Origin of the sequence: Micropruina sp., assembly GCF_047606665.1 — a bacterium.
GTDB lineage: Bacteria > Actinomycetota > Actinomycetes > Propionibacteriales > Propionibacteriaceae > Micropruina.
In genome coordinates this window covers 111,473-167,814 of the sequence record NZ_JASGEF010000063.1, presented here as the reverse complement: position 1 = coordinate 167,814, position 56,342 = coordinate 111,473, and the positions used below count along the sequence as shown (strand labels likewise).

The window sequence follows — 56,342 nt, the reverse complement described above, 5'->3', positions numbered from 1 at the left end:
CTCATCGAAGTACCGCTCGCGGCCCCTGGAGCCGCTGGGCGACGGTGAGCGCGAGGAACTGGCCGGACGGCTGAACGAGGAGTTTGCCCGTGGCGCCATCGACACCGACGACTACCGGGCGATGCTCGACCGGGTGTTCGCCGCCCGCACCCTGGGCGACGTGGCCGAGGTGGTCGCCGCGCTGCCCGCCAAGGACACCTTCGTCGTGCCCGCGGTGATTGAGACCGGGACGCTGGCGCCCGGCGAACTGGTGCCGGCGAAGCAGCCGGGCAACAACGGCGCCCTGCTGCTGGCCGCCGGGCTCGGCAGCGGGATCGCGGCCATCGTCCTGCTGCTGGTGCTGATCCTGCTGTAGCGACCGCTCCGCCCGTCAGGACAGGAGGAGAGCCAGATCGCGCCGGATGTACCGCAGGTGGGCCCACTCCTCCTCGAGGATCACCCGGATGCAGTCGCCGACGGTCGGACGCCAGTCGTCGCCGCCCCACGGGTTGGTGCGTTCCTCGGCGAGCAGTTGCGGGGTGGCCGTGGCCAGGAAGTCGGTGACCAGCTGCTGTCGTTCGGCGCGCACCGCGAGGATCTCCTCGTAGGTCGGCGCCTGGGCGCGGAAGATCGACATGTCGAAGCCCATCTCGGCGGCGCCGGTGAAGATCTGGCCGATCTCGTGGAACGGCTGCTCGACACGCAGGATGCCGCCGCGGAGCCAGGTGTCCGTGGCCAGGATCAGGTGTCGCAGGGTCTCGGCAAGCGACCACTCGTCCTCGACGTGGGCGTCCACCAGCTCGCGCGGCGTGCCCGCCACCGTCTCCTGCCAGGCGGCCTGCACCGCGACCCAAGCCTCGCGCAGCCCCTCGGGCGTCTGTGCCTTCTGCAGCTCGCGTCCCGGGAACCGCCGGTTGAGCTCCGCGTCGACCAGCGGCACCACGTCGACCCCGTTGACGAAGAACAGGTCGTGGCTGTCGATGTCGAGCCCGTCCACATCGACGCTGCGCATGGTCACTCCGCTGACGTCGGAGAACCGCAGGGTGGCGCCCTTGAAGCTCGCCCTGACGAAGGTCGCCCCTTCGAACTCTTTCGTGCTGGAATAGCTCGTCATCGCACCATTGTCGCCCTACCTGCGGCGATTCTCACCGCACCCGGACCGCCTTGTTGGTCGGACGGATGTCCGCGCCGGTGAGGTTCTCGTGGGTGACGTAGGTGGCCAGCGCCGCCGACAGCAGCTGCGCCCAGGGGTCGTTGCCGCCTCGGCTGGACGCGCTTGCCAGGGTCACCGTCGCGGTCTGGGGGCGCAGTGGCGGCTGTCGCAGCCAGGTGCGCGGCGACGTCCACCGGGTGCCGAACGCCGGGTCGGGGGAGCCGGCGGTGAAGTCGTGGACGATCAGCAGCGGACCGTCGGTTGCGGGCAGCCGGTACTCGACCCGAACGCCGGTCGGGCCGTGGTGGACGTCTTCGGTGACGGCTGCCGTCGCCGGGTCTTGTTCGGCGGTCCGTTCCGGCACGGGGGCCACCATGATGTGCGGCGCCACCGCGGGGCGGGTCCAGGCGGTGCGGCGGCGCAGCATGGGCTCGCCGCCGGTCAGCCGCAGGTACTCCCAGGGGTTCACGGTGACGACGATCGCGTCCACCGCGAGGGCTCCGGCCGTGGTGACCACCCGGCCGGGCTCGATCGCGGTGACCGGTTCACCGAGTCGCACCTCCACCCGGCGCAACGCCAGCCGGGCAACCAACAGCTCGATCAGGTCGGACGCCGGCACCGGCACACCGTCGCGGGTCAGCTGCCAGCGGCCGAAGGTGCGTTCGATCGCCAGCCGGACGGCGACGAACTCGGGCGTCCGCTCCGGGCGGGAGCCGATCCGCCAGGCGGTCGAGCGAAGCAGCGCCGCCGCCTGCGGATGGCCGAAGCGGCGGGCCAGCCGGGCCACACTGTGGTTCAGGCCGAGGGCCTGGCGGCGCCGCGGGGTGAGCGCGGCGTCGGTGAACTCGTCCTCCAGGCCGAGCCGGCGCAGCACCTGCCAGCGTTCGTCGAGCTCGTCCAGCAGATCGCGCCAGCGGGTCGCCGCTGCCGTTCCCCAGGCCTCGCCAAGCGCCGCCCACTGGTCGCCGCGGTCGGCCGGGAGCGCCAGCGAGCTCTCGTCGGCGAAGTGGTGGACGGCTCCCGGGGCCGGCATCAGGGCATGTCCGGCGCGGGCGAGTTCGGCGTCGAACGGACGCCCCGACTTGCGGAACAGGTCCCGCCAGGGCGCCGGCAGGGTGAACGCCGGCGGCAGCGCGCCCGGTTCGGCCCAGCGTCCGCCGAGCCGGTCGCGGGCCTCGAACAGCAGCACCCGGTGGCCGGCCTTGGCCAGCCGGGCGGATGCCGCCAAACCCGCCAGCGAACCGCCGACCACGGCGATGTCGCTCATCGGCAGCACCCGGCGGGCATCAGAGCGCCAGCTCGATCAGCTTGCGGACGGTGTTGAGGTTCCGGGCCGTCCCGGCGACCCCCAACGCTCGCCCGAGCGCCGCCTCCTTCAGCTGCGGACGCCCCGCGCCGTTGGCGTAGCGCAGGTGCAGTTCGCGCCCGATCACCTCCCAGCGGTCCTCGCCGGTCTGCAGGCCACGCGCCTTCGCGATCGCCTCGGACGCCGGCACGGCGGTCAGGAAGCTGAGGTAGGAGTATTTCGGCTCGATCACCTCGAACGGGTGGGCCTCCAGCGCCGCGACCACCTCCTCGCGGGAGCGGCTGATCACCTCGCGGAAGAAGCCGAACGTCTGCTCGACCGCGCGCTCCATGGCCCGGTCGAAGGCCTCGGTGTCCGCGGGCGGCGTGCACACCATGTTGCCGGAGGCGATGTAGGTGGACACGTCGCGGGCGCCCAGCGACTCGGCCAGTTCACGCCACTGCGCCATCGCCAGCCGGCCGGTTCCGCCGAGGTTGACCGCCCGGATCAGCACGATCCGCCGGCTCACCGCGACGCGCCCACCGGACAACTCATGGCTGCCACCCTACGGCCGTCGTGGCCCGGACGCCCACCGCGCCGGATTCTGTCAGTGCCGGCTGCCAGGCTTGACGTCGTCCGGCAGCGGGGGGTTATGCTGGACGAGCATCGAACAGATGTTCGATAATAGAGCCGGGGAAGGGCTCACAGCTCCCCGGTGTGGATGGATCTCGACCCCCGTCCGCACCGGGGCTGTCCGTTCCCGCGCGATCCGATCAACCGCGGAGGTCGACGATGAGGTGCAGCCGGAAGGGAAGCCCGAGGTGAAGCGATGACAGCGGTCCCAGCGTTGGCCTCCGCGGTGGCGGCACTGACCCAGGCCGAACTCGCCGAGCGTCCGGCGGAACGGTTCCTGCTCGCGCATCTGGCCGCGTTGCGGGTGGCCGCGGTCGTGCTGGCCTGCCGGGCGTCCGGACGGGCGGTCGCCGTCGGGCCGCGCGACGTCTGGCAGGTGCTCGCCGAGGCCGCTCCCGAGTACGCCGAGTGGGCCGGCTTCTTCGCCGCGTCGGTGCCGAAGCGCGAGGCCGTCCGGGCCGGCGCGGTCGCCATGGTCAGCGCCCGCGAGGCCGACGACCTGGTCCGCGACGTGGGCATCTTCTACGACCGGGTGGCGCGCCGGCTGGTCCGCAGGGTGCCGCGACAGGAGGTCTCATGAGGCTTCCTGGCAGCCCGCCCTGGACGACCCCGACTGGGGCTGGCGCGAAGCGGAACAGGCGATGGACGCGGTGCCGGAAGTTCGGGCCGTGCTGTCTGGAGCGCGCTGTGCTGACCAGGAACGAGCACCGGCTCGAGTAGCCCTGAGGTTCTCTCACCGGGGTCTCGAGCCGGGCTTGTGTCGCAAGTTGGGCCCCCTTGGGGTGAACCCTTCCGTTCCTTGTTCCGTTTGTCCTGCCACCCGCCTAGACTTGGTCCGAGGGCCTACCTGTGTGCCCGAAACGAACCGAAGGGAGGTTGGCATGGCTCTTTCCGAGGAGGAACAGCGACTCCTTACTCAGCTGGAAGAGGCTTTGGCAGCCGAGGATCCCAAGCTGGCCAGTACCCTGCGTGGTACCACGACACGCCGGCTGCATCGCCGTCGAGCCGCGCTTGCCGGCGTCGGTTTCCTGGCTGGCATCGCCTGCCTGATCGGCGGCATGCAGGTGAGTCCGGCGCTCAGCATCGTGGGCTTCGTGATCATGCTCGCCGCCACCGTCGTCGCGATCACCTCATGGCGCCACGTTGGCGAAGTTGCCGCGCCGCGTCCGTCGACTCGCTCGCCGCAGAGTGAGAAGGCGTTCATGGACAAGATGGAAGAGCGCTGGCGCCGTCGCCAGGACGAGGGTCAGTAAGACCCTCCGTTAGGAGTCATCCGCGCCAGCGCAGGCGCCGCCACAACGATCGTGGCAGCAGTACCCGCCCCCACCTCCGGCGACGGTCGATGTCTGCGGCCAACCCGGCTCGCACGAGCTCCACCTCGGTGGTCAGATCGGCGACGTCGCCGAGTGTCTCGGCGTAGCGGGCTCGTTCGACCAGCAGCGCGATCCGTTCCAGCGCCGCGGCGGCGTCTGTCGGCAGGCTGGCGGCGAGGGCCGCGGCGATCTGCCGGGCTGAGCCGCGCGGCCATTCGGCGCCGGCGTCCCAGACGCTGTCGCGCACCTCGTCCCACGCCCCCGAGACCGCCGCCCTGCCCGGCGGCGCGGTCAGCCGCCGGGCGCGTCGTCGGCGGCGGATCAGCGACGGTGCGGACGCCGCCAGGGCGATCAGCGCGGCGCCACCCGCCGCCCACGCCGACCAGCTGCCGTCCGTCGCCTGCGGGGCGGGGGCAGCCGGCTCCGGGGAGGGCGGGGGCGCCTGCGGTTCGGTGCTGGGCTCCTCGACATCGGTGCTCGGGGTTGTGCTCGGAGTCTGTGGTGCCGTCGTCTCCGGGCCCCCTCCGGCGTACCCGGGCGGCTGGGCGACGGCCGGCGTCGGTTCGAAGGCGACCCAGCCGAGTCCGGTGAAGTACAGCTCGGGCCAGGCGTGCATATTGCGGATCCGCACTTCCCAGCCGTCCCCGCGGCGGGTGCCGGGCAGGAAGCCGACGGCCACCCTGGCCGGGATGCCGACGGCGCGGGCCAGCACCGCCATCGACGCCGCGAACTGCTCGCAGTAGCCGATGTGGTCGCCGAACAGGAACCGGCTGAGCGTCTCGTATCCCGACCCCGGCGCCGGATCGAGGCTGTAGCTGAAGGCCGGCGAGCGCAGCCAGTCCTGGATCAGCAGCGCCCGGCGTCCGTCGGTGGTGCCTCGGCGGGTGATCCGCTGGGCCAGTTCGCGAATGCCGTCCGGCAGATCGTCGGGCAGTGCGGTGGTCAGGTCGACGTCCGCCGGCGTCCCGGCGGTCGCGGCGCTGACCTGCTGGGCGGTCGGCGTCACGTCGATGATCGTCGCGTCGTAGCGCAGCCCGTTGGTGGCCGACGTCCGTTGGTCGCCGGTGGCCAGCACGCTCATCGACAGCGGATCGTGCCGCCAGTCGCCGTCTGCCTTGAACTCGGCCGGAGCGTACGGCAGCGGCAGCCATTCGGAGTTGAAGGCCCCCACCGTGACGCTGATCTGGAAGCGGGGCCGGCCGGACGCCACCCCGGGCGGGGCGGGCAGTCCGCCGCTGAACAGGTCGATCGGACGCAGGTGGAAGCCGGTGGCGTCGAAGGCGGGCAGCGCGGTCAGCCGCAGCCGGACACCATCGCCGGTGCTGGTGGTGTAGGTGAGCACCCTCTGGTCCACCGGCTGCTGCAGATTGCGCCGCAGGTCGAGCGACGGATCGCCCATCTGGATCGGCCCGCGGCCGGCGAACGGCGTCCCCCGCTGGGGGTCGACGCCGGGGGTGGCCAGGCCGGCCACGACCGCGACGGACGCCGCCGCGAGCAGGCAGACCAGCCCGCCGGAGAGTAGGGCCCGCACCGGCCGGTCCGAGATTGCCGGCCCCGGCACCCGTCCGGCGGTGTCGGCCAGCAGCACCAGCAGATAGCCGGCCGCCAGCCACAGCAGCGCGCCGAACGACGCCCGCTCCGGCAGCGCCAACGCGGTGAGCAGGTAGGGAATGCCGATCGGCAGCAGCGTCCAGGCGGCCTGTTCGTGGACCACCGCGAGCTGATCGGCCAGGTAGGCCAGCATGCCGATCCCGGTCGTGGCGATCAGCCGGACGCCGAGGTTTGGCCCCATCGGTGCGGTGGACATCACTGTCCACTGCATGCCGTCGGCCAGCACCCGTGGCAGCGCGGCCACGCTGGGCAGTCCGGCGGCGAACGCCAGCACCACCAGGGTCACCGCGGCGGCCCCGGCCTGGACGGCCCCGGCCAGCACCCTGCCGCGGATCAGCCGTCGCGCCGCGATACCGACGACGGCGATCACCGCGATCAGCACCAGACAGTCGCCGATCAGTCCGCGGTCGGCGGTCACCGGCGTCAGCCCGGTCAGCGACAACGTCATCGCCAGGGCCACGCTGCCCCGGAGCAGATCGGACGCCTTCACCGGCGCGCTCCGTCCCTCAGGGCGTCCCAGGCCTGCGGAATGCCGCGCACTCCCGCGTTGGCGACCACCTGCCAGCCGTTGCCGAGCAGGATCGCCACCGGATCGTCCAGCCCGGTCTCAGTCGATCCCGACTCGACCGCTTGGACGACGATCGCCCGGCATTGGGTGCCGTGCCGGCGCGCGGTGGTCAGCGCGATGGCGTCCGCCGGACGGAGGCGTCCGAGGATCGCGATCAACAGCTGGGCGCGCGACCCTTCGGCGTGCAGCGCGTCGCCGAGATCACCGGTGTCGGTCAGCGTGCTGTCGGTCAGATGGTCCAGCAGCGCCTCGCGCGCGGTGTCGCCGTCGGTGTCCAGGCGGTGTCCGGCGGCGTCCACCAGGCCTACCTCGTAGCCGGCGTCCAGCAGCTGCATCCCGATCGACGCCGCCGCCGACACCGCCCACTCGAAGCTGGACCGCGGCCCGGTGCCGACATGGGCGGCCTGCCGGTTGTCCAGCAGGATCAGCGCACTGGGCTCCCAGGCGTGCTCCTCGCGGCGGACCATCAGCGTGCCGGTGCGGGCGGTGGACGGCCAATGGATGCGGCGCAGCTCGTCGCGCGGCCGGTATTCGCGGATCAGCGCGTCGTCCGGGCCCAGCACGCTGCTGCGCCGTTGCGCCGCCTCGCCGACCAGCCCGGTGCCGGCGCCGGTCCAGGCCGGGCCGAGCGGGTGGATGGCCGGGGTGACGGTGAGCAGGCTCCGCCCGCCGACCTTGCGGACGCGGCTGGTCAGGCCGAGCGGATCGTTGGTCGTCCACAGGCAGGGCCCGATCAGGTACCGACCGCGGACGAAGGTCTCCATCTCGTAGGGGTGCCGGCTGCGCCGCCGTCCCTGCCCGGACGCCACCGGCACGGTCGGCGTGTCGCCCAGGCCGTCCGGGACCGTTTCGTCCAAGTATCCCCAGGCGCCCAGGTCGACGCTGTCCCGGCGCAATTCGAGGCTGGCGCGCACCGTGGAACCGGCGGCCACCCGGTCGGGCACGAGCGAGCGGATGGCGTCCGGACGGCGGGCAGAGCGCCAGTTCAGCACGGCGGCAGCCACGATCAGTCCGATCAGCAGTCCGCCCGGCCAGGCCAGCGAGCGGAGCCCGGTCGTGCCGGCGGCGATCAGCAGGGCGACCGCGGCGGTGACCAGGCCGAGTCCGCGGAAGGTCAGCCGGATCATCGTGGTCAGGCGGGGTCGCGGTCGGGGACGCGGACCCTGGCCACCGCGTCCCGGACCACCTCGTCCACGCCGCGCCGAGCCAGCTGGGCGGCCGGGCTGAGCAGGATGCGGTGGGCCAGGGCCGGCACGGCCAGCGCTTGCACATCGTCCGGAATCACGTACGCCCGGCCCTGGAGCGCGGCACGGGCCTTGCAGGCGCGGAGCAATTGCAGCCCCGCCCGCGGGGAACCGCCGAGCCGGACGTCCGGGCTGGTCCGGCTGGCTTCGAGCACGTCGACCAGGTACTCCTTGATCGCCTCGTGCACGTAGACCGTCCGCACCCCGGCGGTCAGGGCGTCCACGGTGACCGCGTCGGTGACCGGCCGCAGTTCGGCGAGCGGGTCGCCGCCGCCGTGATGGTCGAGCATCGCGATCTCGGACGCCCGCACCGGGTAGCCCATCGAGATGCGCAGGGTGAACCGATCGCGTTGCGCCTCGGGCAGGGGATAGGTGCCCTCCATCTCGATCGGGTTCTGGGTGGCCACGACCAGGAACGGGCTGGGCAGCGGATGGGTGACGCCGTCGACGGTGACCTGATGTTCCTCCATCGCCTCGAGCAGTGCCGACTGGGTCTTCGGCGACGCCCGGTTGATCTCGTCGCCGATCACGATGTTCGCGAACACGCCGCCGGGCTTGAACTCGAAACTCCGGTGCTCGGCGTTGAAGATCGACACCCCGGTGATGTCGCTGGGCAGCAGGTCGGGGGTGAACTGGATCCGCTGTGCGGTGCCGTCGATGGCTCGGGCCAGCGCCTTGGCCAGCATCGTCTTGCCGACGCCCGGGACGTCCTCTATCAACAGGTGGCCGGACGAGAACAGAGCCACCAGGGCCAGTTCGACCGCCTCGGGCTTGCCCTCGATGACGGTCTGGATGGCTGCCCGGATGTCCTGGGCGACGGTCTGCAGATCGTCCACTCGGTTCGCTGAGCTGCGCTCCACGATCCCCCCTCTGGCGTCGGCTGCTGCCACCCTACCGGCCGTCCCGAAACGCCGGCACGGGAGCGCTGGGGTGCCGGGGTGGAGGAAAGTGGAGTACAGTGGTGCCAAGTGGAGGAGATTGCCGAAGGAGGTGGGTACCCGTGTTCCTGGGCACCCACACCCCGAAGCTCGATGACAAAGGCCGCTTCTTCCTCCCCGCCAAGTTCCGCGAGGAACTGAACGGGGGTCTCGTCATCACCAGGCAGCCTGACCGCTGCCTGGCGATCTTCACCCCGGCCGCCTACCAGGCGGCCGCCGATCGGATGATCGCGGGATCGTCCAGCCTGGCGAAGGTGCGCTCGGTGCAGCGGATGTTCGCCTCCGGCGCGGATTCGTCCACGCCGGACAGTCAAGGCCGGATCACCGTGCCGGAGCACCTGCGGAATTACGCGGGCCTGCGCCGGGAGATCGTCGTGATCGGCGCTTTGGACCACATCGAGGTGTGGGACGCGGAGACCTGGGCTACCTACGCCGCAGCGCAGGAAGAGGCCTTCGCACAGATGGACGAAGAGGTATTCGGAGCGGGGTGACCCGCACCGACGAAGCAACACCGTCGCGTGCGGTGCGGCTTCAATCCGAGGGGCAACGCCCCCTGGCGCACCTTCCCCGGTGCCAGGCGGCGCTCGCGGGTTGAAACCACAGCGCATGCGGGGGTGCGCCATCCCGGGCAGATGGAGGGGTCGAGATGGACGGGCAGCAAGCCGTCGAGCACGTGCCGGTGATGTGCGCGCGCATCGTCGAACTGCTCAGCGTGCCGTTGCGGGCCCCCGGAGCGGTCTACGTCGACTGCACTCTCGGCCTCGGCGGTCACGCCGAGGCCATTCTCACTGCCTGCCCGGACGCCGCGCTGATCGGTATCGACCGCGATCGGCACGCCCTCGATCTCGCCGGAGAGCGGCTGGCCGGCTTCGGCGACCGGGTGGCGCTGTTCCAGGCCCGCTACGACGAGCTGCCCGAGGTGCTCGCCGAGGCCGGACGTCCGCGGGTGCAGGCGATCCTGGCCGACCTGGGCCTGTCCTCGATGCAGATCGACCGCACCGAGCGCGGCTTCGCCTACCGCGCCGACGCCCCGCTCGACATGCGGATGGACGACACCCAGCGACTCACCGCGGCCGACCTGCTCAACACCGCGGACGCCGGCGAGCTGATCAGGATCCTGCGCCGGTTCGGCGAGGAGCGGTTCGCCGACCGGATCGTCCGGCGGATCGTGGCCGAGCGGGACGCCGAGCCGTTCGCCGGCTCGGCCCGGCTGGTGAAGCTGATCGAGCAGGCCATTCCGGCCGCAGCACGGGCGTTCGGGGGAGGGCATCCCGCCAAGCGCACCTTCCAGGCGCTGCGGATCGCGGTCAACGACGAGCTGACTGCCCTGGCCGGGCTGTTGCCGGCGGCGATCGACGCGCTGGCGCCGGGCGGACGCCTGGCGGTGCTGGCCTACCACTCGGGTGAAGACCGGCTGGTGAAGAACGCGCTGCGCGACGCGGCCACCGACCGGGCCCCCCGCGGGCTGCCGCAGGTGCCCGCCGAGCTACGCGCCCGCCTGGTGCTGCTGACCCGCGGCGCCGAGCGGCCCGATGACGACGAAGTGCAGATCAATCCGCGCGCCGCCTCGGCACGGCTGCGCGTGGGGGAACGGATCGACGAGGTGGCAGCATGACAGCACTCCTGGCTCCGAAGCGGGCGCCCGAAGAACACCCGCAGCCGCGGTGGAGCCTCCGCGAGGTCGGGATTCCGCAGCGGCGCACCATGGCCAGCATCCCGTTCATCCTCAGCCTCGCCGTGCTGCTGGCGCTGGGCATGGTCGGGTTGCTGCTGCTCAACACCGCGCTGCAGGAGCAGGCCTTCGCCGTCCGCGACCAGCAGAAGGCGGCCACTCAGCTCGGCTACCGGCTGGCCGCCCTGGAGACGGAGGTCACCGAGGCCCGCTCCAGCACCCGGCTGGCGATCGCCGCGACCGAGCTGGGCATGGTGCCGAACCCGTACCCGGTGTACTTGCCGCTGCCGTCCGGCGACGTGATCGGGAAGCCGACCGCGATGACCGGAAGCGAGGTGCCCGACGTCCGCTACCGGACGCCCGAGGAGCTCGACCAGATCGCCAAGGAGCGCGACGAGGCGATCGCGCGGGCCGCCGCGGAAGCGAAGGCCCGCGCCCAAGCCGAGGCGGAAGCCAAGAAGAAGGCTGAGGAGGCGAAGAAGAAGGCCGCCGAAGAAGAGGCGAAGAAGAAGGCGGCGGAGAACAAGAAGGCGGACGCGACCACGAAGCCGAGCTCGACTGCCACGAAGAACGGGAGCGGCCGATGACGGCGACGCGGTCGACGGCGTCCCGGCAGCTGTCCCGGCTCCGGCGAGCGCGGCTGCCGCTGGCCTCGCCGGTCCGGCGGACGCGGGTGCTGCTGATCGTGATCGCCGTGGTCTTCTCGCTGTGTGCCGGACGGGCGCTGCAGGTGCAGGCCCTGGACGCCCCGACCTATGCCGAGCAGGCTGCCGACCAGATGCAGCAGTCCCAGGTGCTGCCGGCGCTGCGCGGCGACATCACCGACCGGTATGGCGACATCCTGGCCTTCACCGAACAGACCGTGACCGTGGTCGCCGACCCCAAGATGATTCTCACCAACGGCAAGATGAGCACCGGTGCGATGACCTCCCTCGATCGCGAGGTCGCGGCCGGGGCGCCGCAGCAGCTGGCGCAGATCCTGGCCAAGCACCTGGGCAGCACCCCCGAGTCGTACCTGCCCCAGCTGAGCGACGCCAAGAGCTCCTACAAGGTGATCGCCAAGCGGGTACCGGCGCAGACCTTCGCCGACATCCAGGCCGAGATGAACGACGCGAATCTGCTCGGACTGCGGCGGATCACCGCACCCACCCGGCGCTACCCGAACGGCGGCCTGGCCTCCAATCTGATCGGCTGGGTCAACGAAGAGGGCAACGCGGCCGGCGGGTTGGAGCTGTCGCTGGAGAAGCTGCTCAAGGGCACCGACGGCAAAGAGGTCTACGACTCGTCCCCGAACGGGAAGATCCCGCTCGGCGACAACGTCCTGATCCCGCCGCAGAACGGCCACAACGTCGGGCTCACCATCGACTCGTCGATGCAGCTGCTGGCCGAGCAGCGGCTGAAGAAGGCGCTGGTCGACAGTGGCGCCGAGGCGGCTGCCGTGCTGGTCACCAACCCGAACACCGGCGAGGTGCTGGCGATGGCCAACGCCCCGTCGTTCGACAGCAACGATCCAGGCAAGGGCGATGCCGACGACATGGGCAACCGGATCACCAACAACGTCTACGAGCCGGGTTCGGTGCAGAAGGTCCTCACCTTCGCGGCGCTGCTGGACTCGGGCACGATCGATCCCGACGAGAAGGTCGACATCCCGAGCTGCGTCAAATACGACAATCGCTGCCAGGTGCACGACTCCTGGACCCATGGCGAGATCACCCTGCGGGCTCGCGGTGTCTTCGCCAAGTCGTCCAACCTGGGCACGATCATGCTGGCCCGCAAGATGTCCAAGGAGCAGCTGCACTCCTATTACTCCGCGTTCGGGCTGGGGCAGCGCACCAACATCGGTGTGAACGGCGAATCCACCGGCCTGCTGCCCAAGGCGAACATGGCCGACTACACCCGGGACGGCATCGCTTTCGGCAGCAGCCTCGCGGTGACCGCCATCCAGAACGCGGCGGCGGTGGGTGCCGCGGTCAACGGTGGCGTCTACCATGCGCCGACCGTGATCTCGACGGTCGACGGCCAGCCCTACACCCCGCCCAACCAGGACACCACGCCGCGCCGGGTGATCAGCGAGCAGGCCTCCGAGCAGGTGCGGTCGCTGATGGAGCAGCAGGCGCTGAACCAGAGCAGCGCGGCGTTCACGGTCAACGGCTACCGGATCGGCTCCAAGACCGGCACCGCCCGGCTGTTCGACTCGGGCTGCAACTGCTACTCCAAGGACAAGCTGGTGGTGTCCACCGTCGGCGTCGCCCCGATCGAGAACCCGCAGGTGCTGGTCTACGCCGTGGTCTGGAACCCGAAGAACGGCTCCTCGGGCGCGGCCGTGGCGGCCCCGGTGATGCATGACGTGCTGGCCCTGGCGCTGCCCCGCTACGCCGTCACGCCGTCGTCCACCAAGGGCGTCAAGCTCCCGCTCAAGTGATGCGCCACGCTCCGGTAATAGGGTCGAGCCATGGCTGAGCGCGCTGATCGGCTGGCCGGGCTGCTGCCCGGTGCGACGGACGCCGCCGTCACCGGCGTCAGCCTGGATTCGCGGGCGGTGCGTCCGGGCGACCTCTACGCCGCACTGCCGGGGCAGCACACCCACGGTGCCCGGTTCGCCGCGGACGCCGTCCGGCGCGGCGCGGCGCTGGTGCTCACCGACGCCGCTGGCAGAGACCTGATCGGCGGCGGCCTGGACGACGTGAGCGTTCCGGTTGTGGTGGTGGCCGACCCGCGCGCCACCCTGGCCGAGGTGGCTGCGGCGGTGCACGGTCATCCGGCCCGTGCGATGCGGATGTTCGGCATCACCGGCACCAACGGCAAGACCAGCACCGTCTTCCTGCTGGAGGACGCGCTGGCCGCGCTCGGCGAACGGGTCGGCACCCTGGGCACAATCGGCTTCCGGCTCGCCGGGGAAGTCATAGACCGTAGCCGCAGCACGGTCACCACCCCGGAATCACCCGACCTGCAGGAGCTGCTGGCGCAGCTGCGCGACGCCGGCGCCACCAGTGTGGCGATGGAGGTCTCCTCGCACGCGCTGGCTCTGCGCCGGGTCGGCGGCATCGTCTTCGACGTAGCGGCGTTCACCCATCTGGGCCGCGACCACCTGGACTTTCACCACGACCTGGAGAGCTACTTCGCCGCCAAGGCCGAGCTGTTCCTCGGCGGCCGAGCGCGGTCCTGCGTGGTGAACGTCGACGGCGAATGGGGATGCCGGCTGGCCGGCCTGATCCGCGCCGAGGGCACACCGCTGCTGACCACCGGCAACGCGCCGGACGCCGACGTCCGGCTGCTGTCGGCCGCTCCGGACGCCGACCGGCGCACCCGCGTCGAGGTCGCCACCCCGGACGGGCCGCTCGAGTTCACCGTCGGCATGCCGGGCTCGTTCAACGTCGCCAACGCGATCACCGCGGCCGCCATGGTGCGCGCCGCCGGGCTGGACGTCGCTACCGCCGTCGGCGCGTTCGCGACCGCGGCTGTGCCCGGCCGCATGCAGCGGGTCGACCTCGGGCCGGGCGCGCCGGCCGCGGTGGTCGACTTCGCACACACCCCGGAGGCGGTGGCGGCGGCGTTGGCGGCCTTGCCGGCGCCGCGGGTCGCGGTGCTCGGCGCCGGCGGTGACCGGGACGCCACCAAGCGCGGCCCGATGGGCGCGGCGGCCGCGGCGAACGCCGAGCTGGTCGTCGTCACCGACGACAATCCGCGTTCGGAGCAGCCGGCGGCGATCCGGACCGCGGTGCTGGCCGGTGCCAGGGCGGCCGGCGGCACCGAGGTGGTGGACGGCGGCGATCGGCGTTCGGCGATCGCGTTGGCCCTGCGCCGGGCACACAGCACGGGCTGGGTGGCGGTGTTGGGCAAGGGGCACGAGACAGGGCAGGACGTCGGCGGCGTGATCAGTCCGTTCGACGATGTCGCGGTGCTTCGCGAAGAATGGCAACGACTCGTTGGGGGGAACAACGACAGTGCGTGAACGCACCATTCGAGATGTTGCGGCGCTGGTCGGTGCCGCGCCGGTCGTCGGCGACCGGCGAGCCGGTCCCGATGTGGTGATCGACTCCCGGCAGGCTACGCCCGGTGCGGTCTTCGTGGCCCTGCCGGGGGAGCGCGTCGACGGCCACGACTACCTGGACGCTGCGGCGTCCCGCGGCGCGGTGGCCGCGATCTGCACCCGCCGCACCGACGCGCCGCTGGCGCACCTGGTGGTGCCGGACGCCCAGCAGGGCCTGAGCGACCTGGCCCGCGGCGTGGTGGCCGAGGCGAAGGCGTCCGGGCTGGCCTGCGTCGCGGTCACCGGATCGTCGGGCAAGACCAGCACCAAGGACCTGCTCGGCCAGCTGCTGGCGGCCGCCGGACCCACGGTGAGCCCGGAGGGCTCGCTCAACAACGAGATCGGGGTGCCGCTGACCGCGCTGCGGGTCGGCGACGACACCCGCTACCTGGTCAGCGAGCTGGGCGCCCGCGGCGGCGGCCACATCGCCTGGCTGTGCGGCATCGTGCCGCCCGATGTCGGCCTGGTGCTCAACGTCGGTCACGCCCACCTGGGCGAGTTCGGGTCGGTCGCCGGCATCGCGGCCGCCAAGGGCGAACTGGTCGAGGCGCTGCCGGCCGGCGGCTGGGCGGTGCTGAACGCCGACGACCCGCTGGTGCTCGGCATGGTGTCCCGGACGCGCGCCCGGCTGGCCACCTTCTCGCTGGTCGGGGAACCGGACGCCGGCGAGCTGCGGGTCTGGGCCGACGACATCGGCCCGGACGAACTACAGCGGCACGCGTTCACGCTGCGGGCCGCGGGCGTGGTCGAGGCGGCGGTGCCGGTGCAGCTGCAGGGCCCCGGACGCCACCAGGTCGCCAACGCGCTGGCGGCGGCCGCCGCAGGTCTGGTGCTGGGCCTGCCGGCGTCCCTGGTCGGCGAGGCGCTGAGCGGCGCGACGGCCCTGTCGCGGTGGCGGATGCAGCTCAGCCCGCGCCCGGACGGGGTGCTGATCGTCAACGACTCCTACAACGCCAACCCCGATTCGATGCGGGCCGCGCTGACCACGGTGGCCGGCATGCGGCGTCGGGGCGGACGGCTCCGCGCCGTCCTGGGCGACATGCTGGAACTCGGCCCGGATGCCCCGGCCGAGCATCGCGCGCTGGGTGCGCTGGCCGCCGGCCTGGGGTTCGAGGTGGTGGCGGTGGGCGACTTCGCCGACGACATCGCGGCCGGCGCGCGGGAAGCCTCCGGGGTGGTCTGGACGGTCGCCGATCGGGCACAGGCGGTTGCGGTGGCGGGGGCAGATCTGCAACCGTCCGATGTCGTGGTGGTGAAGGCATCCCGGGGACTGGCCCTGGACACGGTGGCGGACGCGTTGGCGTCCGGCGCCGGTGACACGACGGGAGGGCCGGCATGAGAAGCATCCTGCTCGCCGGGGGGCTGGGCCTGCTCGGCACCCTGCTCGGCACCCGGTTCGCGATCCGGGTCCTAGTCAAGAACGGCTATGGCCAGTTCATCCGCGACGACGGTCCGACCGCGCACCACACCAAGCGCGGCACACCCACCATGGGCGGCATCGTCATCATCGGGGCGGTGATCCTCGCCTACGCGGTGGCCCACCTTCTGACCTGGTCGCCGCCGACGGCGTCCGGGGTCCTGGTGCTCTATCTGGTCACCGGGCTGGGCCTGGTCGGCTTCGCCGACGACTGGATCAAGATCTCCAAGGCGCGCTCGCTGGGCCTCAGCAGCCGGGCCAAGCTGATCGGGCAGACCGCGGTCGCGGTGTCGTTCGCGATCCTGTCCTTCCAGTTCCCCGACGATCAGGGCATCACCCCGGCCAGCAACGCGATCTCGTTTCTGCGCGACATCAGCTGGCTGCAGCTGCCGCTGTGGGCGGCGGCGATCTGGATCGTGCTGGTGATCGCCTCCTGGTCGAACGCCGCCAACCTGACCGACGGCCTGGACGGCCTGGCCACCGGCGCGGCAACCATGGTGTTCGCGGCCTATGCGGTGGTGAACATCTGGCAGAACAACCAGTCCTGTTCGACGCTGTCGACGGCAGGGCCGCAGTGCTACTGGGTGCGTGACCCGCGCGACCTGGCGCTGGTCGCACTGGCCCTGGCCGGCGCCTGTTTCGGGTTCCTGTGGTGGAACGCCAGCCCGGCCAAGATCTTCATGGGCGACACCGGGTCGCTGGCCATCGGCGGTGGCTTCGCGGCCTTGTCGGTGTTCACCCGCACCGAGCTGCTGATGCTGATCATCGCCGGCCTGTTCCTGATCATCACTCTCTCGGTGGTGCTGCAGGTCGGCTGGTTCAAGGCCACCAAGGGCAAACGGCTGTTCAAGATGGCCCCGCTGCAGCACCACTTCGAGTTGCTCGGCTGGGCTGAGATCACCATCGTGACCCGGTTCTGGATCATCTGCGGGCTGTGCGTGGCGCTCGGCCTCGGCATCTTCTACGGCGAATGGCTGGTGGGCCAGTGACCGACTGGTTGGCGCAGGCCACCCGGTTGTCGCCCTGGGGTCAGGCCCAGGTCGTGGTGGCCGGACTGGCGGCGTCCGGGTACGCCGCTGCCGACGGACTGCTCGAACTCGGCGCGAACGTGCTGGTGCTCGATGACGCCGACACCCCGGCCAACGCCGAGAAGGCGACGATCCTGGAGGTGCTGGGCGCCCAGGTCCGGCTCGGTCCCGGCTCGACCGCCGTGCTGCCGCCGCAGACCGACCTGCTGATCGTCTCGCCGGGCTGGACGCCGCGGGCCCCGCTGATCGCCCAGGCCCGGCGCCGCGGGGTGCCGGTCTGGGGCGAGGTGGAACTCGCCTGGCGAATGATGCAGCCCGACCGGGTGGTGCCGTGGCTGGCGGTCACCGGCACCAACGGCAAGACCACCACCGTCAACATGTTGGAGTCGATGCTGACCGCCGCCGGACTGACCACCTCCGCGGTCGGCAACGTGGGGCGTCCGATCGTCGAGGCGATCCTGGACGAGGTCAGCTACGACGTGCTGGCCGTGGAGCTGTCGAGCTTCCAGCTGCACGCCACCAACTCGCTCAGCCTGCACTCGGCGGCGGTGCTCAACCTGCAGCCCGACCACCTGGAGTGGTACGCCGACCCGGCCTCCTGGGAAAGCCGGGCGCCGGATGCGATGACCGCCTACGCCGCCGACAAGGCCCGGATCTTCGAACGGGTCACCCACAGCTGCGTCTACAACGTGGCCGACGACGCCACCCTGCACATGGTCGAGGACGCCGAGGTGACCGAGGGCGCACGGGCGATCGGCTTCACCCTGGGCACCCCGACGATCGGCCAGCTGGGCGTGGTCGACGATCTGATCGTCGACCGGGCCTTCATCGCCCAGCGCAGGGACTCGGCGCTGGAACTGGCCAAGCTCTCCGACGTCCGGCCGTTCGCCCCGCACAACGTGGAGAACGCCTTGGCGGCTGCCGCGCTGGCCCGCTCGTTCGGCGTCCCCGCCACCGCGGTGCGCGACGGGCTGCGCACCCTGGAACTCGGCGACCACCGGATCCAGACCATCGCCGAACACGACGGGATCCGCTGGGTGGACGACTCCAAGGCCACCAACCCGCACGCGGCGGCGTCCTCGCTGCGGGCCTTCGACTCGATCGTCTGGATCGCCGGCGGCCAGGCCAAGGGCACCAGCTTCGACGAGCTGGTGCAGCGCTACGGCGACAAGCTGCGGGCCGCGGTGCTGCTCGGCGTCGACCGGGGGGTGATCGCGGACGCACTCGCCCGACACGCGCCGCAGATCCCCGTGACCGTGATCGATTCCACCGACACTGGAGCGATGACGCAGGCGGTGGCCGCCGCACACGCGTTCGCCCGGCCGGGCGATGTCGTGCTGATGGCTCCCGGCTGTGCCAGCAAGGACATGTTCACCGGGTACGACGCGCGAGGCGCGGCGTTCGCGGAGGCCGTCCGAGCGATCACCGGAGTCGAGGAGAAGGGCTGACAGGCAGTGGCGACCCTTCCGTTCCCGCTGGATCGCAACCGGCCCAACAGGGGCAGGGCTCGGCGCCGCACCCGGTCCAGCCCGATCGCCGACGCGCTCGCGCATCCGCAGGCCAGCTTCTACCTGGTGCTGGTGCCGACCGTGCTGCTGCTCAGCCTCGGCATGATGATGGTGCTGTCGGCGTCCAGCGTGCTGGGCAGCGTTCGCTTCGGCGACGCCTACTACTTCGTGAAGCGGCAGATCTTCTTCCTCGCCGTCGGTGGCGTTGCCGCCATCGTGCTCTCCCGAATGCAGCCGCGGGCGCTGAAGATCCTCGGCTGGGCGCTGGTGGTCGCTGCCCTGGTGCTGCAGATGCTGACCTTCACCCCGCTCGGCTGGGGTGAGGCCAAGGGCAACCAGAACTGGGTGCAGTTCGGCACCTCGTTCTTCCGCATCCAGCCCTCCGAGCTGGCCAAGCTGGCCATCATCATGTGGGGCGCCGACCTGCTGGCCCGCAAGCAGAAGCTGCTCGACCAGCCGAAACACCTGCTGGTGCCGTTCGTCCCGGTCTCGGCGCTGCTGATCGGTCTGGTGGTGCTGCAGCACGACCTGGGCACCGGCATGATCATGGGCGCCATCGTGGTGGCCATCCTGTGGTACGTCGGGGCGTCCTGGAAGATCCTGGCCTCGATCGGCGCGGTCGTCGGCGCCGCCGTCCTCGCCCTGGTGATCACCTCCGGCAACCGGATGGACCGGATCCTGGGCTTCCTCAACGCCGGCCACGACACCATGGGTGTCAACATGCAGCCGATGCGCGGCATCTTCGCGCTGGCGTCCGGCGGCTGGTGGGGGCTGGGGTTGGGCGGGTCCCGGCAGAAGTGGGGCTCGCTGGCCGAGGCGCACACCGACTACGTGCTGGCGATCATCGGCGAAGAACTTGGGCTGGTCGGCACCCTGGTGGTGCTGTCGCTGTTCCTGGTGCTCGGCTATGCCGGCTTCCGGATCGCGTTGCGGTCCGATCTGCCGTTCTGCCGCTACCTCGCGGCGGGCGTGACGTCGTGGCTGATGATCCAGGCACTGGTCAACATCATGGTGGTGCTGCGGATGGTCCCGGTGCTGGGCGTCACGCTGCCGTTGCTTTCCTACGGAGGGTCGGGCCTGATGGCGAATCTCGCCGGCATCGGCCTGTTGCTGGCTTGCGCGAAGCTAGAGCCGGACGCCCGTAGGCTGGCCGAACGGAAGAAGCGCAAGGGCGGCAAACCGGTCACCGTGGTCGAGTCCCGCCGCGCCTAAGTAGGAGGACCATGGTTCACGTCGTGTTGGCCGGCGGAGGGACCGCCGGGCACACCTCGCCGCTGATCGCCACTGCCGAACGGATCGCCGAAGCCGATCCGGCGGGCAGCGTGGTCGCGGTCGGCACCCCGAGGGGGCTGGAGACGACCGTCGTCCCGGCCGCCGGGCTGCGGCTTGAGCTGATCCCGCCGGTGCCGCTGCCGCGCTCGCTGACCCCCGAGCTGGTCAAGGTGCCGTGGCGGCTGGTCGACTCGGTGCGGCAGGCCCGGCGCATCCTCAAGCGCGAGGCTGCCGACGTCGCGGTCGGCTTCGGCGGCTACGTCTCGCTGCCGGTCTACCTAGCGGCCCGGACGCTGGGCGTCCCGGTGGTGATCCACGAGCAGAACGCGCTGCCCGGCCTGGCCAACAAGGTCGCCGCCCGGTTCGCGAAGCTGGTCGCGGTGTCCTTCCCCGGCACCCCGCTGCCGGGCGCACAGTACCTCGGCCTGCCGGTGCGCCGCGGCATCGCCGAGCTGGACGTGGAGGCCCGCCGCGCCGAGGCTCGGGTCGGGTTCGGCCTGGACGCCGACCGACCGACCCTGCTGGTCTCCGGCGGTTCCCAGGGCGCACAGAGCATCAACGCCGCCACCCTGGGCGCCCGCACCGACCTGCTCGCCGCCGGCATCCAGATCCTGCACGTGCTGGGGCCGAAGAACATCACCGACGCCGACGTGGTGGTGACCGACGACGCCACTGGTGCCCGCTACGTACCGCTCGGCTACGTGGACGCCATGGAGGACGCCTATGCCGCCGCCGATCTGATGGTCGGACGCTCCGGCGCCGGCACCGTGATGGAGACCGCCACCGTCGGACTGCCGGTGATCTTCGTCCCGCTGCCGCACGGCAACGGCGAACAGGCCCGCAACGCCACCTTCCTGGTCGACGGCGGCGCCGCGCTGCTGATCGACAACGCCGACTTCGACGCCGCCCGGATGGCCGGCGAGGTGCGGGCGCTGTTCGCCGATCCCGAACGACTGCCGGCGATGCGCCGGGCCAGCCGCGACCTGGTGCCGGCGGACGCCTCCGGCGCGCTGGCGGCGCGGGTGCTGGCCATCGCTGGTTCGACGAGCGCGGAAAGGTCCTGAGATGCCCCTCGTGCAGCCCGTCGACCTGCTGCCCACCGACCAGCTGGGCGGCGTCCACTTCATCGCCGTCGGCGGTGCCGGAATGAGCGGGATCGCCGCCGCCTACGCCGCGCTGGGGGTGCCGGTCTCCGGCAGCGACCAGGCCGATTCGGCCGCGCTGCGGCAGCTGGCCGCCGCCGGCATCGACGTCCACGTCGGGCACGATCCCGCCCAGCTCGGCGACGCCGGCACGGTGGTGGTGTCGTCGGCGATCCGGGAGTCGAACGTCGAGCTGGCCGAGGCCCGCCGCCGCGGGCTGCGGATCTGGCACCGCAGCGCCGCGCTGGGCGCGCTGATGCTCGGCCGCCGCGGCGTGGCGATCACCGGCACCCACGGCAAGACCACCACCACCGGGATGACCGCCGAGATGCTGAACACGCTGGGCGCCGACCCGTCCTATGTGATCGGGTCGCCGCTGGCCAGCACCGGCGGCAGTTCCCGGCTGGGCGGCGGCGAGGCGTTCGTGGTCGAGGCCGACGAATCTGACGGCTCGTTCCTGCAGTACCCGGCCGAGGTGGTGGCGATCACCAACATCGAGGCCGACCACCTGGACAACTGGGGCACGCCGGAGGCCTACTTCGAGGGCTTCGTGGCGTTGGCGACCGCACCCGGCGTGGCGACCGTGGTGTTGTCCGCCGACGATCCCGGCACCGTCGCGCTGCGTCCCCGTGTCGAGGGCGGGGGACGGCAGATCGTCACCTTCGGCGAATCGCCGGAGGCCGATGTCCGGCTCACCGACCTGGCGGTGGACACCGCGACCGTTTCGGCGACGCTGCGGACGCCGTCCGACGCCGGCCCGCTGCGGCTGGCCGTGCCGGGCCGCTACAACCTGGCCAATGCGGCCGCGGCGTACGCCATCGGTCGTTCGCTGGGCTTCGGCGGCGCCGGGCTGCGGGCGGCCGCCGAAACGTTCCGGGGCACTCATCGCCGGTTCAGCTACGTCGGCGAGGCCCGCGGTGCCCGGATCTACGACGACTACGCCCACCACCCCACCGAGGTGACCGCGCTGCTCGCCGCGGCCCGTCCGCTGGCCGGCACTGGACGCCTGGTGGTCTGCTTCCAGCCGCACCTGTTCAGCCGCACCCGCGATTTCGCCGCCGACTTCGGCGCCGCGCTGGCGGCGGCCGACGAGGTGGTGGTGATGGACGTCTACCCGGCCCGCGAGGATCCGATCCCCGGCGTCACCGGCGAGCTGGTCGCGGACGCCGCCCGTGCCGCCGGCGCCGCCGCAGTCAGCTACGTGGCCGACAAGGCCGCCGCGCCCGGCGTGCTGGCTGACCTGCTGCGTCCTGGCGACCTGGCCCTCACCGTGGGCGCCGGGGACGTCACCGCCGTCGGCCCGGCCGCGGTGGAGGCCGCCCGGTGACGATGACCGACATCAGCGATGCCACCAGCCGGATCACCCTGCGCCAGCGTCGTGGACGCCGTCGCCGGATGGTGCTGCTGTCCAGTCTCGCCGCCGTACTGGTGGTGGTCGGCGTACTGGCCTGGCTGCTGTTCGGGTCGGCGGTGTTGGGCGTCCGGTCCGTCGAGGTGTACGGCGCCAAGCTGGTCGCGGCCGCCGAGGTCCAACGGGTCGCCGGGGTGCCCGATGGGCTGCCGCTGGCCCGGGTCGACCTGGACGCCGTCGCCACCCGGGTCTCCGGGCTGCCCCCGGTGGCCAAGGTGTCGGTGGCCCGGCAGTGGCCGAACACGATCGCTGTCCGGATCACCGAACGGACGCCGGCCCTCGCCATCGAAACCCCTGGTGGCTACTGGATAGCCGACGATCAGGGCGTCATCTTCGACTCTGCCGGCAAGGCGCCGCACGGCGTCCTGCCGGCAAAGGTGCCGACCGGGGACCCCCGGCTGATCCGCGACCTGGCCACCGTGCTGCGGGCGCTGCCGTCCGACGTCCGCGACCGGGTGCGCGAGGGTGGCGCGGCGACTCCCGACAGCATCGCGTTCGAGCTGACCGGCGGGGTACAGGTGGTCTGGGGGAGTGCCGAGGAGTCCGAGTTGAAGGCCCAGGTGCTGAGCCGGCTGATGCTCACCTCGTACCGGGTCTACGACGTCTCGGCACCGTCCAATCCCGTCACCAAATGAGCACTCGGCGACCCCGACGTGCTCGCCGAGTAACCCTGAAGTTCTACTTGAGGGACGCGCCGACGGGGCGCCGCCCGTTGGACGTGGGTGTTGGCGGCTGCGTAGCCTTTGACTCGATGTCACCGAGTTGCCTTCCCCAGGGTCTGCACCGCAACTTGAGACTTTCTTTTCAGGCAACGGCATAGCGCTATTGAGGTGGGAATTTTCGTGGGCAGTGCATCCCAGAACTACTTGGCGGTCATCAAGGTCGTCGGCGTCGGTGGGGGTGGTGTCAACGCCGTCAACCGGATGATCGAATCCGGTCTGCGCGGCGTCGAGTTCATCGCCGTCAACACCGACGCGCAGGCGCTGCTGATGAGCGACGCCGACGTGAAGCTCGACATCGGCCGCGATCTGACCCGCGGGCTCGGTGCCGGCGCCGACCCCGACAAGGGCCGGCAGGCCGCCGAAGACCACGCCGACGAGATCGAAGAGGTGCTGAAGGGCGCCGACATGGTCTTCGTCACGGCGGGCGAGGGCGGCGGCACCGGCACCGGCGGCGCACCCGTGGTGGCCCGGATCGCCCGCTCGCTGGGCGCCCTGACCATCGGTGTGGTGACCCGGCCGTTCTCGTTCGAGGGCAAGCGCCGCGCCACCCAGGCCGACAACGGCATCAGCAACCTCCGCGAAGAGGTCGACACCCTGATCGTCATCCCCAACGACAAGCTGTTGGAGATGACCGACCATCAGGTGGCGATCCTGGACGCCTTCAAGCAGGCCGACCAGGTGCTGATGCAGGGCGTCTCGGGCATCACCGACCTGATCACCACGCCAGGCCTGATCAACCTCGACTTCGCCGACGTCAAGGCCGTGATGAGCAACGCCGGCTCGGCGTTGATGGGCATCGGCTCGGCGCGGGGCGAAGACCGCGCCCGCGCCGCCGCCGAGATGGCGGTCAGTTCGCCGCTGCTGGAGGCCAGCATCGACGGTGCGCACGGCGTCCTGCTGTCGATCGCGGGCGGCTCCGACCTGGGCCTGTTCGAAGTCTCGGCCGCGGCCAACCTGATCGAGGAGGCGGCCCACGAGGACGCCAACATCATCTTCGGCACGGTCATCGACGATGCGCTCGGCGACGAGGTGCGGGTCACCGTGATCGCGGCCGGCTTCGACGGCGGGCAGCCGCCGCGGCGCCAGCCGGGCATCACCCGGTCGCCCGACCTGCGGCAGAGCCGTCCGAGCCCGGCCCCGGCCGCGCCGGTGAGCCGTCCCGAGCCGGTGGTGACCAGACAGGCCGCGCCCGTGCAGCAGCCGGTGGCGCCGTCCCAGCCCGCTGAGCGGCCTTCCGCGTACGCGCCACGGCCCGCCTTCCAGCAGCCGCCGGCCGACGATGACCTGGACGTTCCCGACTTCTTGAAGTAAGAGGTTCCGGAACCTCAGCGATGTACCAGTTCTTCCGCGACCCCGGCGCCGATGGCGTCGGGGTCGCCTTTTCCGATGCGGTGGCCGCCGACGGCGGCCTGCTCAGCCTGGGCGGCGCCCACGGCGCGGCCGGGCGCGCCCCCGGCCTGGCGGTCGTCGAAGCCGATCTGGGGATGCCGCTGGCGGTGGTCCGCCAGGTACACGGTGCCGAGGTGGCGGTGGTCGATGCCGGCACTGACCTGGCCGAGCTGGCCACCCGCAGCGCGGACGCCCTGCTCACCACCCGTCCAGGCGTCGGCCTGGCCGTCCGGGTCGCCGACTGCGTGCCGGTGCTGTTCGCGGACGCCGCCGCCGGCGTGATCGCCGCCGCGCACGCCGGCCGGATGGGGCTGGCCGGCGGGGTGCTGCAGGCCACCGTCGCCGCGATGCGCGTCGCCGGCGCCACCGCGATCGAGGCCTGGATCGGCCCGCACATCTGCGGCCGCTGCTACGAGGTGCCGGACGCCATGGCCGCCGAGGTCGGCGCACTGGTCCCCGGCAGCCGCACCGTCACCGGAGCCGGGACGTCCGGTCTCAATCTGGGTGCGGGCGCCCGCGGCGTCATGGAGCGGCTCGGGGTGACGGTGACCGATGTCGCCCGCTGCACGCTGCAGACCCCGACGTTGCACTCTCACCGTAGAGACGCTGCCGCCTCCGGACGACAAGCCGGCATCATCTGGCTCGCCGAGGCGTGTCGGAGGGAGACGGCCGGCTGAGCGCCTGCCACCATGGTTTAGTTGCAGGTGTACGCGCGGACTGAGGGATGGAAATGGCTGACACATTGAAGAAGGCGGCCGTCTGGCTCGGGCTGGTCTCGGACAACAACTACGCACAGTCCGAGTACGGCGGCGACGAGGTCACCCAAGACGTGGTGACCCGCGAACCCGCGCGCCCTCCTCAGGCGGCGCCGCCGGCCCCCACGACCCAGGTCGTCCAGGCGCCGGCCGCGCCCGTGCCGGCAGCGGCGACGGTCACCGAGCTGGAGTCGCGCCGTCCGACCTCGCCGTCCCCGCGCACCGCCGACCTGAGCAGGATCATCACGGTCACGCCGCGGGCGTTCAACGAGGCCCGCACGATCGGCGAGCACTTCCGCGACGGCGTTCCGGTGATCATGAACCTCGGCGAACTGGAGAACGCGGACGCCAAGCGCCTGGTCGACTTCGCCGCCGGACTGATCTTCGGGTTGCGTGGCAGTATTGACCGCATCACCAGCAAGGTGTTCCTGCTCTCGCCGCCGAACGTCAACGTGACCGCCGAGGACAAGGAACGCATTGCCGGGGGGTTCTACAACCAGAGCTAGTCGAGGCGTCATCGCCCTCAGGCTCGCTCACCGAAGGCTCCGTCGTTCGAAGGAAGTATCCGTGCAACTGGTCGGCTTGGTCCTGTGGTACATCCTGTGGGCCTACCTGGCCATCATGATGGCGCGGGCGGTTCTCTCGTTCGTCCCGATGTTCGTCCGCGACTGGCAGCCGCGCGGGCTGATGCTGGTGCTAGCCGAGTTCGTCTACACCATGACTGACCCGCCGCTGCGGTTCATGCGCAAGATCATCCCGCCGCTGCGGCTGGGCTCCACCAGCTGGGATCTCGGTTTCCTTGTGCTGTTTCTGGGCCTGTCGTTCCTGCAGCGGCTGATTCCGTTCATCTTCGTCTAGTTCCCGCGTGGAATTGGCTAGTGCCGCTTGGAATCCTTTGTGTTTCGGGTGCGCGCACCGCTAGCCTGACGTGGTTCATACCCATCCCCCGCCCTTCGTGAGGTGAAGAATGACCTTGACGCTGGAACAGGTCCGTCAGACCAGATTCCACTTGGCCCGCCGCAACGGCTACGAGCCGGTTGACGTCGACAACTTCGTTGACAAGGTGGAGGTGACGCTGGCGCAGCTGGGTGAAGAGAACGAGACCCTTGTCAAGCAGGTGGAAGCCCTGACCGCCGGCGGCGACATGACGTTGTCGGCCGGTGACGGTGGCGCGGAAGCCGACGAACTGCGGCAGCTGCTCGCCGACGCTAACGCCGAGGTAGAGCGTCTGGGCGGTGAACTCGACGGCCGCAGCCAAGAACTGAGCCACCTCCGCAGCGAACTGGAGAGCGCCCGTGCCGCCCTCACCGAGGGCGAACAGGGCGAGCTGATCGCACAGCTGCAGGGCCAGCTCGACCAGGCCCGTGCCGACCTGGCCGGACGCGACGGCCAGATCGCCGCACTGCAGGCCGAACTCGACGCGACCCACCAGGAGCTGGACGGCGTCCGCATCGAGCTGGCCGCCGCGCAGGCGGCGAACGCCGAGCGCACCTCCAAGATCGAGCACATCCAGGTGACTGCCGCCGCCGACGCTGCGCCGGCCGTCACCAAGCTGCTGCAGATGGCGACTGAGCAGGCCGAACGCCTGGTCGGCGAGTCCGAAGAGGATGCTCGGCGGATCACGGCCGAGGCGTCCGCCAACGCCGCGGCGACCCTCGAAGAGGCCGCCGCGCAGGCTCACGAGGCGCTCACCAGCGCCCGTGAGCGCGCCGATGAGATGGAGCAGCAGGCCCGTTCCGCCGCCGAGGCGCTGGACGCCGAATCGCTGGCCAAGGCCGAGGCGTTCGACGCCGAGTTGGCCGATCGCCGGATCGAGTTGTTCCACGCCCTGGAGGTCGAGCGCGACGAGTTGCGTGACAAGGTCGACCACCTGCGTTCGTTCGAGGACCGCTACCGCAACAGCCTGAGCAGTCAGCTGCGGGCTCAGCTGGAGTCGCTGGCCGGCAACGTCGAGCCCGCCGACACCCCCGCCCTCCTCTCCGACGAGGACGAGCCGGCGGGACCGTCGGAGACGCCACGGCTGGACGCGCTGCTCAACGAGCAGAACTGAGCCGAGCACCGGGGCGGACGCCGGGCTTCGGCCGTGCCCACCTGGGTGGTACTCTCGCCGCTCGGACCACCACCTGAAGGAGTTCCACGCCATGCCAACGGCTCGTAAGACGGATCCCCTCGGTCCGGCGTCCATTCCGGTCGCCGAGGGCGAGGAACCGTGGACCGCTGAGGAACTCGCTGAGGTGAGGGACGAGTTGACCGCCGAGGTGGCGCGTTTGGAGCGCGCCATCTCGGTCGCGCAGGCCGGTCTGGAGGATCTGTTCTCCGACGGCAGCGATGGTGCCGGGCGCGACCCGGCCGATGTCGGCTCTACCAATTTCGAGCGCGACCAGGAGATGTCGCTGGCGCAGAACGCCCGCGAGATGCTCGAGCAGGCGCAGTTGGCGCTGCGGCTGTTCGATACCGGTGAGTACGGCAGCTGCGAGTCCTGCGGCCAGCCGATCGGCAAGGACCGGCTCCAGGTCTTCCCGCGGGCGACCCTGTGCATGACCTGCAAGAAGCGGGAGGAGCGGCGATAGCCGTGTGTCCTCGTCGCTACGGCCTGTGGGCCGTGCTGCTCGGCGTGATCGGCTTCGCGCTCGACTGGGCGACCAAGGAATGGGTGCTGCGAAGCCTCGATCCGGGCGTCGCCGTGCTGGTGATCCCCGGCCAGCTGTATCTGCGGCTGATCCGCAATCCGGGGGCGGCGTTCAGCACGGGGGAGAGTTTCACCGTGGTGCTGACCTGCCTGGCCATCGCCGCCCTGCTCTTCCTGCTGATCTGGATGGTGCCGCGGGTTCGGCATCCCGGCTGGATGCTTGCCACCGGGCTGCTGCTGGCCGGCGTGTCCGGCAACCTCTTCGACCGGTTGTTCCGCGAGCCGGGCGCCTTCCACGGCCATGTCGTCGACTTCCTGCAGGTGCCCTGGTTCGCCATCTTCAACGTCGCCGACATCTGGATCACCTTCGCCGCCGTCACGGTGATCTGGTTGACCTTGATCGCCCAGGTCAACCTGGCCGGCGAGGTGGACCGGGGCGACGCCAAAGCCGGGACGCCGCAGCTGTGAGCGTCCACCTGGTTCCCGACGGGCTGGCCGGGCAGCGCATCGACAGCGCCGCGGCCCGGATGACCGGGCTGTCCCGCAGCCGGATCGACGACCTGATCGCCGCTGGGCATGTCCTGCTCGACGGTCGCAGCGTCACCAAATCGAGCCGGGTCGCCGGCGGTGAGCTGCTCGAGGTCGAACTGCCCGTGCCGGCGTCCGGTGTGCCGGTGACGCCCCGCGAGGTGGCCGGGGTGCGGATCGTGCACGACGACGCCGACATCGTCGTGGTCGACAAGCCGGCCGGGGTCGCCGCGCATCCTTCGCTCGGCTGGAACGGCCCCTCGGTGACCGAGCACCTGGCCGCCGCCGGCTTCCGGATCTCCACCTCGGGGGCCGCCGAGCGGCAGGGCGTCGTGCAGCGACTGGACGTCGGGACGTCCGGGCTGATGGTGCTGGCCAAGAGCGAACTGGCCTACACGCTGCTGAAGCGCGCCTTCCGCGACCGCACCGTCGACAAGGTCTACCACGCCCTGGTGCAGGGCTTTCCCGACCCGCATGTCGGTACCATCGATGCCCCGATCGGACGCCACCCCGGCCACGACTGGAAGATGGCGATCATCGACGGAGGGCGGCACAGCATCACCCACTACGACACCCTCGAGGTGTTCCGTGGTGCCACCCTGCTCGAAGTGCATCTGGAGACCGGACGCACCCACCAGATCCGGGTGCACATGCAGGCGATCGGGCACCCGTGTGCCGGTGACCCGCTCTACGGCAGCGATCCGGTGCTGTCACGCCGGCTCGGCCTAGAGCGGCAATGGCTGCACGCCGTCGAGCTCGGCTTCGAGCATCCGGGCAGCGGTGAACTGGTCCGGTTCACCTCGACCTACCCCGACGACCTGGCGTCCGCACTGGAACATCTTCGTCACGTATAGCTGTGTCATTGCGGCCTCGGGGTAACTATTCGGCCAACTGAGTCCGCTAAGGTGCCAACGTGCGCAGAGCGAAGATTGTGGCAACGCTGGGTCCCGCGACGGACACGCTGGAGAAGGTTATCGGCCTGATGGAGGCCGGCATCAATGTGGCTCGCCTTAACATGTCTCACGGCGACCATCTGGAGCACATGCGGCGGTTGAAGCTGGTCCGCGACGCGTCCTACGAGGTGGGGCGTCCGGTCGGGGTGTTCGCCGACCTGCAGGGACCGAAGATCCGATTGACCCGGTTCGAGAACGACTTCGCGATTCTGGAGGCCGGCCAGAAGTTCGTGATCACCACGGAGGACGTGCTCGGCACCGCCGAACGATGTGGCACCACTCTGAAGTCGCTGACCCAGGATGTCCGGCCCGGCGATCAGGTGCTTGTCGACGACGGACGCATCCACCTGCGCGCCGTCGAGGTGACCGACACCGACGTCATCACCGAGGTGGTGGTGGGTGGCCGGGTGTCGAACAACAAGGGCATCAACCTGCCAGGCGTGGCGGTGTCGGTGCCGGCGCTCAGCGAGAAGGACGAGCTGGACCTGCGGTGGGCGCTGCGGCACGGCGTCGACATGGTGGCGCTGTCCTTCGTGCGCAGTGCGTCCGACTACGACCGGGTCCGCGAGATCATGGATCAGGAAGATCGGCACGTCCCGGTGATCGCCAAGATCGAGAAGCCGCAGGCCGTCGACAACCTGCACGAGATCATCGACACCTTCGACGCCATCATGGTGGCCCGCGGCGACCTGGGCGTCGAGTTGCCGCCGGAGCAGGTGCCTTCGGTGCAGAAGCGGATCATCGAGGAGGCCCGCACCTGGGCCAAGCCGGTGATCGTCGCGACCCAGATGCTGGAGTCGATGATCAGCGCCCCGCAGCCGACACGGGCGGAGACCTCCGACGTCGCCAACGCGATCCTGGACGGCGCCGATGCGGTGATGCTCTCCGGCGAGACGGCGATGGGGGAGTACCCGCTCGAGGCGGTCAAGGTGATGTCCCGGATCATCAACTACACCGAGGAGCAGGGCCTCGACAAGATCCGCCGCATCAACTGGGACCCGCACACCCACTCCGGCGTCATCTCCAAGGCCGCGGTCGACATCGCCGAGCGGGTCGGGGCCAAGTACCTGGCGGCCTTCACCATCTCGGGCGACACCCCGCACCGGTTGGCCCGGCTGCGTTGCGAGATCCCGATCATGGCGTTCACCCCGAAGCCGCGGACGGCCCTCGAGCTCACCTTGTGCTGGGGCGTTCAGTCGTGGGTGACCCCCGAGTTCGTCAACACCGAGGCGATGGTGCAATCGGTGCAGGACGCTTTGCACGAGACCGGTTGGGTGAAGGCCGGCGACCTGATCGTGATCGTCGCCGGCAACCCGACCGGTGCCGGCGGCCAGACCAACGCCGTCCGAATCTACGAGTTGCACGACTGAGCCTCGATCGTCGTCCCGGCCGGTCGGCCCGGACGCGATCGCGACGGCGGGTCCTGCCCACGGGGGTCACCTTCAGCGAACGGGGTTGTCAGATTACGTCCGATCGGTGACCTGTTCGAGGCGTACGAGGCGAGGTGCCTCTCGAATCGGACGTAATTCGGCGCGGGACGCTGACCGGCGGAGTGGGTGGTCAGGGCGTGGGCGTGAAGACGAAGAAGTTGTTGCTCGGGTCCGGATCTCGTCGTTGTTGCTGGTCACCCGGATCGTCACCGTGCGCTTCACCCGGATTTCTGGGTGTTCCTGCGCGGCTGCGGCGTCGACGCCCGGTTGGGCGTCCTATCCAGGGTCCAGGAGCGACTGAAAGCACTCGATGCTGAGGAATCCACCAGGTTGTCGCTGGTCGAGCTTGTCGAGACCGCGAGGGGATGAGGTGTCGGCAAGGGGTCTCGACAAGCTCGACCGGCGAATTGGCGTCTGAGTACAAATGACGGACGCGACCACTCGGTGGCCGCGTCCGTCGTCGTCGCTGCGAGGGTTACTCGGCGAGCTGGTGGTCGGCCAGGAAGTGCGCGATGTCTTGGGTGGCCGGGTAGAGCTCCAGGTAACGACCGAAGAAGTCGTCGTAGAGGCCCTTGTTCTCCTCGTTCGGCTGCACGTGGGCCGAGACCTTCATCCAGCTGGTGGACTCGTCCGCCTCGCCGACGTTCTGGGCCGAGATCAGCGCGTCGCCGTAGCTGGCGCCGATCGCGAGCTTGGGCAGCACCTGCTCGATGCCGCAGACGTCCGACATGATCTGGGTCCACAGGCCGCCCTTGGTGCCGCCGCCGACCGCGACGAACCGCTTGCCCTCGCCGCCGGCCTCCTTGATGGCTTCCAGCAGATGCCGGGTGCCGTACGCGGTGGCTTCCAGCAACGCCCGGTACAGCTCGCCGCGAGTGGTGCTCAGGGTGAGGCCGGCGATCACGCCGCGGGCTCGCGGGTCGCTGATCGGTGTCCGCTCGCCGGCGAAGTAGGGCAGCGCCAGCAGGCCGTTCGCACCGGGGGAGACGTCGCCGGCCTCTTCGGAGAGCACCGCGTATTCGGTGCCGCCGCTGATGCCCTTCAGCCAGGTGGTCAACGCACCGGACGCCGACAGGCCGCCGGCCAGCGCGAAGGTGTTGCGGTACAGGCCGGTGATAGCCCACAGGTTCGGGTGCGACATGAAGTGGTTGGCGACCAGGTTGGCCACGATCGTCGACCCGTACATCAGCATCACGTCGCCGGGATCCTTCACCCCGACGCTGAGCGCCTCGCTGAAGGCGTCCGTGCTGCCGACGCCGACCGGGATGCCCTCCGGCAGGCCGGTCAGGGCGGCGCCCTGGGCGGTGATGTAGCCGGCGATCTCGTTGGAGTACTTCAGCTCGGGCAGCTCCATGCCGGGGGCGACCAGCTCGCACCATTCCGGGATCCAGTCCTGCGTCTTCGGCGAGTACATCGGGTCGAACATGGACGCCGACAGGTGGTCGAGCACATAGGCGCCGGTCAGCTTGAACGCCACATACGACTGGGCCATGAAGAAGTACTTCGTCTTCTCCCACACCCAGGGCTCGTTGCGGACCGTCCAGAGGAACTTCGGGCCCTGCGACTGCGAGGTCAGAATGTTGCCGCAGCGCTCGATCACGTTCTCGATGCCCAGGGTGTCGTTGAGCTCGGCGACCTCCTTGGAGGCACGGGTGTCGACGCCGTACAGGATCGCCGGACGCAGCGGCTTGCCGTCGCCGTCGGTGAACACCGAGCACGGGCCGATGCCCGAGGTGGTGATGCCGACGACCGGGCCGGTTGCCTTGTGCAGCAGGTCGGAGGTGATGGCCAGGAAGTCGGCCCACCAGACCTCGTCGGCGTCGTGTTCGACATGGCCCGGCTTCGGCATCGAGGTCCGGTGCGGCTTCTCGGAGGTGGCGATCACCTTGCCGTTCAGCCGGGCCAGGACGCCCTTCGAACTGCCGGTGCCGAAGTCGATCCCGATGACCAACCTCTTGTCCTTCGCCATGGTGTGCTCCTTTCTTGAGCGTCGTCGCTCAGTCGGGGCGGCTGCGACGGTGCTGCCCTCCCCTTTGAGTGAACGGTATTCGATGACGCCCCGCGGGGGGAGAGGAATCCCATGTGAGAAATGAGGGATTTCGTGTGGTTACCCTCACTTTCGGTGAGATCGACGGGTTCCGGACGGCGTCCGGCGTGGGATCAGTCGGGGACGACGGCGACTTTGAGGCCCTCGCCGGACGCGACGAACTCGATCGCCTCGGCGGCCCGTGACAGCCCGAAGGTGTGGGTGACCAGCGCGCGGGTGTCGATCGCGCCGCTCTCGATCAGCCGGACGGCGCGGGCGAAGCTCTCCCGTCCCGAGTTGGACGAGCCGACCACGGTGATCTCCTTGTAGTGGATCAGGTTGGCGGCGATCGTCGACCAGCCATCGCCGGCGAGCCCGGCGAAGATGCTCACCCGGCCGCGCTTGCGGGTCAGGGTGAGGGCGTCGTTGACCAGTTCGGGGAGTCCGAAGCAGAGCACCACGACGTCCGCGCCCTCGCCGCCGGTGAGGTCGGCGACGACGCCGGCCAAGTCGTCGGTGGTCGGGTCGACCGTCACGGTGGCGCCCAGCGCGCGGGCCGCCGCCCGCCGGTTCGCCAGCGGCTCGGAGACCACCACCGCATGCGCGCCGGCGAGCCGGGCCAGCTGCAGATGGATCAGCCCGATCGGTCCGGCGCCGAGGACGACCACCACGTCCCCGACCTCGACGCGGTAGTTGTCCATGCCGTTCAGGCAGCAGGACAGCGGCTCGGCGAGGGAGAGCTGAGCCGGCGCCAGATGCCCGCCGGCCTTGACCAGCTGGCCGCGGGCGACGGCCGCGCGGGGAATCACCCAGTGGTCGGCGAGGCCGCCGTCGATGTCGTAACCGACCAGATGGACGTCGTTGCAGAGATGCTCGGTGCCGCGCCGGCAGGGGCCGCAGACCCCGCAGCAGACCGACGGCGGCATGCTGACCAGATCGCCCACGTCGAAACCGGAGACACCGTCGCCGACCGCCTCGACATACCCGGCGACCTCGTGCCCGAGCACCACGCCCAGATCGACGCCCTTGGACTTCTCACCGCGCAGAATGCGCAGATCGGTGCCGCAGACGGTGGTGGCGCCGACCCGGGTGAGCACCTCGCCCGGACCGGGCTCCGGCGTCGGCACCTCGGTCAATTCGGCGGGGACGCCAGGCCCCCGGTACACGAAGCCGCGCATCATGCCTCCTACGGACGATCGGGTCGCGGCCGGCGAGCGCGCGGCGGACATCGGTCGCCACACGCCACCGAACCAGCCTCCAGAATCTGCCGGTCGCGTTCGGTGCGCATCCTGGCGATCGCCGCCACGATATCCGCCCGCTGAGCTGTCCCGGTGCCGCGGACCGGCGTCCAGGTCCGGAGGAACTCCTGGCTGCGCGCCGTGCGTGCCTCGCGTGGTCGTCCGCCATCGGCGGCTCCGGACAGGGCAGCGGCAGCCGGCACGTCCTCGGAGCGATCCGGTGGCATGCGGGAGATTCTGCTCCGTGCTCGGCGGGCTGTCACCCTTGGATTCCGACCTCGCTCGTCGAGACCACGGGTGAGCGCAAAGCAATGTGTTGAACAACGGTCGAACACCGGCGAGGCTTGGTGCCATGTCCACTCCAACGGGTTCCCGAGCCGCTGCCGAGGAGGAGCGCACCCAGCGCCAGACCGGGCGTGCTGGGGAGAACATGTCTGACACGCCGCGCCGATCCCACCGGTTGCTGGATCACGAACGATGGCTCGACCAGTTCCACATCGATGCGGAGAAGATCAAGGACGAAGACATCGGTGCCGAATCGGGCGCCTGGTGACCGCGGAGCGATCCGCATCTCCGCACAGCTCCGGAAAATAGCGGGCGGGATCGGGCACCAACCGCCGTGCCCGATCCCGCCCGTTGTGTGCGCGAGAGATGACCCTCAATCAGAGACCCGCCGCGGACGGACTCAGTTCATGTGCGGGTAGAGATGCTCGGTCGGCGGCACGAAGGTCTCCTTGATCGAGCGGGCGTTCGTCCAACGCAGCAGGTTCTGGGCCGAGCCCGCCTTGTCGTTGGTGCCGGACGCCCGCGCGCCGCCGAACGGCTGCTGGCCCACCACCGCGCCGGTCGGCTTGTCGTTGACGTAGAGGTTGCCGGCGGCGAACCGCAGGGTGCGGCTGGCCGACTCGATAGCCGCCCGGTCGCGGGCGATCACCGCTCCGGTCAGCGCGTATGGCGACGCCGACTCGGCCTGCCTCACCACCGTGTCGAAGTCGCCGTCGTCGAAGACGTGCACCGCGAGGACCGGGCCGAAGTACTCGGTGCGGAACACCTCGTCGGTGGGATCGTCGCCGACCACGATGGTGGGCCGGACGAACCAGCCGACCGAGTCGTCCAGCTGGCCGCCGGCGACCACCCGCAGGTCGGGGTGGGCGTGGGCCCGCTCGATGGCCGCCCGCTGCTTGGCGAAGGCGCGCTCATCGATCACCGCGCCGAGGAAGTTGCCCAGGTCGCGCGGGTCGCCCATCGGCAGCGCGTCGGTGGCCTCGATCAGGCTGTCGCCCATCCGGTTCCAGACGCTGCGCGGAATGTAGGCGCGGGACGCCGCCGAGCACTTCTGCCCGGCGTAGTCGAAGGCGCCGCGGATCAGTACGGTGCGCAGCACGGCGTCGTCGGCCGAGGGATGCGCGATGACGAAATCCTTGCCGCCGGTCTCGCCGACCAGGCGCGGGTAGGAGCGGTAGCCGCCGATCCGGGCACCGACCTGGCCCCACAGATGCTGGAAGGTGCCGGTCGAACCGGTGAAGTGGATCCCGGCCAGGTCGGGGCTAGCCAGCGCCACCTCGGAGACCGCCAGCCCGTCGCCGGGCAGCATGTTGATCACGCCCGCCGGTAGCCCGGCCTCCTCCAGCAGCTCCATGGTCAGGCTCGCCGCCAGCTGCTGGGTGGGGGACGGCTTCCACAGCACCGTGTTGCCCATCAGTGCGGGTGCGGTGGGCAGGTTGCCGGCGATCGCGGTGAAGTTGAACGGCGTGATCGCGTAGACGAAGCCCTCCAGCGGACGGTGATCGGTCCGGTTCCACACCCCGGCGCTGTTCGCGATCGGTTGCTCGGTGAGCAGCTGGGCGGCGAAGTGGACGTTGAACCGCCAGAAGTCGATCAGCTCGCAGGCGCTGTCGATCTCGGCCTGATAGGCGGTCTTGCCCTGACCGAGCAGGGTGGCGGCGTTGAGCCGCTGCCGCCACGGCCCGGCCAGCAGGTCGGCGGCCCGCAGGAATACCGCGGCCCGCTCGTCGAACGGCAGCTCCCGCCAGGCCGGGGCGACCACCGCCGCGGCAGCGATGGCCTGTTCGGCGTCCGCGGCGGTCGCGTTGCGCAGCACACCGAGGACGTGCCGGTGGTCGTGCGGCTGCACCACCGAGATCTCGGTGCCGCCGCCGGGCCGCCATCGCCCGCCGATGCAGGCGTCCAGTTCGCGCTGTTCGGCCTGCTGGCGGGCGATCTCGTCCAGCAAGGCGGTGCGCTCCCGTGTGCCGGGCGCATAGCTCAGGTTGACCTCGTTGACCGGGAGCGGCGGAGTCGTCACGGCGTCCATGCGGGTGTCCTTTCGGTGTCTGGTCGGTCGGTGGGTGGGTCCGGGCCGGATCAGTGGCTGTCGCCGTCGGACGCCGCGGGCGCGCTGGTGTGCCGCACCTCCAGGGTGACGCCTGCCTCGGCACGGGTGTCGAAGTAGCAGAAGCCCGAACCGTCCTCGCGCCGCCCCTTGCCGATCACGTCCAGGCCGAGCTGCTGACCGGTGGCGACGGCGTCCACCAGGTCGGGGACCTCGAAGCCGAGGTGGTAGACGCCCTCGCCGTGGGTATCCAGGAAACGGCGCTGCGGGGTGTCCTCCGGGCCGGGCTGGCAGAGCTGCAGCTGCACATTCATGAAGTCGTAACACTTGTACCGCATGCCCGCCGAACCGGCCGGGTTGGGGACGTCGTACTCGACGTAGGCACCCCCCTTGGGGTAGTCGAACCAGGGGCCCACACCAAGCCTCTGATAAGCGGAAACGGCGCGATCGAGGTCATGGACGACGATGCAGACGTGGTGCAGCTGGGTGAACAGATCGGTCATTGCGGGGTCCTTTCTGCCGGACGCTCGGCCCCGGTTCGGGGTACGGCGGAGGGAACGTGGGCGCCTGAGCCGGCGCGCACTCTAGGCAATGTATACTAACTCGTGTACGGTTCACCATACAGACGGCGCAGGGTGCGTCGTCGGGAGGAGACCCGTATGTACTACTTCGGCTACTGCACGTACCTGCTCGACTCCGAGCTGCGCAAGTACCTGCCGGAAGCAGTGGCGATCACCAAGGCCAGCGCGCCGAATCACCAGATCCAGTTCCGGGCGGCGGGCGATCGCACCGACCGTGGCTGGTGTCACCTCGCCGATGTCGGCACGCTCGGCAAGACCGCGCGCGGCATCGTCTTCGAGGTGAACGACGACCGCGTCAACGACGATTTCGACGATTTCGACATCATCTTCCTCACCGTCCGCGGCGACGACGGCGAGACCTATGACGCGTTCACCTACGTGCTCAGCCAGCCCGGCAAGCCGATGCGGCCGCCGCGGTTCTACTGGCAGCGCGTTCCCGACGGCCTGGTCGAGCAGGAGTTCCCACTCGACTACCGCAACGAAGTGCAGGCCATCTTCGACGAGGCCGCCGAGTGCCCCGATTTCGATCGTCCGGCGCCCGCGGTGGCGCCCGGTCGTTCGGCGGATACCCGGTGACCGACTCCGTCCGTCCCTACAACGAAAGAGCAACCCGTCTATCTGTCTCAAGGAAAGAGAGCACCATGTTGCGAAAATTTCGCACCGGCCTGGGCGCGGCGGCAGCCGTAGCCACGGTCTCCCTCACGCTCACCGCGTGTGTCGGCCCGAGCAGCAGTAGCAGCGCGTCGCCCTCCGGGTCGACGTCCGAGGTTCACACGGTCACGCCCGGCGTCCTCAAGGTCGGCTCCCAGCAGGCCTACATCCCCGGCGAGTTCCGCCCGGCGGGTGAGGACCAGCTGCAGGGCTTCGGCGTGGACTTCATCGACGAGATCGGCAAGCGGCTCAATCTGAAGATCGAGTGGTTGCAGGTCGACTACTCGGCGATCATCACCGGTCTGCAGTCGAAGCAGTTCGACATGGGATCGGGTGGCATGAGCCCCAACCCCGACCGACTGGCCCAGGTCGACATGGTCGGCTACTTCCAGTCCGGCGCCACCTACATCACGCGCAAGGAGGACGAGGGGAAGTACAAGAACTCCCAGGATCTCTGCGGCAAGAAGGTCGGCATGCTCGAGGGGTCCACCACCCTGCAGGCGGCGTTCGACAAGGAGAACGAGAAGTGCGGTGGGAACCCGATCCAGATCGAGCCCTACACCAACACCAACCTCGGCATTCAGGGTCTGCTGTCCAAGCGGATCGACGCCTATACCCCGGACGTGGCACAGAGCCAGTACATCGTCAAGCAGGATCCCAACAATCTCAGCACCGTCGGTGATTACGTGCTGGTCGACTACCTGATCAACTACACGTTCACCAAGGAGAACACCGCGCTGCGGAACGCGGTGTACAACACTCTGCAAGAGATGATGACCGACGGCAGCTACGACAAGATCCTCGACAAGTGGGGCATCACGCGTGGTGGCCTGAAGAAGCCGGCGCTGAACGGTGAGCTCGATGCGAAGCCGTGATCGAATCGCACCGAGCTGCGAGGCCCGCTCATGACGGCCGCGACTGAGACGTCCAGCGGCGTCTACTTTCCCGTTCGGGCGAAGTTCCCTTGGGCGCAGTTCGTCCAAGCGGGGATCGTCATCGTCATCGTCGGCTGGGTGATCGCCAGCTTCGCGATCTCCGGCGTCTTCGACTTCAAGACGGTCGCTGTCTACCTGTTCGGCCCGCAGCTGTGGCTCGGACTGTGGGGCACGGTCAGCCTGGCCACGCTGTCTACATTGATCGCCCTGGTGCTCGGCACCCTGGTCGCATTGATGCGGATATCGAGCAACAAGGTGCTGTCGGGCGTCGCCTCGGCCTACGTGTTCTTCTTCCGAGGCACCCCGATGCTGGTCCAGTTGCTGATCTGGTTCTATGCCATCCCGCGGATGATCGGCCAGGTTCGGCTCGGCATCCCGTTCACCGACGTGGTGTGGGTCGACCAACCGGCGAGCGTGTTCTTCACGCCGTTCGTCGCCGGCCTGTTCGCCCTGTCGCTGGCCGAGACCGGGTACATGGCCGAGGTGGTCCGTTCGGGCATCATGGGCGTCGATCAGGGTCAGCGGGACGCCGCGACAGCGCTGGGCCTGCCGCGCCGGAAGATCACCACCCAGATCGTTCTGGTGCAGGCTTTCCGGATCATCCTTCCGTCGGCCGGCAACCAGTACATCATGATGATCAAGAACACCTCTTTGGCCTACACCATCGGGTACATCGAGCTTCTGCTCACCGTGAGCCGCATCTACTACTCCAACTTCAAGTACCTCGAGCTGCTGCTCGTGGCCGCGTTCTGGTACCTCGTGCTGACGGCGCTGATCACGTTCCTCCAGCAGTTCCTCGAGCGTCGATACCCAGCGAGGTAGGGCCATGTCTGAACCCACATTGAAAATGGAATCCCGGCACGTCTACAAGTCGTTCGGGGAGGTCAAGGTCCTGCACGACGTCTCGGTGAGAGTGCATTCCGGTGAGGTGGTGGCCCTGATCGGGCCGTCCGGCGCCGGCAAGTCGACCTTCCTGCGCTGCGTCAACAACCTGCAGCCGATCGACTCGGGCACGATCGAGGTGGACGGCGAACTGATCGGCTACCGCAAGGTCGGCGACTACCTCGAGCCGCTGGGCGACAAGGAAGCCGCCGCCCAGCGGGCCCGGATCGGGATGGTGTTCCAGAACTTCAACCTGTTCCGGCACATGACCGCGGTCGCCAACGTCATGTACGGACAGATCGAGGTGCTCGGACGGCCGAAGGCCGAGGCCGAAGCGACCGCCATGGACGCCCTCAAAAGGGTCGGACTGGTGGGACGCGAGGACCGCTACCCGGCGCAGCTCTCGGGCGGCCAGCAACAGCGGGTGGCGATCGCCCGCGTGATGGCCATGAATCCCACCATGATTCTGCTCGACGAGCCGACCAGCGCCCTCGACCCCGAACTCCGGGTGGAGGTCGCCAACGTCATCAAGGGCATGGCCGAGAACAAGGCGACCATGCTGATGGCGACGCACGACATCCCCCTGGTGCAGGACATCGCGGACCACATCATCTTCATGGTGGACGGCCGCGTGGTCGAGGCGGGTACTTCCGAGAAGATCTTCAACAACCCCGAGCACGAGCGCACCAGGTCGTTCCTGACCGCCATGGAGTCCTGACCGGACGTGACAGCTTCATCGCACAACGGCGTGGCGCGGGTCGATCACCCGCGCCACGCTGTGGCGTCCGGACCGATGACCCCGGGCCGGATCGTGCTCTACGCGCTGATGACCACCGTATGGGGGTCCAGCTTCTTCTTCACCTCGCTGGCTCTGGACGCCTTCACCCCGTTCCAGATCGTCTTCATCCGGATGCTGCTGGCGACGACGATCCTGGGCGCCGTGGTCTCGGTGATCCGGCCGCGGTGGCCACGGACGGCCGCGCTGTGGGGACACTTCGCCCTGCTCGGCCTGTTCAGCATCGCGCTGCCCTACAGCCTGCTGACCTGGGCGCAGGTCTGGGTGGATTCCTCGACGGCGATCGTGCTGTCCAGCACCACCCCGATATTCGTCTTCCTGATCGCCACCCTCGGCCTGCGCACCGAAGTGTTCGGAGTCGGACGGCTGGCCGCGGTCGGCCTCGCCTTCACCGGGGTCGCCGTGCTCACCCTGGGCGGCGGCGCCCACTCCAGCAACCTGTTCTGGTCGATCGTCATCGTGGCCACCTCGGTCAACTACGCGGCGGCCAATGTGTACACCAAACGCTTCGTCTCCCACGTGCATCCGCTGCTGACCGCGCTGCTGCAGATCGGCTTCGGCACGGTCTGGCTGCTGCCGGTGCTGCTGATCACCGGCGAGTGGCGGCCGCCGGCCGATGTCGGCCTGGGCTCGTTGCTGGCGGTGCTGGAGCTCGGCATCCTCGGTTCGGCCTTCGGCTACGTCCTGTTCTTCTACTTCATCGCCACCTGGGGATCGACGATCACCAGCCTGAACACCTACCTGCAGCCGCTGGTCGGCATCACCCTCGGCGTCGTCGTGCTGGGGGAGCGTCCCGGCTGGCAGGCCTGGCTTGGCATCGCGATCGTCCTGGCCGGTGTGATCTGGTTCGGCTTCCTGACGCTGCGCGCGGCCGCTGGACAGCGTCCGTTCAGACGATTCGCGGGCCGAGCCGGAGCGTGACCAGTTGGGGGTCGGCGCCGTCCTCGACATCCAGCACCGGCCACAGCGCTGCGTCGACGGTGGTGCCGGCCGCCGTCGGGTAGCTCGGCACCGACAGGATCAGGTCGTCCTCGGTAGTCGCCAGCAGTTCGCCGGCCACCTCGACGCCGTCGCTGAAGGCCAGCCGGACACCGCCCGGCCGCAACGGCAGGCCAACTCGCGGCGCGCTCAACCGGATGCCGCGGAACAGGTGGCTGTACCCGGCGGTCAACGGCAGCGGCCGACCGGTCACCGGGAGTCCAGCCGCAACGCGCGGGTGATGATGTCGGCAGTGCGCTGGACGTGGGTCCGGGCGACCGCGCCGGCCGCCTCGCCGTCGCCGGCGGCAAGGGCCGCGTGCAGGGCACGATGCTCCTCGTTGACCAGCCGGATGTCGGCCTCGGTGAACACGATCGGGGCGTTGAAGTTCCAGTAGTTGATCATCGTGCTGCGGGTGGCGTCGGTGAGCACGTGGTTCTCCGACGACTCGGTGATCAGCAGATGGAACTGGTCGTTCATCTGGTTCACCTCGGCACGGGCCTCGGTGCGCTCCATCTGCTCCATCAGCTCGAGCAGCTGCTCCAGCGTCTCGGGGGTGATCCGGCCGGCTGCCAGCCGCGCCGCGGACGACTCCAGCTCGACCCGCGCCTCGAGCAGCTCGACGATCTCGTGCGGGGCGTGGTCGCGGACCACCCAGCCCTTGCGCTGGACCACCAGGCCCTCCTGTTTCAGCCGCAGCAGCGCCTCCCGGACGGGGGTGCGGCTTACGTTCAGCTGGGTGGACAGCTCTTGCTCGACCAGCCGATGGTTCGGGCGATACGCCGCGCTCAGAATCGCGTTGCGGAGGTGTTCGTGCACGGCGTCGGCCGCGATGGTCTGGGTCGATCCTCGTCTGGCCACCCGGGTCTCCTTCGACAGGTATACCGGCGAGCATACAAGCCAGCCAGGCTCCCTCGAATGACGGGCCGGTGCCGAGGAGGGGAGTCGAACCCCTATGCCCTTGCGGGCAGACGGGTTTGAGCCGTCCGCGTATGCCATTCCGCCACCCCGGCTGGAGCCCTACGATCATGCCACATTCTTTTGTGTCCCGCGCGTTCGAGTATGGTGCTTGCTGTGCCCGACCGACCACCGTCCCCTACGACAGAAGAGGGCAGACAATGACGTCCGATGCTGCGCCCACCGCAGGCCGCGCGAGAGTGCTCGTCGCCGAGGATGAGGCGCTGATCCGTCTCGACCTGGTCGAGTTGCTGACCGCGGAAGGCTACGAGGTCATCGGTGAGGCAGGTGACGGCGAGCAGGCGCTGGCGATGGCCCGCGAACTGGAGCCCGATCTGGTCGTGATGGATGTGAAGATGCCCAAGATGGACGGCATCTCGGCCGCGTCCGCGATCGCCGAGGAGCGGATCGCCCCGGTGGTCATGCTGACCGCCTTCTCGCAGCGCGAGCTGGTCGAGCGGGCCCGCGAGGCCGGCGCGATGGCCTACGTGGTGAAGCCGTTCGACGCCTCCGACGTGGTGCCGGCGATCGAGGTCGCGATGGCCCGGTACGCCGAGCTGAAGGCGCTTGAGGACGAGATCGACGACCTGCAAGAGCGGTTCGAGTCGCGCAAGATCGTCGAGCAGGCCAAGGGTCTGCTGATGGAGGGTCTGGGGCTGACCGAGCCCGAGGCGTTCCGCTGGATCCAGAAGACGGCGATGGACCTGCGCAAGTCGATGCGTGAGGTCGCCGAAGGTGTGATCGGTCACACCAAGTCGGGCAAGCCCAAGCGCTGAGGCGGATCGTCGGTCGCCACCTTCCACGGCTCCGCCCGGTGGCTGCGTTTGGTTCCGCGGTGTGGGCTGCACCCGTCCCGCCCGTGCGCTGCTCGTCCTACTTGGTTGTCCGGGTGCAGTGCCCGGCAGGGACTCGCGCGCTTTGCGCCCGACCTACCCCGGACGGGGTGCAGCCCACACTGCTTGAACGCTTGTGTCCGGCTGAGCTACTTCGCGTGCAGGTGGCACCTCGTGTGCGGCGTGGTATACTGAGATGTATTCAATAACAAGGAGTGAGGAACAGTGAACAGCACAGAGGCATACGATTCCGTTCGGGATGGGCGCTTCTACCAGGGCATCAAGGGCGCGATCCGGTACGCGGTTGCCGGTCCCGTCGACCACGAATCGAGCGCGGACGGCGGTGACCCGCGGGTCCTCCGGCGACTGATCGCCGCCAGGTTCGACGGTCCGGGCGCCTGACCGTTTAGATCGAGAAACTGCGCCGGTCTCACCGCATCGTCGGTGGGGCCGGCGCAGTCGCATGTTCTGGTGACCATCGCGGACGGGTTCTCCCGGTCGCCGGGGACGGTTCCTTTCGTCACCTGCCACTACCCGATCGGCGATGTGCCGACCACCGCGGTGGCGCCCAGGTCGTCGTCGGTGTGGGCGGCGGGCAGCAGGCCGGCACGTTCGAACAGGGCGACGGCCGGGCCGACCTGGGCGTCCGACACCTCGATCAGCAGCCGTCCACCGGGAGCGAGCCAGTCGCGGGCTGCCGCCGCGATCCGGCGATGGACGTCCAGCCCGTCGCCACCGCCGTCCAGGGTGAGCCGGGGCTCGTGATCGCGGGCCTCCGTGGGCATCAGCGCGATCGCCTCGGACGGCACGTAGGGCGCGTTGGCCAGCGCCACCCGAACGCGGCCGCGCAGCCGGGCCGGCAGGGCGTCCCACAGATCGCCCTGCCAGACTCCGGCTCCGGGCAGGTTGCCGCGGGCGCAGCGCACGGCGTCCGCATCGAGGTCGGCGGCGTGCAGCCCGATGCCGGGGACGCGGGCGCGCAGCGCCATCCCCAGCGCGCCGCTGCCGCAACACAGGTCGACCGCCACGTCGCCGGCCCGGACGCCGTCCGCTGCCAGCCGGACCAGCAGTTCGGAGCGTCGTCGCGGCACGAAGACGCCGGGCACCATCGCCACCCGGAGGCCGTCGAACTCGGCACAGCCCAGCACTTGCTCCAGCGGTTCGCCGGCGACTCGCCGGGCCAGCAGCGGCTCCAGCGGACCGGGTGCGGCCAGCAGCAACTCCGCCTCGTCCTCGGCGAACACGCACCCGGCGGCACGCAGCGCCGCGACCAGTTCGTCCGGGGTCACGTGGTGCGCGGCCGGACCAGTGCGCAGGTGACCCGAGCGGTGCACATCCGCTCGCCGGCGTCGTTGGTGAGCACCACCTCCCAGGTGCCCAGTCGGCCGCCGATGTGCAGCGCGGTGGCTTCGCCGTTCACCCAGCCGGAGGTGCCCGGCCGGTGGTGGGTGGCGTTGATGTCGACGCCGTAGGCGCGGCCGGACGGGGCGACCACCGCGTAGGCCGACAGCGAGGCCAGGGTCTCGGCCAGCACACAGGACGCCCCGCCGTGCCACAGCCCGAACGGCTGGGTGTTGCCCTCGACCGGCATTCGGCCACGGCTGTGCTGCGGGCCGATCTCGAACAGCTCGATGCCCATCTTGTCGTCCAGGGCGCTACGGATGCCCTCGGCCCACTCCGGCAGACTCATGGCGCCTACGATTCCACATCGCTCCCGCGGCGGCCCGTTGCCGTCCTGCGGCGTCCGCTTTTGTCGGCGGCCTCCGCTACCCTCGCAGGGGTGAGCGACTCCCCAGGCACCCTGCTGTTGATCGACGGCCATTCGGTGGCCTACCGGGCGTTCTTCGCGCTGCCGGTGGAGAACTTCTCCACCACCACCGGGCAGCACACCAACGCCGTCTACGGTTTCACCTCGATGCTGATCAATGTGCTGCGCGACGAGCAGCCGACCCACCTGGCAGTGGCCTTCGACGTCTCCCGGCAGACCTTCCGCAGCAACCTGTACAGCGACTACAAGGCCAATCGCTCGAAATCGCCGCAGGAGTTCACCGGCCAGGTGGCGCTGATCAAAGAGGTGCTGGACGCGCTCAACATCACCCACGTCGAACTGGACGGCTTCGAGGCCGACGACATCATCGCCACCCTGGCCCGGCAGGGCGCCGCGCAGGGCTTGAAGGTGCTGATCTGTACCGGCGACCGCGACACGCTACAGCTGGTCACCGACGACGTCACGGTGCTCTATCCGCGCAAGGGTGTCTCCGACCTGGTCCGGATGACTCCGGACGCGGTGCTCGAGCGCTACTTCGTCCCGCCCGCGCAGTACCCCGAGCTAGCCGCGCTGGTGGGGGAGACGTCCGACAACCTGCCGGGTGTGCCGGGGGTCGGGCCGAAGACCGCCGCCAAATGGATCGGCGTCTACGACGGGCTGGAGAACATCGTCCGGCGCGCCGCCGAGATCCCCGGCAAGGCCGGTGAGTCACTGCGCGCCCATCTCGACGACGTCGTCCGCAACCGCGAGCTGAACGCCCTGGTCGGCGACCTCGAGCTGCCGGTCACCGTGCCCGAACTCGAACGTCGCGACTGGAACCGGGAGGCGGTGCACACCGTCTTCGACGGCTTGGAGTTCCGGGTGTTGCGCGACCGGCTGATGGAGACGCTGCCGGCCGAACTGGCCGGGCCGTCCGGCGGATTCGAGGTGGTCGGCGACGTGCTCGAGCCGGGCGCGCTTGCCGACTGGCTGGCCGAGCACGGACGCGGTGAGCTGACCGGGCTCGACGTCACCGGCCAGTGGCGTTCCGGTGCGGGCGACCTGACCGGTCTCGCGCTGGCCGCCTCCGACGGCGCCGCCTGCTGGCTGGACGTCACCGAGCTGATCCCCGCCGACGAGCAGGCTCTGGCTGCCTGGCTGGCCGACGCCGGGGTCGCCAAGGCGCTGCACGACGCGAAGGGGCCGCTGCTGGCGCTCTGGTCGCGGGGCTGGGAGTTGAACGGCCTGGCCAGCGACACCCAACTGGCCGCCTACCTGCTTCGCCCCGACCAGCGGGTCTACGATCTGGGCGACCTGACCGCGCGACACCTGAAGCGCGAACTGAGCGCCGAGGGTGCGGCCGCGACGCCGTCCGACCAGCTCACTCTCGACTTCGACGACCCCGACCAGGGCCGGGATTCGATGATCCGGGCACGCGCCGTGATCGATCTGGCCCAGGCGCTGGAACACGAGCTGGGAGAGCGCGGCGAGGGGTCGTTGCTGGCCGACGTCGAGCTGCCGCTGCTGCGCACCCTGGCCGGCATGGAACGCGACGGCATCGCCGTCGACGCCGACTACCTGGACACCTTGCATTCCGACTTCGACAACGCCGTCCGCACTGCCGAGGCGGACGCCTTCGCGGTCCTCGGACGTCCGATCAACCTGGGTTCTCCCAAGCAGCTGCAAGAGGTGCTGTTCGACGAGCTCGGCATGCCGAAGACGCGGCGCACCAAGACCGGCTGGACGACCGACGCCGAGTCGCTGGAGTCGCTGTTCGTCAAGACGGAGCACCCGTTCCTGGCGCATCTGCTGCGGCACCGCGACCAGATCCGGCTGCGGCAGACGGTGGAGGGGCTGCAGAAGTCGATCGCCGACGACGGCCGGGTGCACACCACCTACATCCAGACCATCGCCGCTACCGGACGGCTGAGCTCCACCGACCCCAACCTGCAGAACATCCCGATCCGCACCGAGGAGGGCCGGCGGATCCGCCGGGCGTTCGTGGTCGGTGCCGGCTACGACACCCTGATGACCGCCGACTACAGCCAGATCGAGATGCGGATCATGGCGCACGCGTCGGGCGACGCCGGCCTGATCGAGGCCTTCCATTCCGGCGAGGACTTCCACACCGCGATGGCCTCGCGGGTCTTCGGGGTGGCGCCCGACGAGGTCGACACCCGGATGCGCGCCCGGATCAAGGCGATGAACTACGGCCTGGCCTACGGGCTGAGCGCCTACGGGCTGTCCCAGCAGCTGAAGATCGCCGTCTCCGAGGCAAAAGGCCTGATGGACGAGTACTTCGAACGGTTCGGCAACGTCCGCGACTACCTGCGCGACATCGTCCGGACGGCCGGGAAGACCGGCTACACCGAGACTCTGCTCGGACGCCGTCGCTACCTGCCCGACCTGACCTCGTCCAACCGGCAGCGCCGTGAGATGGCCGAGCGGATGGCGCTGAACGCCCCGATCCAAGGATCGGCCGCCGACATCATCAAGGTCGCCATGCTCGATGTCGAGGCGGCTCTGGCGGCCCAGGGGCTGTCGTCGCGGATGCTGCTGCAGGTGCACGACGAACTGGTCTTCGAGATCGCTCCCGGCGAGGCCGAGGCGATGGATGCCCTGGTCCGCGACAAGATGGGCCACGCCGTCGATCTGACTGTTCCGCTGGAGGTGTCGGTCGGCACCGGACCCTCGTGGCACGAAGCCGCGCACTAGTCATGGCCAGTCGGTCCCCGAAGCTTCGCCGGTCTAGCGTGTCGCGTCCCATCCCGTGGCGCCGATCTCTTTATCGGTGACTGGTTTCACCTTCGGTAGCCATCTGGTGAGACGATTTGACGACGAGAGCGCAATGGTTAAAACTCCCATTAACCCCCTGGGGATTACATGAATAGCCCGCGCCCGCAGCCGGACCGCGTCCGGGCGCTTCGAGAAGGAGTTGTCTGATGACCCACTCACGCAGAGCCGTCCTCACCGCCGTCGCGGCAACGGTTGCAGTGGCGATGACCGGCTGCGCCGGGGGTGGGGCCAGCGATGTCGTGGGCGCCACCGAGTCCGCCCCGGCCGGCGCGTCCAAGGTGCTCAACCTTTACGCCTACGCCGTCCCGAAGGTCGGCTTCGACAAGGTGATTCCCGCCTTCGCCAAGACCCAGGCGGGTGCCGGCGTCGAGTTCCAGCAGTCCTACGGGGCCTCCGGCGACCAGTCCCGCAAGGTGGCCGCCGGAGCCGAGGCCGACATCGTCAACTTCTCGGTCACCCCCGACGTCACCCGGCTGGTCGACGCCGGCCTAGTCGACGCTAACTGGGCCGCCGGCGAACACAAGGGCATTCCGTTCGGCTCGGTGGTCACCATCGTGGTCCGCAAGGGCAACCCGAAGGGCATCCAGGACTGGGACGACCTGCTCAAGCCGGGGATCGAGGTGGTGACCCCGAACCCGTTCTCGTCGGGTTCGGCGAAGTGGAACCTGCTGGCCCCGTACGCCACCAAGAGCGAGGGTGGCAAGAACGCCGATGCCGGGCTGGCCTACATCTCCAAGCTGGTGGGGGACCACATCAAGGTGCAGCCGAAGTCCGGACGGGAGGCTACCGAAACCTTCCTGCAGGGCACCGGCGACGTGCTGCTCAGCTACGAGAACGAGGCGCTGTTCATCGAGAGCGAGGGCGACCCGGTGGAGCACGTCACCCCGCCGAGCACCTTCAAGATCGAAAACCCGGTGGCGGTGCTGAAGAACAGTCAGAACCTGGCCGCGGCCACCGCGTTCCGCGACTACCTGTACACGCCCGAGGCGCAGCGGCTGTGGGCCGCGGCCGGCTTCCGTCCGGTGGACGCCGACGTGGCCAAGGAGGTCGCCGCCCAATTCCCCGATCCGGAGAAGCTCTGGACGATCGACGATCTGGGTGGCTGGCCCGCCGTCGACAAGGAGCTGTTCGCCACCAAAACCGGAACCATCGCGGTGATCTACGACAAGGCAACCTCATGACGATCGCAACCGACGTGCCGGACGCCGCAACCCAGCCGGCGTCCGGCGGTGCGCCCGCGGGCCCACCCACGAACCGATCAAGGGGGGTTCGTCCGAGTTCCTCCGGGCGGGTCAGCCCGCTCACCCTGGGGGTGGTCGTCAGCTGGCTCAGCCTGATCGTGCTGCTTCCGCTCGCCGCGCTGACGGTGACCTCGTTCGGCGAAGGCTGGGGTGGCTTCTGGGACGCCGTGACGGCGCCGGTCGCGCTCGCCGCGCTGGGCACGACGATCCTGGTCTCGGCGATCGTCGCCCTGATCAACGTCGTCGTCGGCACCCTGATCGCCTGGGTGCTGGTGCGGGACGAGTTCTGGGGAAAGCGATTCGTCGACGCGCTGATCGACCTCCCGTTCGCACTGCCGACCATCGTGGCCAGCATCGTGCTGCTCTCGCTCTACGGCCCCAACAGTCCGATCGGCGTAGAGTTGAACGCCACCCGGTGGGGGTTGATTGTGGCCCTGGCCTTCGTGACCCTGCCGTTCGTGGTTCGCTCGGTGCAGCCGGTGCTGATCGAGGTGGACACCGACGTCGAGCAGGCCGCGGCCTCGTTGGGTGCCAGCAACTGGACGACGTTCCGGCGAGTGGTGCTGCCCACCCTGGCGCCGTCCATCATCTCCGGGGGTGGCCTCGCCTTCGCCCGGGCGATCGGCGAGTACGGCTCGGTGGTGCTGATCGGCGGCAACATCCCGCGTGAGACGCAGGTGGCGTCGCAGTACATCCAGCAGCAGATCGAGATCGACCGCCCGGTCAACGCGGCCGCCGTCTCGGTGGCGCTGCTGGTGATCTCGTTCGCGACGCTGCTGGTTCTGCGGTTCTTCGCGTCGCGGAGCCAGGAGAAGGAGGAGCGATCGAAGTGAGGGTCTCCACACCGACGCGACTGGCGCTGCGCACCGTCGCCCTGCTCTACCTCGCCGTGCTGCTGGCGATCCCGATCGTCACCATTCTCTGGCGCACTTTCGAACCCGGCTTCGGCGCCTTTTGGGCCTCCATCCGGACGCCTGCGGCGATCTCGGCGTTCAACCTCTCGCTGCTGATCGTCGCCATCACGGTGCCGATCAACGTGATCTTCGGAGTCGTCACTGCCTTGGCCCTGGTCAGGGGCAGGTTCCCGGGCCGCCGCCTGCTGTCCGGCATCGTCGATCTGCCGTTCGCCGTCTCTCCGATCGTGGTCGGCGTATCGCTGATCATGCTGTGGGGCGCGCACGGTTGGTTCGGCGGCCTGGAAGACCTGGGCATCCAGGTGATCTTCGGCTTGCCCGGCATGGTGATCGCCACCATCTTCGTTACTCTGCCGTTCGTCGTCCGCGAGGTCGAACCGGTCCTGCACGAGATCGGCACCGACCAGGAGCAGGCGGCCGCGACGCTGGGCGCTTCGCGCTGGCAGACCTTCGCCCGGATCACGCTGCCGGCGATCCGGTGGGGGCTCACCTACGGCATCGTGCTCACCGTGGCCCGCGCATTGGGCGAGTTCGGCGCAGTGATCATGGTGAGCTCCGGGTTCCCGGGCGTCTCTCAGACGCTGACCCTGCTGGTGCACTCCCGCTACATCGACGACCACAACACGCACGGCGCCTACGCGGCCGCGACCCTACTCATGTTCCTCGCACTGGTCACCCTGCTGCTGATGACCGTGCTCGACCGCAAGCGACCCGCCGCCCAGACGGTGGCCGTCCCGACCCAGACCTCAGGGAGCCAGTCATGATCTCCGTCACCGACGCCCACAAGTCCTACGGGAGCTTCAAGGCGCTCGACAACGTCTCGCTCGACATACCCTCCGGCGCGCTCACCGCGCTGCTCGGTCCGTCCGGTTCGGGCAAGTCGACGCTGCTGCGGGCGATCGCCGGGCTGGAGGATCTCGATGCCGGAGCCGTGGTGATCGCTGGCAACGATGTCACCCGGCTGCCACCGCAACGACGGGGCATTGGATTCGTCTTCCAGCACTACGCCGCGTTCAAGCACATGACCGTGCGGGACAATGTGGCATTCGGCCTGACCATCCGCAAGCGACCCAAGGCCGAGATCGCCAGGAAGGTGGACGAGCTGCTCGAGGTGGTCGGCCTGGCCGGCTTCCAGCACCGTTACCCGGCGCAGCTCTCCGGCGGCCAGCGGCAGCGGATGGCGCTGGCACGGGCGCTCGCCGTGGACCCGCAAGTGCTGCTGCTCGACGAGCCGTTCGGGGCGCTGGACGCCAAGGTGCGCGACGACCTGCGGCGTTGGCTGCGCCGGCTGCACGACGAGGTCCACGTCACCACGGTGCTGGTCACCCACGACCAAGAGGAGGCGCTGGACGTCGCCGACCGGATCGCGGTGCTCAACCACGGCCGGATCGAGCAGGTCGGCAGCCCCGACGAGCTGTACGAGAGCCCGGCCAATCCGTTCGTGATGTCGTTCCTCGGCTCGGTCTCCCGGTTGAACGGCCAGATCGCGCGTCCGCACGATCTGCGCCTGGAGCGGGACGCCCGGCGCGCCGAGGAGGCAGCCGCGGCGACCGGTGTCCGGGTTACCGAGGCCGAAGTGGAGCGGCTGGTGCGGCTCGGCTTCGAGGTCCGCGTCGAGCTGCGGCACGCCGGCACGGGGGAGCGGTTCTTCGCGCAGCTGACCCGTGCCGAGGCGTCCTCGCTGCAGCTCGAGGTCGGCCACCAGGTCTGGGTCGTCCCGACCCGGACGTTGCCGAGCGAGGACGAGTTCCCCGCGCTGGCCGGATGAGAAGCCGAGGATAAGTCCCGACGAAGGCCGGTCGCGCCACTGGGTCGGCCTCGGGCGCAACTTCGTGGGATCTGAGCACCTGTCAACGGGCGGTCGGACTTGTTCCGACCGCCCGTGCGCATGCCCGCTTGGGCCAGAACGGGAGCGACCTCAACAGCAGGAGCGCCCGGACCAAAAAAGCTCGGAAGCCGATAGGAAGTATAGGAATTATGGTCGGAATGGGCTTGGGTGGGCCCAGTCCGCACATCGGACCCCGTACCACCACGGCGTCGCGGCGGCCGGCCGGATCATCGGCCGCCGGTGCCCGTATTGCCAGGTGGAAGACCGCGGAGAACCCCCAGGTCTCCGCTTCGGTCCGGTGCCCGGTGTCGGCCACTCCTTGGTGCGGTCCGCCTGGCGGCCGGGTTTGGCGACACTGTCCCGCTAATGCGTATAATACCGACATGTTTACTAGGGATAAGGGTCGCCGTGAGGCCGTGGTCCTGGCGGAGACTTCGTTCGACGTCGCCGAGGGCGAGTCCGGCTGCGTGTCGGGCCGTCCGGCTGTCCGATGTGCGCGCTGATGTAGCACCCCTGATGGCCCGCGCAGCGCCGAGGTCATGGTGCTCGGTCCCGGATTCACTCCGTCGGCAAGGCCGAACGCGTGCGTGCGCCGAGCACTTTTCGCTGACTGTGCGCCGACAGATCACCCACCGATTCTCACGATTAAGTAGGCAAGAGCATGACAAGAGCACATCATGACTGAGGGTAAGCCAGGAGTCCTTCGACGGGTGGTGCGACGGATCCCCGTGCTGAGCGTCGTCGGAGTGCTCGCCATCGCGCTCGCGGTGGGCGCCATCGCTTGGTCCAACCTCCGCAGCCAACCGGCGAGTTCCCTGTTGAACGTGTCCTATTCGGCGACCGATGAGGTCTACCAGGCGATCAACAAGGCGTTCGCGGAGGACTACCAGCGCGAGAACGGCACCTCGGTCACCGTCGAGACCTCCAACGGCGGCTCCGGCCGGCAGGCGAGCGCGGTGGTCGACGGGACCGAACGAGCGGGCGTGGTTTCGCTCGCCTTGCCGAGCGACGTCGAGACCTTGGTCAAGCGCGGATTCGTCGACTCCGACTGGCAGAGCCGGTTGCCCAACAACTCCGCGCCCTACACCTCGACGGTGGTATTCCTCGTCCGCAAGGGCAACCCGAAGGCGATCGACGACTGGCCGGACCTGGTCAAGGCCGATGTCGGGATCGTGTCACCCGACCCCGCGAGTTCAGGTGTGGGACGGCTGGCTCTGCTGGCCGCCTGGGGCTCGGTCACCACGCGCGGCGGGACGGCTGAGCAGGCGCGGCAGTATCTGACCCAGCTCTACGCGCACGTAGCCCGCTTCGACGTGAGTGCACGGGTGGCGACCAACACCTTCGTGATCGACCAGCTCGGGGACGTTCAACTCGCCTGGGAGAGCGAGGCGATCCGGGACGTGAAGAACGCCAATGGCGACCTGGAGATCGTCTATCCGCCGGTCAGCATCCTGGCTGAGCCCCCGGTGACGCTGGTGGACAAGAATCTCGACGACGCCACTGAGCCGATCGCCGAGGCCTACCTGCAATACCTCTACAGCGACGCGGCGCAGGAGACATACGCTCAGCTCGGCTTCCGGCCCAGAAACGAGGACGTGCTGGCCAGGCACGCCGACCTGTTCCCGACGATCGAGCTCTTTCCGATCACCGCAATCGCGAAGGACTGGAACGATGCCCAAACCAATTTCTTCGGTGCCGACGGCGTAGTGGAGACGATCTCCGCGGCGCAGGCGAAACCCGGGTCGTAGGCCCTGATGAACGAGAGATCAACGAGATGACATTCCCATGGACGGGTTATACGCTCAAGTCCGCGCAGCGCGACGTGGTCGCCGGACTGACCGTCGGCGCGGTCGCGCTGCCGCAGGCGATCGCGTACGCGCTGATAGCCGGCGTCGATCCGCGCTTCGGCGTCTATTCCGCCATCGTGGTCACGGCGATCGCTTCGATCTTCGGGTCGTCGTCGCACCTGATCAACGGCCCCACGAGCGCGATCTCACTGCTCGTCTTCTCCACGCTGGCGTTTATCGACCCAGACAATCGCACGGTCCTGTTCGAGTCCCTGTTCCTGCTCGGAGTTCTGGTCGGGATCATCCAGATCCTTATCGCTGTGCTCAAGCTCGGTGACCTGACCCGTTACATCTCGGAGTCGGTGATCATCGGCTTCATGCTGGCGGCCGCCACCCTGTTGGCCGTCACGCAGTTGAAGAATGCCGTCGGGGCCAAGGACCAGGGTACGGCGCAGAGCGAGTTGGTGCGCGCCTATCAGACGCTGTCTCATGTGGACCTGTACAACTATCGTGCGGTCATCCTGAGCGGCAGCGCGATCGTGCTCGCGGTGCTGCTACGCAAACTTGTGCGCCGGTTCAAGTTGCCGCAGATCGATCTGCTGGCGGTGCTCGTGTTGACCTCGCTCATCGCCTGGCTGGCCGGCTGGGCGGCGCCAGACGCGAGTGGATCGGCAGCTGTGAAGCTCACGCCGGCCGTCCCGCAGAGCCTGCCGGCCTTCCACATTCCGACGGTCCAGCCCGAGCACGTCCTGGAGTTGTCCCAGGGTGCGCTGGCGATCGCGTTCATCGGTGTCATCGAGGCGTTGGCCATCGCGAAGGCGATCGCTCACCAGACCCATCAGAAACTCGACTACAACCAGCAGATCCTTGCCGAAGGGCTCGGGAACCTGGGCGGCGGATTCTTCCAGGCCGTCCCTGGCTCGGGCTCGCTGTCGCGATCGGCGATCAATCACCAGGCTGGAGCGGCGAGCCGCTTCTCCGGGATCGTCTCCGCGGCCAGCGTGGCTGTCGCGCTGCTGCTGCTCGCGCCTCTGCTCGGCTACATCCCTCAGGCGGCGCTGGCCGGCCTGCTGCTGGTGACAGCAGTGCGCCTGGTCGACTTCCGGCGGCTCAAGGCCACCCTCCGGGCATCGCGCTACGATGCCGCACTCGTCATCGTCACAGCGGTGACCGGGATCCTGCTCGACCTGGACAAGGCGGTGCTGCTCGGCGTCATTGTGTCGGTCGTGCTATTCGTCCCACGGGCGGCGAAACTCCGGGCTTCGGAGCTTGTGGTTACCGCAGAGGGGGTGGTTCGGGAGCGGACGCCCGACGACGCCGGCGACGAACGCACCGTGATCTACGACCTGGAGGGCGAACTGTTCTTCGGTGCCGCACCGGAACTCGATCGAAATCTCGAGGCGATCAGTACCCGGATAGCGGCCGGGAAGGTGAAGTTCGTCGTACTTCGGCTGAAGCGCGTCCGGCACCCCGACGCTGTCTCGATCGAACGTCTGGAAGCATTCCTGAAGGCCGAGAACGGCAAGGCAGCCCAGATCCTGCTGGCCGGGGTCCGGCCCGACACGCTCAGAATTCTCAACAACATCGGCTTCGCCACCTGGTTCCCCGAAGACCACGTGTTCCCCGAGGAGGATCGGGAGTACTCGGCGACGCTGCGAGCGGTCCGCTATGCCTACGCTCAGTTGGATGACGCCGAAGCGGCGCCATCGCGCAGCGCAGAACCGGCCTATTACCTGGTCTGATGGAAGTGACTTCTGCTGATGTCTTCCAATGCGCCCGCCGACTCAGCGCATCTGATCGATCCACGTGGCCCACGCTTCGCCGCGGCGGTCACCGCGGTCCTGCTCGCCACGGCCTTGCTTGTCGGGCCGGCGCCCGGCTGGCCGGTTCTGCTGGTGCAGACGCTGGCTTTTGCGGCCGGCTCTCTGCTCGGCCTTCCGCGCCAGCCGTGGGGCTGGATCTACCGGGTCGCTGTCCGGCCCCGCTTGGCGCCACCCGGCGAACCCGAGGATGCTCGTCCGCCACGGTTCGCCCAGACCGTCGGGTTGCTGTTCGGTCTCGCCGGGTTGCTCGGCGTGGCGGCCGACTTGCCCGTGCTGTTCTATGTGGCCACCGGGTTCGCACTGGTCGCCGCGCTGCTCAACGCCGTCTTCGACTTCTGCCTGGGCTGCGAGATGTACCTGATCGGCCGGCGACTGCTCGGTGGCCGCACCCATGGAACGGCGGGCCGAGCATGACCGGCGTGTTGATCGTGGTCGCGGCGATCGTCCTGGCCCTGGCTTTCGGCGGCTACCGGAAGCTGACCGACGGCCGAGCCCGTGTCGTGGATCCTGGCGAGGCGCGACTGGACGCAGAACGCCTGGGCGGCAGCCTCGGCAGCGAGGCAACCCTGGTGCAGTTCTCATCCAGCGTCTGCGCGGCATGCCGGGCGACCCGGCGGGTGCTCGCCGAGGTTGCCGACCAGCGTCTATCTGTCACCCACATCGAGATCGACGCCGAGACTCGGCTCGATCTGGTTCAGGAGTTCGACGTCACCCGCACCCCCACTGTGCTGCTGCTGGACGCGTCGGGAGCCATTCGCCATCGGATCGTCGGGCCTACCCGTGGTCCCGGTGTCGTGGCAGCCCTCGATCAGATGTAGGCACCATCGCGCTCATCGGGGGTGCGGAAAGGCCGAAGCCAATGGTAATACCAATTGATCTGCGAGGGGATTTGCGGGCTCGAAGCTCCTCAGTGGCCGACGAGGAGGGCTCGGTGAGATCGCGCTGCACCATCTGCCCCGATTCAACGGTGGATCTCGCTGGTGCTTGCGCGGTGCGCGTGGGACACAATGAGGTCCGTGGAGATCACCGCCAAGACCGAGTATGCCGTCCGGGCCATGCTGCAACTCGCCGACGCGGCAGAGCCGGGCGACCCGGTGTCGGTGGATGTGCTGGCCCAGGGCCAAGGGTTGCCGCGCAAATTCCTCGAGGCGATCCTGGCCGATCTGCGCCGGGCCGAGCTGGTGATCAGCACCAAGGGTGCGCGGGGCGGCTACCGGCTGGCGCGTCCGGCGTCCGAGATCCCGGTCGGTGCGGTCTTCCGGGCCGTGGATGGACCGCTCGCCGAGGTGCGCGGACGGCGTCCGCACCACACCTCCTACGAGGGGGTCGCCGAACACCTGCCGGTGCTCTGGGTGGCGGTCCGGGCCAGTCTCCGTCAGGTGTTGGA

57 protein-coding genes and 1 tRNA gene (2 of these 58 running past the window's edge) are annotated in these 56,342 nt (G+C 69.5%); 42 read left to right on the top strand and 16 right to left on the bottom strand.

The window, feature by feature from the left end; translation table 11 throughout:
• Positions 1-355, top strand: partial view of a DUF1707 SHOCT-like domain-containing protein gene (locus QM619_RS15540; RefSeq protein WP_415110729.1) — the 3' portion only. It extends 17 nt beyond the left edge of the window; the window shows 355 of its 372 coding nt (coding positions 18-372); its start codon lies off the left edge, out of view; the stop codon is at positions 353-355.
• Between the two features lie 15 nt (positions 356-370).
• On the opposite strand, the gene QM619_RS15535 is transcribed toward QM619_RS15540, so the two are convergent.
• The 3 genes from QM619_RS15535 to QM619_RS15525 are packed head-to-tail and all read right to left on the bottom strand — an operon-like array spanning position 371 to position 2,946.
• On the bottom strand, positions 371-1,093 hold the full coding sequence (locus tag QM619_RS15535) for a DinB family protein (protein ID WP_415110724.1): 723 nt from the start codon (positions 1,091-1,093) through the stop codon (positions 371-373).
• A gap of 31 nt (positions 1,094-1,124) precedes the next feature.
• Positions 1,125-2,399 carry a phytoene desaturase family protein gene (locus QM619_RS15530; RefSeq protein WP_415110721.1) on the bottom strand — a complete coding sequence of 425 codons (1,275 nt, stop codon included), beginning with the start codon at positions 2,397-2,399 and terminating at the stop codon, positions 1,125-1,127.
• Positions 2,400-2,418: 19 nt separating this feature from the next.
• Positions 2,419-2,946 carry a DUF1697 domain-containing protein gene (locus tag QM619_RS15525; RefSeq protein WP_415110718.1) on the bottom strand — a complete coding sequence of 176 codons (528 nt, stop codon included), beginning with the start codon at positions 2,944-2,946 and terminating at the stop codon, positions 2,419-2,421.
• A 300-nt stretch (positions 2,947-3,246) separates the two neighbouring features.
• Here QM619_RS15525 and QM619_RS15520 point away from each other — a divergent pair, with 300 nt between their 5' ends.
• Entirely contained in the window at positions 3,247-3,630 is a 384-nt protein-coding gene (locus tag QM619_RS15520; protein WP_415110715.1) for an SAV_6107 family HEPN domain-containing protein, read from the top strand.
• A 301-nt stretch (positions 3,631-3,931) separates the two neighbouring features.
• Positions 3,932-4,303: a DUF3040 domain-containing protein gene (locus tag QM619_RS15515; RefSeq protein WP_415110712.1), complete on the top strand. Its 372-nt coding sequence runs from the start codon at positions 3,932-3,934 to the stop codon at positions 4,301-4,303.
• 16 nt (positions 4,304-4,319) lie between these two features.
• On the opposite strand, the gene QM619_RS15510 is transcribed toward QM619_RS15515, so the two are convergent.
• The 3 genes from QM619_RS15510 to QM619_RS15500 are packed head-to-tail and all read right to left on the bottom strand — an operon-like array spanning position 4,320 to position 8,646.
• Positions 4,320-6,464 carry a transglutaminaseTgpA domain-containing protein gene (locus tag QM619_RS15510; RefSeq protein ID WP_415110710.1) on the bottom strand — a complete coding sequence of 715 codons (2,145 nt, stop codon included), beginning with the start codon at positions 6,462-6,464 and terminating at the stop codon, positions 4,320-4,322.
• The gene (locus QM619_RS15505; RefSeq protein ID WP_415110707.1) at positions 6,461-7,669 is read right to left on the bottom strand and encodes a DUF58 domain-containing protein; all 1,209 of its coding nucleotides are present in this window, start codon (positions 7,667-7,669) and stop codon (positions 6,461-6,463) included. Before QM619_RS15505 ends, QM619_RS15510 begins: the two co-directional genes overlap by 4 nt.
• A gap of 5 nt (positions 7,670-7,674) precedes the next feature.
• Complete coding sequence (locus tag QM619_RS15500) at positions 7,675-8,646, bottom strand: AAA family ATPase (protein ID WP_415110704.1); 972 nt, start codon at positions 8,644-8,646, stop codon at positions 7,675-7,677.
• Between the two features lie 140 nt (positions 8,647-8,786).
• Between QM619_RS15500 and mraZ the strand changes: the two genes are divergently transcribed.
• From mraZ to pyk, 21 genes are all read left to right on the top strand, one after another.
• On the top strand, positions 8,787-9,215 hold the full coding sequence (gene mraZ, locus QM619_RS15495) for a division/cell wall cluster transcriptional repressor MraZ (RefSeq protein WP_415110702.1): 429 nt from the start codon (positions 8,787-8,789) through the stop codon (positions 9,213-9,215).
• 155 nt (positions 9,216-9,370) lie between these two features.
• On the top strand, positions 9,371-10,339 hold the full coding sequence (rsmH, locus tag QM619_RS15490; protein WP_415110699.1) for a 16S rRNA (cytosine(1402)-N(4))-methyltransferase RsmH: 969 nt from the start codon (positions 9,371-9,373) through the stop codon (positions 10,337-10,339).
• Positions 10,336-10,983 (top strand): hypothetical protein, encoded by a 648-nt coding sequence (locus QM619_RS15485; protein WP_415110696.1) that lies wholly within the window; start codon positions 10,336-10,338, stop codon positions 10,981-10,983. The genes rsmH and QM619_RS15485 overlap by 4 nt, the downstream gene beginning before the upstream one ends.
• Positions 10,980-12,818, top strand: a complete 1,839-nt coding sequence (locus QM619_RS15480; protein WP_415110693.1) for a peptidoglycan D,D-transpeptidase FtsI family protein — start codon at positions 10,980-10,982, stop codon at positions 12,816-12,818. Before QM619_RS15485 ends, QM619_RS15480 begins: the two co-directional genes overlap by 4 nt.
• A 30-nt stretch (positions 12,819-12,848) precedes the next feature.
• Positions 12,849-14,348 (top strand): UDP-N-acetylmuramoyl-L-alanyl-D-glutamate--2,6-diaminopimelate ligase, encoded by a 1,500-nt coding sequence (locus tag QM619_RS15475; RefSeq protein ID WP_415110690.1) that lies wholly within the window; start codon positions 12,849-12,851, stop codon positions 14,346-14,348.
• Positions 14,341-15,765 carry a UDP-N-acetylmuramoyl-tripeptide--D-alanyl-D-alanine ligase gene (locus QM619_RS15470; RefSeq protein ID WP_415110687.1) on the top strand — a complete coding sequence of 475 codons (1,425 nt, stop codon included), beginning with the start codon at positions 14,341-14,343 and terminating at the stop codon, positions 15,763-15,765. The genes QM619_RS15475 and QM619_RS15470 overlap by 8 nt, the downstream gene beginning before the upstream one ends.
• Positions 15,762-16,832: a phospho-N-acetylmuramoyl-pentapeptide-transferase gene (mraY, locus tag QM619_RS15465; RefSeq protein ID WP_415110684.1), complete on the top strand. Its 1,071-nt coding sequence runs from the start codon at positions 15,762-15,764 to the stop codon at positions 16,830-16,832. Before QM619_RS15470 ends, mraY begins: the two co-directional genes overlap by 4 nt.
• Complete coding sequence (murD, locus tag QM619_RS15460) at positions 16,814-18,319, top strand: UDP-N-acetylmuramoyl-L-alanine--D-glutamate ligase (RefSeq protein ID WP_415110681.1); 1,506 nt, start codon at positions 16,814-16,816, stop codon at positions 18,317-18,319. The genes mraY and murD overlap by 19 nt, the downstream gene beginning before the upstream one ends.
• Positions 18,320-18,325: 6 nt before the next feature.
• Positions 18,326-19,591 carry a putative lipid II flippase FtsW gene (gene ftsW / locus QM619_RS15455; RefSeq protein WP_415110678.1) on the top strand — a complete coding sequence of 422 codons (1,266 nt, stop codon included), beginning with the start codon at positions 18,326-18,328 and terminating at the stop codon, positions 19,589-19,591.
• Between the two features lie 11 nt (positions 19,592-19,602).
• Positions 19,603-20,715, top strand: a complete 1,113-nt coding sequence (gene murG, locus QM619_RS15450) for an undecaprenyldiphospho-muramoylpentapeptide beta-N-acetylglucosaminyltransferase (RefSeq protein WP_415110675.1) — start codon at positions 19,603-19,605, stop codon at positions 20,713-20,715.
• A 1-nt stretch (position 20,716) separates the two neighbouring features.
• Complete coding sequence (gene murC, locus QM619_RS15445; protein ID WP_415110672.1) at positions 20,717-22,120, top strand: UDP-N-acetylmuramate--L-alanine ligase; 1,404 nt, start codon at positions 20,717-20,719, stop codon at positions 22,118-22,120.
• 2 nt (positions 22,121-22,122) lie between these two features.
• On the top strand, positions 22,123-22,839 hold the full coding sequence (locus QM619_RS15440) for a cell division protein FtsQ/DivIB (RefSeq protein WP_415110830.1): 717 nt from the start codon (positions 22,123-22,125) through the stop codon (positions 22,837-22,839).
• Positions 22,840-23,046: 207 nt separating this feature from the next.
• Positions 23,047-24,237, top strand: coding sequence for a cell division protein FtsZ (gene ftsZ, locus QM619_RS15435; RefSeq protein ID WP_415110669.1), 1,191 nt, complete (start codon positions 23,047-23,049; stop codon positions 24,235-24,237).
• Positions 24,238-24,257: 20 nt separating this feature from the next.
• The gene (locus QM619_RS15430) at positions 24,258-24,992 is read left to right on the top strand and encodes a laccase domain-containing protein (RefSeq protein ID WP_415110666.1); all 735 of its coding nucleotides are present in this window, start codon (positions 24,258-24,260) and stop codon (positions 24,990-24,992) included.
• A gap of 53 nt (positions 24,993-25,045) precedes the next feature.
• Positions 25,046-25,576: a cell division protein SepF gene (locus QM619_RS15425; RefSeq protein ID WP_415110663.1), complete on the top strand. Its 531-nt coding sequence runs from the start codon at positions 25,046-25,048 to the stop codon at positions 25,574-25,576.
• A gap of 61 nt (positions 25,577-25,637) precedes the next feature.
• Positions 25,638-25,928, top strand: coding sequence for a YggT family protein (locus QM619_RS15420; RefSeq protein ID WP_415110660.1), 291 nt, complete (start codon positions 25,638-25,640; stop codon positions 25,926-25,928).
• A 109-nt stretch (positions 25,929-26,037) separates the two neighbouring features.
• Positions 26,038-27,120, top strand: a complete 1,083-nt coding sequence (locus QM619_RS15415; RefSeq protein WP_415110653.1) for a DivIVA domain-containing protein — start codon at positions 26,038-26,040, stop codon at positions 27,118-27,120.
• 91 nt (positions 27,121-27,211) lie between these two features.
• Positions 27,212-27,640 carry a TraR/DksA family transcriptional regulator gene (locus QM619_RS15410; protein ID WP_415110650.1) on the top strand — a complete coding sequence of 143 codons (429 nt, stop codon included), beginning with the start codon at positions 27,212-27,214 and terminating at the stop codon, positions 27,638-27,640.
• A gap of 2 nt (positions 27,641-27,642) precedes the next feature.
• Complete coding sequence (gene lspA / locus QM619_RS15405; protein WP_415110647.1) at positions 27,643-28,167, top strand: signal peptidase II; 525 nt, start codon at positions 27,643-27,645, stop codon at positions 28,165-28,167.
• Entirely contained in the window at positions 28,164-29,081 is a 918-nt protein-coding gene (locus QM619_RS15400) for an RluA family pseudouridine synthase (protein ID WP_415110644.1), read from the top strand. Before lspA ends, QM619_RS15400 begins: the two co-directional genes overlap by 4 nt.
• Positions 29,082-29,140: 59 nt before the next feature.
• Entirely contained in the window at positions 29,141-30,550 is a 1,410-nt protein-coding gene (gene pyk / locus QM619_RS15395) for a pyruvate kinase (RefSeq protein ID WP_415110641.1), read from the top strand.
• A 535-nt stretch (positions 30,551-31,085) separates the two neighbouring features.
• Here the strand turns inward: pyk and QM619_RS15390 are convergent.
• The 3 genes from QM619_RS15390 to QM619_RS15380 all read right to left on the bottom strand — a co-directional run bounded on the left by QM619_RS15390 (position 31,086) and on the right by QM619_RS15380 (position 34,101).
• Positions 31,086-32,579, bottom strand: a complete 1,494-nt coding sequence (locus tag QM619_RS15390) for an FGGY-family carbohydrate kinase (RefSeq protein WP_415110638.1) — start codon at positions 32,577-32,579, stop codon at positions 31,086-31,088.
• A gap of 191 nt (positions 32,580-32,770) precedes the next feature.
• Positions 32,771-33,814 carry a zinc-binding dehydrogenase gene (locus QM619_RS15385; protein ID WP_415110635.1) on the bottom strand — a complete coding sequence of 348 codons (1,044 nt, stop codon included), beginning with the start codon at positions 33,812-33,814 and terminating at the stop codon, positions 32,771-32,773.
• Positions 33,815-33,822: 8 nt separating this feature from the next.
• Positions 33,823-34,101: a hypothetical protein gene (locus tag QM619_RS15380; RefSeq protein ID WP_415110632.1), complete on the bottom strand. Its 279-nt coding sequence runs from the start codon at positions 34,099-34,101 to the stop codon at positions 33,823-33,825.
• A gap of 125 nt (positions 34,102-34,226) precedes the next feature.
• On the opposite strand from QM619_RS15380, the gene QM619_RS15375 reads away from it, so the two are divergent.
• Positions 34,227-34,427 carry a hypothetical protein gene (locus QM619_RS15375; protein ID WP_415110629.1) on the top strand — a complete coding sequence of 67 codons (201 nt, stop codon included), beginning with the start codon at positions 34,227-34,229 and terminating at the stop codon, positions 34,425-34,427.
• A 132-nt stretch (positions 34,428-34,559) separates the two neighbouring features.
• On the opposite strand, the gene pruA is transcribed toward QM619_RS15375, so the two are convergent.
• Together pruA and QM619_RS15365 are read right to left on the bottom strand one after the other, a co-directional pair.
• A complete protein-coding gene (gene pruA, locus QM619_RS15370; protein WP_415110626.1) occupies positions 34,560-36,188 on the bottom strand; it encodes an L-glutamate gamma-semialdehyde dehydrogenase in 1,629 nt (542 codons plus the stop codon).
• 50 nt (positions 36,189-36,238) lie between these two features.
• Positions 36,239-36,709, bottom strand: coding sequence for a VOC family protein (locus tag QM619_RS15365; RefSeq protein WP_415110623.1), 471 nt, complete (start codon positions 36,707-36,709; stop codon positions 36,239-36,241).
• A gap of 156 nt (positions 36,710-36,865) precedes the next feature.
• On the opposite strand from QM619_RS15365, the gene QM619_RS15360 reads away from it, so the two are divergent.
• The 5 genes from QM619_RS15360 (at position 36,866) to QM619_RS15340 (ending at position 40,972) form a co-directional block, all read left to right on the top strand.
• A complete protein-coding gene (locus QM619_RS15360) occupies positions 36,866-37,363 on the top strand; it encodes a hypothetical protein (RefSeq protein ID WP_415110620.1) in 498 nt (165 codons plus the stop codon).
• Between the two features lie 65 nt (positions 37,364-37,428).
• Complete coding sequence (locus QM619_RS15355; RefSeq protein WP_415110617.1) at positions 37,429-38,313, top strand: ABC transporter substrate-binding protein; 885 nt, start codon at positions 37,429-37,431, stop codon at positions 38,311-38,313.
• Between the two features lie 30 nt (positions 38,314-38,343).
• Positions 38,344-39,195 carry an amino acid ABC transporter permease gene (locus tag QM619_RS15350; RefSeq protein WP_415110614.1) on the top strand — a complete coding sequence of 284 codons (852 nt, stop codon included), beginning with the start codon at positions 38,344-38,346 and terminating at the stop codon, positions 39,193-39,195.
• A gap of 4 nt (positions 39,196-39,199) precedes the next feature.
• Positions 39,200-39,973 carry an amino acid ABC transporter ATP-binding protein gene (locus QM619_RS15345; protein WP_415110611.1) on the top strand — a complete coding sequence of 258 codons (774 nt, stop codon included), beginning with the start codon at positions 39,200-39,202 and terminating at the stop codon, positions 39,971-39,973.
• Between the two features lie 6 nt (positions 39,974-39,979).
• A complete protein-coding gene (locus QM619_RS15340; RefSeq protein ID WP_415110608.1) occupies positions 39,980-40,972 on the top strand; it encodes a DMT family transporter in 993 nt (330 codons plus the stop codon).
• Here the strand turns inward: QM619_RS15340 and QM619_RS15335 are convergent.
• The 3 genes from QM619_RS15335 to QM619_RS15325 form a co-directional block, all read right to left on the bottom strand.
• Positions 40,941-41,243 (bottom strand): hypothetical protein, encoded by a 303-nt coding sequence (locus QM619_RS15335; RefSeq protein ID WP_415110605.1) that lies wholly within the window; start codon positions 41,241-41,243, stop codon positions 40,941-40,943. The genes QM619_RS15340 and QM619_RS15335 overlap by 32 nt on opposite strands.
• The gene (locus tag QM619_RS15330; RefSeq protein ID WP_415110603.1) at positions 41,240-41,890 is read right to left on the bottom strand and encodes a GntR family transcriptional regulator; all 651 of its coding nucleotides are present in this window, start codon (positions 41,888-41,890) and stop codon (positions 41,240-41,242) included. Before QM619_RS15330 ends, QM619_RS15335 begins: the two co-directional genes overlap by 4 nt.
• 69 nt (positions 41,891-41,959) lie before the next feature.
• A tRNA-Leu gene (locus tag QM619_RS15325) sits at positions 41,960-42,042 on the bottom strand.
• 105 nt (positions 42,043-42,147) lie between these two features.
• Here QM619_RS15325 and QM619_RS15320 point away from each other — a divergent pair.
• Positions 42,148-42,762 (top strand): ANTAR domain-containing response regulator, encoded by a 615-nt coding sequence (locus tag QM619_RS15320; protein WP_415110600.1) that lies wholly within the window; start codon positions 42,148-42,150, stop codon positions 42,760-42,762.
• 282 nt (positions 42,763-43,044) lie between these two features.
• Positions 43,045-43,221 (top strand): hypothetical protein, encoded by a 177-nt coding sequence (locus tag QM619_RS15315; RefSeq protein WP_415110597.1) that lies wholly within the window; start codon positions 43,045-43,047, stop codon positions 43,219-43,221.
• A 128-nt stretch (positions 43,222-43,349) separates the two neighbouring features.
• Here QM619_RS15315 and QM619_RS15310 read toward each other — a convergent pair whose 3' ends face one another.
• Positions 43,350-44,108 (bottom strand): putative protein N(5)-glutamine methyltransferase, encoded by a 759-nt coding sequence (locus QM619_RS15310; protein WP_415110594.1) that lies wholly within the window; start codon positions 44,106-44,108, stop codon positions 43,350-43,352.
• Complete coding sequence (locus tag QM619_RS15305) at positions 44,105-44,509, bottom strand: PaaI family thioesterase (protein ID WP_415110591.1); 405 nt, start codon at positions 44,507-44,509, stop codon at positions 44,105-44,107. The genes QM619_RS15310 and QM619_RS15305 overlap by 4 nt, the downstream gene beginning before the upstream one ends.
• 60 nt (positions 44,510-44,569) lie before the next feature.
• Here QM619_RS15305 and polA point away from each other — a divergent pair, with 60 nt between their 5' ends.
• The 10 genes from polA to QM619_RS15255 form a co-directional block, all read left to right on the top strand.
• Complete coding sequence (gene polA / locus QM619_RS15300; RefSeq protein ID WP_415110587.1) at positions 44,570-47,281, top strand: DNA polymerase I; 2,712 nt, start codon at positions 44,570-44,572, stop codon at positions 47,279-47,281.
• A 227-nt stretch (positions 47,282-47,508) separates the two neighbouring features.
• A complete protein-coding gene (locus tag QM619_RS15295; protein ID WP_415110585.1) occupies positions 47,509-48,543 on the top strand; it encodes a sulfate ABC transporter substrate-binding protein in 1,035 nt (344 codons plus the stop codon).
• Positions 48,540-49,436 (top strand): sulfate ABC transporter permease subunit CysT, encoded by an 897-nt coding sequence (gene cysT, locus QM619_RS15290; protein ID WP_415110582.1) that lies wholly within the window; start codon positions 48,540-48,542, stop codon positions 49,434-49,436. Before QM619_RS15295 ends, cysT begins: the two co-directional genes overlap by 4 nt.
• Complete coding sequence (gene cysW, locus QM619_RS15285) at positions 49,433-50,281, top strand: sulfate ABC transporter permease subunit CysW (RefSeq protein WP_415110579.1); 849 nt, start codon at positions 49,433-49,435, stop codon at positions 50,279-50,281. Before cysT ends, cysW begins: the two co-directional genes overlap by 4 nt.
• On the top strand, positions 50,278-51,285 hold the full coding sequence (locus tag QM619_RS15280; RefSeq protein ID WP_415110576.1) for a sulfate/molybdate ABC transporter ATP-binding protein: 1,008 nt from the start codon (positions 50,278-50,280) through the stop codon (positions 51,283-51,285). The genes cysW and QM619_RS15280 overlap by 4 nt, the downstream gene beginning before the upstream one ends.
• Before the next feature lie 737 nt (positions 51,286-52,022).
• On the top strand, positions 52,023-53,093 hold the full coding sequence (locus tag QM619_RS15275) for a sulfate ABC transporter substrate-binding protein (RefSeq protein ID WP_415110573.1): 1,071 nt from the start codon (positions 52,023-52,025) through the stop codon (positions 53,091-53,093).
• 26 nt (positions 53,094-53,119) lie between these two features.
• Positions 53,120-54,874, top strand: coding sequence for a SulP family inorganic anion transporter (locus QM619_RS15270; protein ID WP_415110570.1), 1,755 nt, complete (start codon positions 53,120-53,122; stop codon positions 54,872-54,874).
• Between the two features lie 18 nt (positions 54,875-54,892).
• Positions 54,893-55,369, top strand: coding sequence for a DUF4395 domain-containing protein (locus tag QM619_RS15265; RefSeq protein ID WP_415110567.1), 477 nt, complete (start codon positions 54,893-54,895; stop codon positions 55,367-55,369).
• The gene (locus QM619_RS15260; RefSeq protein ID WP_415110564.1) at positions 55,366-55,773 is read left to right on the top strand and encodes a thioredoxin family protein; all 408 of its coding nucleotides are present in this window, start codon (positions 55,366-55,368) and stop codon (positions 55,771-55,773) included. Before QM619_RS15265 ends, QM619_RS15260 begins: the two co-directional genes overlap by 4 nt.
• A 198-nt stretch (positions 55,774-55,971) precedes the next feature.
• A protein-coding gene (locus tag QM619_RS15255) for an RrF2 family transcriptional regulator (RefSeq protein ID WP_415110561.1) crosses the window boundary here: on the top strand, positions 55,972-56,342 show its 5' portion. It continues 91 nt past the right edge of the window; the window shows 371 of its 462 coding nt (coding positions 1-371); the start codon lies at positions 55,972-55,974; the stop codon falls past the right edge of the window.

Coding starts and splice junctions, on each gene's coding strand:
- QM619_RS15535 (WP_415110724.1), bottom strand. CDS start 1,093: ATGACGAGCTATTCCAGCACGAAAGAGTTCGAAGGGGCGACCTTCGTC.
- QM619_RS15530 (WP_415110721.1), bottom strand. CDS start 2,399: ATGAGCGACATCGCCGTGGTCGGCGGTTCGCTGGCGGGTTTGGCGGCA.
- QM619_RS15520 (WP_415110715.1), top strand. CDS start 3,247: ATGACAGCGGTCCCAGCGTTGGCCTCCGCGGTGGCGGCACTGACCCAG.
- QM619_RS15515 (WP_415110712.1), top strand. CDS start 3,932: ATGGCTCTTTCCGAGGAGGAACAGCGACTCCTTACTCAGCTGGAAGAG.
- QM619_RS15505 (WP_415110707.1), bottom strand. CDS start 7,669: ATGATCCGGCTGACCTTCCGCGGACTCGGCCTGGTCACCGCCGCGGTC.
- rsmH (WP_415110699.1), top strand. CDS start 9,371: ATGGACGGGCAGCAAGCCGTCGAGCACGTGCCGGTGATGTGCGCGCGC.
- QM619_RS15485 (WP_415110696.1), top strand. CDS start 10,336: ATGACAGCACTCCTGGCTCCGAAGCGGGCGCCCGAAGAACACCCGCAG.
- QM619_RS15480 (WP_415110693.1), top strand. CDS start 10,980: ATGACGGCGACGCGGTCGACGGCGTCCCGGCAGCTGTCCCGGCTCCGG.
- QM619_RS15475 (WP_415110690.1), top strand. CDS start 12,849: ATGGCTGAGCGCGCTGATCGGCTGGCCGGGCTGCTGCCCGGTGCGACG.
- mraY (WP_415110684.1), top strand. CDS start 15,762: ATGAGAAGCATCCTGCTCGCCGGGGGGCTGGGCCTGCTCGGCACCCTG.
- murD (WP_415110681.1), top strand. CDS start 16,814: ATGGCTGGTGGGCCAGTGACCGACTGGTTGGCGCAGGCCACCCGGTTG.
- murG (WP_415110675.1), top strand. CDS start 19,603: ATGGTTCACGTCGTGTTGGCCGGCGGAGGGACCGCCGGGCACACCTCG.
- murC (WP_415110672.1), top strand. CDS start 20,717: ATGCCCCTCGTGCAGCCCGTCGACCTGCTGCCCACCGACCAGCTGGGC.
- QM619_RS15440 (WP_415110830.1), top strand. CDS start 22,123: ATGACCGACATCAGCGATGCCACCAGCCGGATCACCCTGCGCCAGCGT.
- QM619_RS15430 (WP_415110666.1), top strand. CDS start 24,258: ATGTACCAGTTCTTCCGCGACCCCGGCGCCGATGGCGTCGGGGTCGCC.
- QM619_RS15425 (WP_415110663.1), top strand. CDS start 25,046: ATGGCTGACACATTGAAGAAGGCGGCCGTCTGGCTCGGGCTGGTCTCG.
- QM619_RS15415 (WP_415110653.1), top strand. CDS start 26,038: ATGACCTTGACGCTGGAACAGGTCCGTCAGACCAGATTCCACTTGGCC.
- QM619_RS15410 (WP_415110650.1), top strand. CDS start 27,212: ATGCCAACGGCTCGTAAGACGGATCCCCTCGGTCCGGCGTCCATTCCG.
- QM619_RS15390 (WP_415110638.1), bottom strand. CDS start 32,579: ATGGCGAAGGACAAGAGGTTGGTCATCGGGATCGACTTCGGCACCGGC.
- QM619_RS15385 (WP_415110635.1), bottom strand. CDS start 33,814: ATGCGCGGCTTCGTGTACCGGGGGCCTGGCGTCCCCGCCGAATTGACC.
- QM619_RS15380 (WP_415110632.1), bottom strand. CDS start 34,101: ATGCCACCGGATCGCTCCGAGGACGTGCCGGCTGCCGCTGCCCTGTCC.
- QM619_RS15375 (WP_415110629.1), top strand. CDS start 34,227: ATGTCCACTCCAACGGGTTCCCGAGCCGCTGCCGAGGAGGAGCGCACC.
- pruA (WP_415110626.1), bottom strand. CDS start 36,188: ATGGACGCCGTGACGACTCCGCCGCTCCCGGTCAACGAGGTCAACCTG.
- QM619_RS15365 (WP_415110623.1), bottom strand. CDS start 36,709: ATGACCGATCTGTTCACCCAGCTGCACCACGTCTGCATCGTCGTCCAT.
- QM619_RS15360 (WP_415110620.1), top strand. CDS start 36,866: ATGTACTACTTCGGCTACTGCACGTACCTGCTCGACTCCGAGCTGCGC.
- QM619_RS15355 (WP_415110617.1), top strand. CDS start 37,429: ATGTTGCGAAAATTTCGCACCGGCCTGGGCGCGGCGGCAGCCGTAGCC.
- QM619_RS15350 (WP_415110614.1), top strand. CDS start 38,344: ATGACGGCCGCGACTGAGACGTCCAGCGGCGTCTACTTTCCCGTTCGG.
- QM619_RS15345 (WP_415110611.1), top strand. CDS start 39,200: ATGTCTGAACCCACATTGAAAATGGAATCCCGGCACGTCTACAAGTCG.
- QM619_RS15320 (WP_415110600.1), top strand. CDS start 42,148: ATGACGTCCGATGCTGCGCCCACCGCAGGCCGCGCGAGAGTGCTCGTC.
- QM619_RS15305 (WP_415110591.1), bottom strand. CDS start 44,509: ATGAGTCTGCCGGAGTGGGCCGAGGGCATCCGTAGCGCCCTGGACGAC.
- QM619_RS15295 (WP_415110585.1), top strand. CDS start 47,509: ATGACCCACTCACGCAGAGCCGTCCTCACCGCCGTCGCGGCAACGGTT.
- cysT (WP_415110582.1), top strand. CDS start 48,540: ATGACGATCGCAACCGACGTGCCGGACGCCGCAACCCAGCCGGCGTCC.
- QM619_RS15280 (WP_415110576.1), top strand. CDS start 50,278: ATGATCTCCGTCACCGACGCCCACAAGTCCTACGGGAGCTTCAAGGCG.
- QM619_RS15275 (WP_415110573.1), top strand. CDS start 52,023: ATGACTGAGGGTAAGCCAGGAGTCCTTCGACGGGTGGTGCGACGGATC.
- QM619_RS15270 (WP_415110570.1), top strand. CDS start 53,120: ATGACATTCCCATGGACGGGTTATACGCTCAAGTCCGCGCAGCGCGAC.
- QM619_RS15265 (WP_415110567.1), top strand. CDS start 54,893: ATGTCTTCCAATGCGCCCGCCGACTCAGCGCATCTGATCGATCCACGT.
- QM619_RS15260 (WP_415110564.1), top strand. CDS start 55,366: ATGACCGGCGTGTTGATCGTGGTCGCGGCGATCGTCCTGGCCCTGGCT.